Annotated in this window: 56 protein-coding genes and 1 tRNA gene (1 of these 57 cut by a window edge); 30 read left to right on the plus strand and 27 right to left on the minus strand. The window is 74.5% G+C overall.

The window, feature by feature from the left end; all coding sequences use genetic code 11:
- Positions 1–50: 50 nt before the first annotated feature.
- Genes ACI78Q_RS17430 through ACI78Q_RS17445 form a run of 4 tightly spaced genes read right to left on the minus strand, consistent with a single transcriptional unit; the run spans position 51 to position 3,020 of the window.
- Entirely contained in the window at positions 51–806 is a 756-nt protein-coding gene (locus ACI78Q_RS17430; protein WP_456924675.1) for an SCO1664 family protein, read from the minus strand.
- A gap of 19 nt (positions 807–825) precedes the next feature.
- Positions 826–1,377, minus strand: a complete 552-nt coding sequence (locus ACI78Q_RS17435; RefSeq protein WP_456924676.1) for a DUF3090 family protein — start codon at positions 1,375–1,377, stop codon at positions 826–828.
- A gap of 51 nt (positions 1,378–1,428) precedes the next feature.
- On the minus strand, positions 1,429–2,130 hold the full coding sequence (locus tag ACI78Q_RS17440; RefSeq protein WP_456924677.1) for a histidine phosphatase family protein: 702 nt from the start codon (positions 2,128–2,130) through the stop codon (positions 1,429–1,431).
- 56 nt (positions 2,131–2,186) lie between these two features.
- Complete coding sequence (locus ACI78Q_RS17445; RefSeq protein WP_456924678.1) at positions 2,187–3,020, minus strand: undecaprenyl-diphosphate phosphatase; 834 nt, start codon at positions 3,018–3,020, stop codon at positions 2,187–2,189.
- A gap of 202 nt (positions 3,021–3,222) precedes the next feature.
- Here ACI78Q_RS17445 and ACI78Q_RS17450 point away from each other — a divergent pair, with 202 nt between their 5' ends.
- Entirely contained in the window at positions 3,223–4,194 is a 972-nt protein-coding gene (locus ACI78Q_RS17450) for an aldo/keto reductase (RefSeq protein ID WP_456924679.1), read from the plus strand.
- A complete protein-coding gene (locus ACI78Q_RS17455) occupies positions 4,191–6,137 on the plus strand; it encodes an AAA family ATPase (RefSeq protein ID WP_456924680.1) in 1,947 nt (648 codons plus the stop codon). Before ACI78Q_RS17450 ends, ACI78Q_RS17455 begins: the two co-directional genes overlap by 4 nt.
- Before the next feature lie 59 nt (positions 6,138–6,196).
- On the opposite strand, the gene ACI78Q_RS17460 is transcribed toward ACI78Q_RS17455, so the two are convergent.
- Positions 6,197–6,979, minus strand: a complete 783-nt coding sequence (locus tag ACI78Q_RS17460; protein ID WP_456924681.1) for a DUF2470 domain-containing protein — start codon at positions 6,977–6,979, stop codon at positions 6,197–6,199.
- Positions 6,980–7,179: 200 nt separating this feature from the next.
- Between ACI78Q_RS17460 and ACI78Q_RS17465 the strand changes: the two genes are divergently transcribed.
- Both ACI78Q_RS17465 and ACI78Q_RS17470 read left to right on the plus strand, forming a co-directional pair.
- Positions 7,180–8,811, plus strand: a complete 1,632-nt coding sequence (locus tag ACI78Q_RS17465) for an alpha/beta hydrolase (protein ID WP_456924682.1) — start codon at positions 7,180–7,182, stop codon at positions 8,809–8,811.
- A gap of 19 nt (positions 8,812–8,830) precedes the next feature.
- Positions 8,831–10,471 (plus strand): alpha/beta fold hydrolase, encoded by a 1,641-nt coding sequence (locus ACI78Q_RS17470; protein ID WP_456924683.1) that lies wholly within the window; start codon positions 8,831–8,833, stop codon positions 10,469–10,471.
- Positions 10,472–10,495: 24 nt separating this feature from the next.
- Here ACI78Q_RS17470 and ACI78Q_RS17475 read toward each other — a convergent pair whose 3' ends face one another.
- Positions 10,496–10,762, minus strand: a complete 267-nt coding sequence (locus tag ACI78Q_RS17475) for a hypothetical protein (RefSeq protein ID WP_456924684.1) — start codon at positions 10,760–10,762, stop codon at positions 10,496–10,498.
- Positions 10,763–10,885: 123 nt separating this feature from the next.
- Here ACI78Q_RS17475 and ACI78Q_RS17480 point away from each other — a divergent pair, with 123 nt between their 5' ends.
- Positions 10,886–11,092: a DUF5703 family protein gene (locus ACI78Q_RS17480; RefSeq protein ID WP_097206678.1), complete on the plus strand. Its 207-nt coding sequence runs from the start codon at positions 10,886–10,888 to the stop codon at positions 11,090–11,092.
- An 8-nt stretch (positions 11,093–11,100) separates the two neighbouring features.
- Here the strand turns inward: ACI78Q_RS17480 and ACI78Q_RS17485 are convergent, their stop codons facing one another.
- Positions 11,101–12,057, minus strand: a complete 957-nt coding sequence (locus tag ACI78Q_RS17485; RefSeq protein ID WP_456924685.1) for an NADPH:quinone oxidoreductase family protein — start codon at positions 12,055–12,057, stop codon at positions 11,101–11,103.
- 126 nt (positions 12,058–12,183) lie between these two features.
- On the opposite strand from ACI78Q_RS17485, the gene ACI78Q_RS17490 reads away from it, so the two are divergent.
- Complete coding sequence (locus ACI78Q_RS17490; RefSeq protein WP_456924686.1) at positions 12,184–12,762, plus strand: class I SAM-dependent methyltransferase; 579 nt, start codon at positions 12,184–12,186, stop codon at positions 12,760–12,762.
- A gap of 1 nt (position 12,763) precedes the next feature.
- Here the strand turns inward: ACI78Q_RS17490 and ACI78Q_RS17495 are convergent, their stop codons facing one another.
- Positions 12,764–13,567, minus strand: a complete 804-nt coding sequence (locus ACI78Q_RS17495; RefSeq protein WP_456924687.1) for an SDR family oxidoreductase — start codon at positions 13,565–13,567, stop codon at positions 12,764–12,766.
- A 90-nt stretch (positions 13,568–13,657) separates the two neighbouring features.
- Entirely contained in the window at positions 13,658–14,986 is a 1,329-nt protein-coding gene (locus ACI78Q_RS17500; RefSeq protein WP_456924688.1) for a M20/M25/M40 family metallo-hydrolase, read from the minus strand.
- Positions 14,987–15,108: 122 nt separating this feature from the next.
- Between ACI78Q_RS17500 and ACI78Q_RS17505 the strand changes: the two genes are divergently transcribed.
- Both ACI78Q_RS17505 and ACI78Q_RS17510 read left to right on the plus strand, forming a co-directional pair.
- Positions 15,109–15,193: transfer RNA gene (locus tag ACI78Q_RS17505), tRNA-Leu, on the plus strand.
- Positions 15,194–15,931: 738 nt separating this feature from the next.
- Positions 15,932–16,366, plus strand: coding sequence for an STAS domain-containing protein (locus ACI78Q_RS17510; protein ID WP_456924754.1), 435 nt, complete (start codon positions 15,932–15,934; stop codon positions 16,364–16,366).
- Between the two features lie 186 nt (positions 16,367–16,552).
- Here ACI78Q_RS17510 and ACI78Q_RS17515 read toward each other — a convergent pair whose 3' ends face one another.
- The 3 genes from ACI78Q_RS17515 to ACI78Q_RS17525 all read right to left on the minus strand — a co-directional run bounded on the left by ACI78Q_RS17515 (position 16,553) and on the right by ACI78Q_RS17525 (position 19,636).
- Entirely contained in the window at positions 16,553–17,020 is a 468-nt protein-coding gene (locus tag ACI78Q_RS17515) for a hypothetical protein (protein WP_456924689.1), read from the minus strand.
- A 103-nt stretch (positions 17,021–17,123) separates the two neighbouring features.
- Positions 17,124–18,599: a sugar porter family MFS transporter gene (locus ACI78Q_RS17520; protein WP_456924690.1), complete on the minus strand. Its 1,476-nt coding sequence runs from the start codon at positions 18,597–18,599 to the stop codon at positions 17,124–17,126.
- A gap of 92 nt (positions 18,600–18,691) precedes the next feature.
- Entirely contained in the window at positions 18,692–19,636 is a 945-nt protein-coding gene (locus ACI78Q_RS17525; protein WP_456924691.1) for an ROK family glucokinase, read from the minus strand.
- A 337-nt stretch (positions 19,637–19,973) separates the two neighbouring features.
- Between ACI78Q_RS17525 and glgC the strand changes: the two genes are divergently transcribed.
- Complete coding sequence (gene glgC / locus ACI78Q_RS17530; RefSeq protein ID WP_456924692.1) at positions 19,974–21,212, plus strand: glucose-1-phosphate adenylyltransferase; 1,239 nt, start codon at positions 19,974–19,976, stop codon at positions 21,210–21,212.
- A gap of 333 nt (positions 21,213–21,545) precedes the next feature.
- Here the strand turns inward: glgC and ACI78Q_RS17535 are convergent, their stop codons facing one another.
- Positions 21,546–23,879 (minus strand): glycoside hydrolase family 65 protein, encoded by a 2,334-nt coding sequence (locus ACI78Q_RS17535; protein WP_456924693.1) that lies wholly within the window; start codon positions 23,877–23,879, stop codon positions 21,546–21,548.
- Positions 23,880–24,166: 287 nt separating this feature from the next.
- Between ACI78Q_RS17535 and ACI78Q_RS17540 the strand changes: the two genes are divergently transcribed.
- Positions 24,167–25,126 (plus strand): radical SAM protein, encoded by a 960-nt coding sequence (locus ACI78Q_RS17540; RefSeq protein ID WP_456924694.1) that lies wholly within the window; start codon positions 24,167–24,169, stop codon positions 25,124–25,126.
- Positions 25,127–25,284: 158 nt separating this feature from the next.
- Here ACI78Q_RS17540 and ACI78Q_RS17545 read toward each other — a convergent pair whose 3' ends face one another.
- Positions 25,285–25,941, minus strand: coding sequence for a response regulator (locus ACI78Q_RS17545; RefSeq protein WP_456924695.1), 657 nt, complete (start codon positions 25,939–25,941; stop codon positions 25,285–25,287).
- Positions 25,938–27,872 carry a sensor histidine kinase gene (locus ACI78Q_RS17550; protein WP_456924696.1) on the minus strand — a complete coding sequence of 645 codons (1,935 nt, stop codon included), beginning with the start codon at positions 27,870–27,872 and terminating at the stop codon, positions 25,938–25,940. The genes ACI78Q_RS17545 and ACI78Q_RS17550 overlap by 4 nt, the downstream gene beginning before the upstream one ends.
- 268 nt (positions 27,873–28,140) lie before the next feature.
- On the opposite strand from ACI78Q_RS17550, the gene ACI78Q_RS17555 reads away from it, so the two are divergent.
- Entirely contained in the window at positions 28,141–28,899 is a 759-nt protein-coding gene (locus ACI78Q_RS17555) for a hypothetical protein (RefSeq protein ID WP_456924698.1), read from the plus strand.
- A 244-nt stretch (positions 28,900–29,143) separates the two neighbouring features.
- On the opposite strand, the gene ACI78Q_RS17560 is transcribed toward ACI78Q_RS17555, so the two are convergent.
- Complete coding sequence (locus ACI78Q_RS17560; protein ID WP_456924700.1) at positions 29,144–29,497, minus strand: nuclear transport factor 2 family protein; 354 nt, start codon at positions 29,495–29,497, stop codon at positions 29,144–29,146.
- Positions 29,498–29,575: 78 nt separating this feature from the next.
- Here ACI78Q_RS17560 and ACI78Q_RS17565 point away from each other — a divergent pair, with 78 nt between their 5' ends.
- Positions 29,576–30,373 carry a MerR family transcriptional regulator gene (locus ACI78Q_RS17565; RefSeq protein WP_456924701.1) on the plus strand — a complete coding sequence of 266 codons (798 nt, stop codon included), beginning with the start codon at positions 29,576–29,578 and terminating at the stop codon, positions 30,371–30,373.
- 76 nt (positions 30,374–30,449) lie between these two features.
- Here ACI78Q_RS17565 and ppk2 read toward each other — a convergent pair whose 3' ends face one another.
- Positions 30,450–31,286, minus strand: coding sequence for a polyphosphate kinase 2 (gene ppk2 / locus ACI78Q_RS17570; RefSeq protein ID WP_456924703.1), 837 nt, complete (start codon positions 31,284–31,286; stop codon positions 30,450–30,452).
- A 153-nt stretch (positions 31,287–31,439) separates the two neighbouring features.
- On the opposite strand from ppk2, the gene ACI78Q_RS17575 reads away from it, so the two are divergent.
- The 4 genes from ACI78Q_RS17575 to katG all read left to right on the plus strand — a co-directional run bounded on the left by ACI78Q_RS17575 (position 31,440) and on the right by katG (position 36,259).
- On the plus strand, positions 31,440–32,264 hold the full coding sequence (locus ACI78Q_RS17575; protein WP_456924704.1) for an MOSC domain-containing protein: 825 nt from the start codon (positions 31,440–31,442) through the stop codon (positions 32,262–32,264).
- A gap of 643 nt (positions 32,265–32,907) precedes the next feature.
- Positions 32,908–33,447 carry a hypothetical protein gene (locus ACI78Q_RS17580; RefSeq protein ID WP_456924705.1) on the plus strand — a complete coding sequence of 180 codons (540 nt, stop codon included), beginning with the start codon at positions 32,908–32,910 and terminating at the stop codon, positions 33,445–33,447.
- A 128-nt stretch (positions 33,448–33,575) separates the two neighbouring features.
- Positions 33,576–34,043, plus strand: a complete 468-nt coding sequence (locus tag ACI78Q_RS17585) for a Fur family transcriptional regulator (protein ID WP_456924707.1) — start codon at positions 33,576–33,578, stop codon at positions 34,041–34,043.
- Complete coding sequence (gene katG, locus ACI78Q_RS17590; protein ID WP_456924708.1) at positions 34,040–36,259, plus strand: catalase/peroxidase HPI; 2,220 nt, start codon at positions 34,040–34,042, stop codon at positions 36,257–36,259. The genes ACI78Q_RS17585 and katG overlap by 4 nt, the downstream gene beginning before the upstream one ends.
- Before the next feature lie 119 nt (positions 36,260–36,378).
- Here the strand turns inward: katG and ACI78Q_RS17595 are convergent, their stop codons facing one another.
- Positions 36,379–36,795, minus strand: coding sequence for a PIN domain-containing protein (locus tag ACI78Q_RS17595; RefSeq protein ID WP_456924709.1), 417 nt, complete (start codon positions 36,793–36,795; stop codon positions 36,379–36,381).
- Positions 36,792–36,998 (minus strand): DUF2191 domain-containing protein, encoded by a 207-nt coding sequence (locus ACI78Q_RS17600; RefSeq protein ID WP_456924710.1) that lies wholly within the window; start codon positions 36,996–36,998, stop codon positions 36,792–36,794. The genes ACI78Q_RS17595 and ACI78Q_RS17600 overlap by 4 nt, the downstream gene beginning before the upstream one ends.
- A gap of 152 nt (positions 36,999–37,150) precedes the next feature.
- Here ACI78Q_RS17600 and ACI78Q_RS17605 point away from each other — a divergent pair, with 152 nt between their 5' ends.
- The 11 genes from ACI78Q_RS17605 to ACI78Q_RS17655 all read left to right on the plus strand — a co-directional run bounded on the left by ACI78Q_RS17605 (position 37,151) and on the right by ACI78Q_RS17655 (position 47,491).
- Positions 37,151–37,294, plus strand: coding sequence for a hypothetical protein (locus ACI78Q_RS17605; protein ID WP_456924711.1), 144 nt, complete (start codon positions 37,151–37,153; stop codon positions 37,292–37,294).
- Positions 37,295–37,572: 278 nt separating this feature from the next.
- Positions 37,573–38,334, plus strand: a complete 762-nt coding sequence (locus tag ACI78Q_RS17610; protein WP_456924713.1) for a class I SAM-dependent methyltransferase — start codon at positions 37,573–37,575, stop codon at positions 38,332–38,334.
- Complete coding sequence (locus ACI78Q_RS17615; protein ID WP_456924715.1) at positions 38,331–39,212, plus strand: hypothetical protein; 882 nt, start codon at positions 38,331–38,333, stop codon at positions 39,210–39,212. Before ACI78Q_RS17610 ends, ACI78Q_RS17615 begins: the two co-directional genes overlap by 4 nt.
- Before the next feature lie 60 nt (positions 39,213–39,272).
- Positions 39,273–41,609, plus strand: a complete 2,337-nt coding sequence (locus ACI78Q_RS17620; protein WP_456924717.1) for a CDP-alcohol phosphatidyltransferase family protein — start codon at positions 39,273–39,275, stop codon at positions 41,607–41,609.
- On the plus strand, positions 41,606–42,613 hold the full coding sequence (locus tag ACI78Q_RS17625; protein WP_456924718.1) for a zinc-dependent alcohol dehydrogenase: 1,008 nt from the start codon (positions 41,606–41,608) through the stop codon (positions 42,611–42,613). Before ACI78Q_RS17620 ends, ACI78Q_RS17625 begins: the two co-directional genes overlap by 4 nt.
- Positions 42,591–42,989, plus strand: coding sequence for a 6-pyruvoyl trahydropterin synthase family protein (locus tag ACI78Q_RS17630; protein WP_456924719.1), 399 nt, complete (start codon positions 42,591–42,593; stop codon positions 42,987–42,989). Before ACI78Q_RS17625 ends, ACI78Q_RS17630 begins: the two co-directional genes overlap by 23 nt.
- Positions 42,986–44,095, plus strand: coding sequence for a glycosyltransferase family 4 protein (locus ACI78Q_RS17635; protein WP_456924721.1), 1,110 nt, complete (start codon positions 42,986–42,988; stop codon positions 44,093–44,095). Before ACI78Q_RS17630 ends, ACI78Q_RS17635 begins: the two co-directional genes overlap by 4 nt.
- A 20-nt stretch (positions 44,096–44,115) precedes the next feature.
- Positions 44,116–45,117, plus strand: a complete 1,002-nt coding sequence (locus ACI78Q_RS17640) for a lysylphosphatidylglycerol synthase transmembrane domain-containing protein (RefSeq protein WP_456924723.1) — start codon at positions 44,116–44,118, stop codon at positions 45,115–45,117.
- Entirely contained in the window at positions 45,110–45,826 is a 717-nt protein-coding gene (locus ACI78Q_RS17645; protein ID WP_456924725.1) for a RibD family protein, read from the plus strand. The genes ACI78Q_RS17640 and ACI78Q_RS17645 overlap by 8 nt, the downstream gene beginning before the upstream one ends.
- Positions 45,826–46,482 carry a GTP cyclohydrolase II gene (locus ACI78Q_RS17650; RefSeq protein WP_456924727.1) on the plus strand — a complete coding sequence of 219 codons (657 nt, stop codon included), beginning with the start codon at positions 45,826–45,828 and terminating at the stop codon, positions 46,480–46,482. The genes ACI78Q_RS17645 and ACI78Q_RS17650 overlap by 1 nt, the downstream gene beginning before the upstream one ends.
- A gap of 34 nt (positions 46,483–46,516) precedes the next feature.
- On the plus strand, positions 46,517–47,491 hold the full coding sequence (locus tag ACI78Q_RS17655; protein WP_456924728.1) for a zinc-binding dehydrogenase: 975 nt from the start codon (positions 46,517–46,519) through the stop codon (positions 47,489–47,491).
- Positions 47,492–47,531: 40 nt separating this feature from the next.
- Here the strand turns inward: ACI78Q_RS17655 and ACI78Q_RS17660 are convergent, their stop codons facing one another.
- The 3 genes from ACI78Q_RS17660 to ACI78Q_RS17670 form a co-directional block, all read right to left on the minus strand.
- Positions 47,532–48,359 carry a DUF5602 domain-containing protein gene (locus ACI78Q_RS17660; protein ID WP_456924729.1) on the minus strand — a complete coding sequence of 276 codons (828 nt, stop codon included), beginning with the start codon at positions 48,357–48,359 and terminating at the stop codon, positions 47,532–47,534.
- 454 nt (positions 48,360–48,813) lie between these two features.
- A complete protein-coding gene (locus ACI78Q_RS17665; protein ID WP_456924731.1) occupies positions 48,814–49,137 on the minus strand; it encodes an STAS domain-containing protein in 324 nt (107 codons plus the stop codon).
- 200 nt (positions 49,138–49,337) lie between these two features.
- A complete protein-coding gene (locus ACI78Q_RS17670) occupies positions 49,338–49,982 on the minus strand; it encodes a response regulator (RefSeq protein ID WP_456924733.1) in 645 nt (214 codons plus the stop codon).
- Positions 49,983–50,483: 501 nt separating this feature from the next.
- Between ACI78Q_RS17670 and ACI78Q_RS17675 the strand changes: the two genes are divergently transcribed.
- On the plus strand, positions 50,484–51,872 hold the full coding sequence (locus ACI78Q_RS17675; protein WP_456924734.1) for an MFS transporter: 1,389 nt from the start codon (positions 50,484–50,486) through the stop codon (positions 51,870–51,872).
- Between the two features lie 93 nt (positions 51,873–51,965).
- Here ACI78Q_RS17675 and ACI78Q_RS17680 read toward each other — a convergent pair whose 3' ends face one another.
- From ACI78Q_RS17680 to ACI78Q_RS17690, 3 genes are all read right to left on the minus strand, one after another.
- Positions 51,966–52,487 carry an OsmC family protein gene (locus tag ACI78Q_RS17680; RefSeq protein WP_456924735.1) on the minus strand — a complete coding sequence of 174 codons (522 nt, stop codon included), beginning with the start codon at positions 52,485–52,487 and terminating at the stop codon, positions 51,966–51,968.
- A 323-nt stretch (positions 52,488–52,810) separates the two neighbouring features.
- Complete coding sequence (locus tag ACI78Q_RS17685) at positions 52,811–53,047, minus strand: hypothetical protein (protein WP_456924737.1); 237 nt, start codon at positions 53,045–53,047, stop codon at positions 52,811–52,813.
- Between the two features lie 227 nt (positions 53,048–53,274).
- Entirely contained in the window at positions 53,275–54,021 is a 747-nt protein-coding gene (locus ACI78Q_RS17690; RefSeq protein WP_456924739.1) for an SDR family oxidoreductase, read from the minus strand.
- A gap of 52 nt (positions 54,022–54,073) precedes the next feature.
- Here ACI78Q_RS17690 and ACI78Q_RS17695 point away from each other — a divergent pair, with 52 nt between their 5' ends.
- Entirely contained in the window at positions 54,074–54,427 is a 354-nt protein-coding gene (locus ACI78Q_RS17695; RefSeq protein ID WP_456924740.1) for a VOC family protein, read from the plus strand.
- 67 nt (positions 54,428–54,494) lie between these two features.
- A complete protein-coding gene (locus tag ACI78Q_RS17700) occupies positions 54,495–55,007 on the plus strand; it encodes a hypothetical protein (protein ID WP_456924742.1) in 513 nt (170 codons plus the stop codon).
- 11 nt (positions 55,008–55,018) lie between these two features.
- Here ACI78Q_RS17700 and ACI78Q_RS17705 read toward each other — a convergent pair whose 3' ends face one another.
- Complete coding sequence (locus tag ACI78Q_RS17705; protein WP_456924743.1) at positions 55,019–55,291, minus strand: hypothetical protein; 273 nt, start codon at positions 55,289–55,291, stop codon at positions 55,019–55,021.
- A 25-nt stretch (positions 55,292–55,316) separates the two neighbouring features.
- Positions 55,317–55,765, minus strand: the 3' end of a protein-coding gene (locus tag ACI78Q_RS17710) for a PD-(D/E)XK nuclease family protein (RefSeq protein WP_456924745.1). 625 nt of this gene lie beyond the right edge of the window; the window shows 449 of its 1,074 coding nt (coding positions 626–1,074); its start codon lies off the right edge, out of view — the gene reads right to left on this strand; the stop codon is at positions 55,317–55,319.

The raw sequence follows: 55,765 nt of genomic DNA on the forward strand, positions 1-55,765 counted from the left end.
ATCAGGCGCCTGATGGCCACCACGTCGCCGATCTGGCGGAGGCAATCGGCTCAGAAGGGCGGCCAGGGCAGCGCCGGCCAGTCGCCGCTGGGTTGCGGGTGCCGGCCGGTGCGCAGCAGCTCGGCGACGCGCTGCTGGGTGCGGCGCACCTCGCGGCGGGTGAGGTGCTCGTGCAGCTGCTCGCCCAGGTCGCCGAGCAGGTCGGCGGAGAGCCGCTCCAGCACCTCGACCGCCTCGGCCGGCAGCGGCTGGCCGGCCCAGCGCCACAGCAGGGTGCGCAGCTTGGGGTCGACGGAGAAGCAGATGCCGTGGTCGACGCCGTACACGTGGCCGTCGAGCGTGGGGATGATGTGCCCGCCCTTGCGGTCGGCGTTGTTGACGACGGCGTCGAACACCGCCATCCGCCGCAGCCCGGGGTGGTCGGAGCGGACGAACGCGGCGAGGTCGACGTCGGGGTCGCCGTCGATCCACAGCTGGACCATGCCCGGGCCGAACGGGCCGTCGCGGAGCACCGTGGGGGGCACGACGCGCCAGCCGGTGGCCTCGGAGACCAGCGCGGCGGCGATCTCCCGGCCGGCGAGGGTGCCGTCGGGGAAGTCCCACAGCGGGCGCTCGCCGGCGATCGGCTTGTACACGCACTCGGCCTCGAGCTCGCCGGTGCGGATGGCGCCGACCAGGGTCACGTTGCTGGCGTCGAGCATCCGGCCCTCGAGGTCGATCTCGCCGTCGAGGAGCAGCGCGCGGGCCTCGTCGTCCCCGGCCGGGGCGCGCAGGTCCGACGCCGGGTCGGCGGGGCGTTCGGTCATGGGGTGGGGCGGCCGGGGCTCAGCGGCGGTAGCCGTTCTGCCGCGGGCACACGTGCCCGCTGGGGTCCAGCGGCAGGGAGCACAGCGGGCAGGACGGGCGGCCCGCGGCGATCACCCGGCGGGCGCGGACGACGAACGCGCGGGCGGCGGCGGGGGTGATGGTGACCCGCAGCGCGTCGGGCCCCTCCTCGCTGTCGGAGAGGATCGCGTCCTCGTCGACCGGCTCCTCGCCGGCGGCCACGGCCTCGACGACGACGGCCTGCGCCTCGCCGTCCCAGGCCAGGCCCATGGCGGCGACGCGGAACTCCTCGTCGACCGGCGCGGTGAGCGGCTCGAGGTCGTCGACCTCGGCGTCGGGCGGGACGACGGTGCCCGGACGGGTGGCGACCTCGTCGAGCAGCTCGTTCATCCGGTCGGCGAGCACCTGCACCTGGGTCTTCTCCAGCGCGACGCTGACGACGCGGCCGGCGGAGTCCGCGGCCTGCAGGTAGAAGGTGCGGTCGCCGGGCTGCCCGACCGTGCCCGCGACGAACCGGGAGGGGCGGTCGAAGAGATGGACCTGGCGCGGCACGGGCCCCAGGTTACGCGGACGGGCGTCCGGGGCGAGCCCGAGACACCCAGGTCACACGGTCGCGCCGGCTCCGCCGCCGACGACGGCGTCGGAGTCGGCCTTCTTTCGGCGCCGTCCCTTCCTCTTCGGCGGGACGAGCGCGGCGACGTCCCCACCGGTGTCGTTCATGCGGACGACGAACGGTCGGGTCTCGGTGTAGGTGACCACCGAGATCGAGGCGGGGTCGACGACGATCCGCTGGAACTGGTCCAGGTGCAGGCCGAGGGCGTCGGCGAGGACGGCCTTGATGACGTCGCCGTGGCTGCAGGCCAGCCAGACCGCGTCCGGCCCGAGGGTGGCGTTCCAGGTCCGGACGGCGGCGACGGCGCGGGCCTGGGTCTGCGCCAGCCCCTCCCCCTCGGGGCCGGGGAACACCGCGGCGGAGGGGTGCTGCTGCACGACCTTCCACATGGGTTCCTTGACCAGGTCCTTCAGCTGGCGGCCGGTCCAGTCGCCGTAGCGGGCCTCGCCGAGCCGGTCGTCGGTCTGCAGCTCCAGGTCGCGGCCGTCGAGGACGGCGGCGGCGGTCTGCCGGCAGCGCTCCAGGGGGCTGCTGACCACGGCGGCCAGCGGCACGGGGGCCAGCCGCTCCCCCACCGCGCGGGCCTGCGCCTGCCCGGTCTCGTCGAGCTGCACGCCGGGGGTCCAGCCGGCGAGCACGCCACCGGTGTTGGCCGTCGACCGGCCGTGGCGCAGGAGGAGGACCGTGGTCACGACGCCGCAGCCTAGGGGGCCGGTCCGCCGCGCTCCCCCGTCGACCGCTGCGGGCGTCAGGAGGCGGCGAGGATCCCCGTGCCGAGCAGCACCAGCAGCAGCCCGCCCAGCAGCACCCGGTAGACGACGAACGGCGTGAAGCTGCCGCGGTCCAGGTAGCGCAGCAGCCAGGCGATGACGGTCCAGCCCACCCCGAAGGCGAGCACGGTGGCGAGGATCGTCGGGCCCCACGACACCGTCTCGCCCTCGACGTCGCCGGTCAGCGCCTCGTAGGCCTGGAAGAAGCCGGACCCGAGGACGGCGGGCACGGCCAGCAGGAACGAGTAGCGGGCCGCGGCCGAGCGCGAGTAGCCGAGGAACAGCCCCATCGTGATCGTGCCGCCGGAGCGGGAGACGCCGGGGACCAGCGCCATCGCCTGGGCGAACCCGAAGGCGATGCCGTGCCCGACGGTGAGCTTGTCCAGCTCCCGCTTCTTCGAGCCCACCCGGTCGGCCCAGAACAGGATCAGGGAGAAGGCGATCAGCGCGACGGCGACGATCCACAGGCTGCGGAAGGTGGTCTCGATGTCGTCCTGGAACAGCAGCCCGAGGACGACGATCGGCAGGCTGCCCACGATGATCAGCCAGCCCATGCGGGCGTCGGGGTCGCGGCGCATCGACCGGTCGCCCAGCGAGCGCACCCAGGCGGCGATGATCCGGCCGATGTCGCGGCGGAAGTAGAGCAGCACCGCGGCCTCGGTGCCGATCTGGGTGATGGCGGTGAACGCCGCGCCGGGGTCGCCCCAGCCGAACGCCTCGCCCACCACCCGCAGGTGCGCGCTGGAGGAGATCGGCAGGAACTCGGTGAGGCCCTGCACCAGGCCGAGGACGACGGCTTCGATCCAGCTCATCGGGCGCTCATCCCCCGGCGGGCGGCGGAGCTGCGGCGGCGGGCGGGGGCGGTTCTGCGGAGCACGGGAGGCCAGCCTAGGCGCGGCGCGTGCCGGTGCCCGGGCGCCGCTCCGGTGTGGCGCCGTCCACAGCCCGGCGCGCCGTCCACCGACCCGGCCGGTCCCCGGCCTCTGGCCCGGGGCGCCGGTAGGTTGGCCTCCCGTGGAACAACGCGCGCTGGGGCGCAGCGGCCTGGTCGTCTCCCGCCTGGCGCTGGGCACCATGACCTGGGGCCGGGACACCGACGAGGACGAGGCCGCCATGCAGCTGACGGCGTTCGTCGACGCCGGCGGCACCCTGGTCGACACCGCCGACGTCTACTGCGACGGCGAGAGCGAGCGCACCCTGGGCCGGCTGCTGGCCGACGTCGTCCCCCGCTCGGACGTGCTGGTCGCCACCAAGGCCGTGGGGCGCACCGCGCCCGGGCCGATGGGGCGCGGCGCCTCCCGGGGGCACCTGCTCGCTGCCCTCGACGCCTCCCTGGACCGGCTGGGCCTGGACCACGTGGACCTGTGGCAGCTGCACGCCTGGGACGAGACGACGCCGGTCGAGGAGACCCTGGCCGCCTGCGACACCGCCGTCTCCTCCGGGCGGGTGCGCTACGTCGGGATCAGCAACTTCACCGGCTGGCAGACCGCCCAGGCCGCGACCTGGCAGCGGGCCTGGCCGGGCCGGGTGCCGGTGGTGAGCACCCAGGTGGAGTACTCGCTGCTGCAGCGCGGGGTGGAGCGCGAGGTGGTGCCGGCCGCCGAGGCGCTGGGCCTGGGCGTGCTGGCCTGGTCGCCGCTGGGCCGGGGGCTGCTCACCGGCAAGTACCGGCACACCACGCCGTCGGAGTCCCGGGGCGCCTCCCCGCAGTGGCAGGGCTTCATCGACGGGCTGCGCAGCGCGACCGCCGACCGCATCGTCGAGGCCGTGATCACCGCCGCCGACGGGCTGGGCACCAGCCCGCTGGCCGTCGCGCTCGCCTGGGTGCGGGACCGGCCCGGCGTCACCGCGCCGGTGGTCGGGGCGCGCACCGCCCAGCAGCTGCAGGCCTCGCTGGACGCCGAGGCGGTGCGGCTGCCGGCCGCGATCCGCACCGCGCTGGAGGACGTCTCCGCGCCCTACTTCGGCTACCCGGAGCGGCGATGACCCCGCCGGCCGTCGCCACCGACCCCGTCTTCGCCGCGTTCTGCGCGGCCGGGCTGTGGCCGGGCCTGGGCAAACGGGCCGCGGCCGAGCTCCCCGCCGCGGGCATCACCTCCCCCGACGACGTCACCGCCGACCGGCTGCTCAAGCTGCCCCGCGTCGGGCGGCAGCGCGCCGAGCGGCTGTTCTCCGGCTTCCTGTCCGCGCAGCCCACCTACGAGGTGGTGGCGCTGCTGGTCGGCGCGGGCCTGGAGGCGAGGCTGGCCGCCACCGCCGCCGACGCCCTGGGCACCGACGCCGCCCGCCGGCTGCGCGACGATCCGTGGGCGCTGCTGGGCCTGCCCGGGGTCACCCTCACCGACGCCGACCGGCTGGCGATCGCCGTCCTGCCCGGCGCGGACCGTCAGGACACCCGCCGCGGCCGGGCGATCGTGGCGATGACCCTGCGGACGGCGACCCGCGACGGGCACACCGTGCTGCCCGCCGACCTGGTGGTCGCGGCGCTGCGCGCCGAGCAGGTCGCCGACCCGGCGGCGGCGATCGTCGCCGCCGTGGAGTCCGGCGACGTGCTGGAGCACGAACCGCCGGAGCCGGACGTCGACGAGGACGCCGATCCCGACGAGCTGCTCGAGCCCGATCCGGCGCTGCGCACCCTGTCGCTGGCCCGCTACGGCATGGCCGAGGAGGCGGTCGCGGAGAACGTCGCCCGGCTGGCCGCCACCGCCGAGCGGATCGCCGACCCCGCCGCCGTCCGGTCGGTGGCCAAGGGGCTGGACGAGGCGCAGAAGAAGGCCGTCGCCCAGGTGCTCGGCGCCGGCGTCTCGCTGCTCACCGGCGGGCCCGGCACCGGCAAGAGCCGCACCGTCGCGGCGGTGGTGTCCCTGCTGCGGTCCAAGGGCAGCGAGGTCGCGCTGGCCGCCCCCACCGGGCGGGCGGCCAAGCGGCTGGAGGAGCTCACCGACCACCCGGCGGTCACCGTGCACCGGCTGCTCGGCGCCCAGGGCACCTCCGGCGGGTTCGCCCGCAACGAGGAGTGGCCGCTGGACGCCGACGTCGTCGTGGTCGACGAGGCCTCCATGCTGGACGTCGAGCTGACCGCGGCGCTGCTGGAGGCCTGCCAGGACGGCACCCACCTGCTGCTGGTCGGCGACCCCGCGCAGCTGCCCTCGATCGGGCCCGGCCACGTGCTGGGCGACCTGATCGACTCCGGCGTCGTCCCGGTCGTCGAGCTGACCACCCTCTACCGGCAGGCCGAGGGCGGCGCGATCGCCCGGCTGGCCAACGCCGTCCGGGCCGGGGAGCTGCCGCCGGTGGACTCCCCCGACCGCGAGGTCGTCGTCGTCCCGGCGACCGGCAGCGCGGAGGCGGCCAGGCGGGTGGTGCAGCTGGTCACCGACTCGATCCCCCGGGCGCTGGGCATCGACCCGGCGACGGTGCAGGTGGTCACCCCGGTGCACCGCGGGCCGGCCGGCACCATCGAGCTGAACAAGGCACTCAAGGCGAAGCTGAACCCCGGCGACGGCACGGTGTGGGGCTTCGACGTCGGCGACCGGGTGGTGGCCACCGCCAACCACCTGGACCTCGAGCCGATCGGGTTCGCCAACGGCGAGGTCGGCGTGGTCACCGGCACCGGCGACGGCACGCTGGACGTCGACTTCGCCTCCGGGCCGGTCACGGTCAGCGGCTCGGCGATGAGCGACCTGCGGCACGGCTGGGCGATCACCGTGCACCGCGCGCAGGGGTCGGAGTGGGCCGGCGTGGTCGTCGTCCTGCCGCCGGAGGCCGGGGGGATGCTCTCGCGGCCGCTGGTCTACACCGCGCTGACCCGCGCGCAGCGGCACCTGTCGATCGTGCACGCCAGCGGCGCGGCCCTGGCCCGGGCGGTGAGCCAGGTCGACGTCCGGCCGCGGCGCACGCGGCTGGCGGCGCTGCTGGCCGAGAACTAGGAGGACCTCCCTGCCCCCCACCGCGCGCACACTCGCGGCGGGTCCCTGCAGGGAGGCCGTCAGTCGCGGCCGGCGAGCGCGGCGCGCGCCGCGCACAGCAGCTGCCGGGTGGCCGCGTGCAGCTGCCCGGCGCAGGTCAGCGGCCGGGCGAACGGGACCCGCAGGTCGCGGGTGCTGGTGAGCCGCTCGATGCGCAGCCGGTAGCCGAAGCGGTCGACGCCCAGCGGCCGGACCACGTCGCGCGGGCCCAGCTCGCCGGCCGGGATGCGGCTGCGCAGCAGCTGCAGCACCTCGGGGTGGTCGCGGTCCAGGTGGCGCAACATGGCCGCCTCGACGCCGGCCAGCGGGTCGGGGCGGGCGGCGGCGTAGTCGGGCGGCCCGATCTCGGCGCAGCGGGCGCCCTCGCGCAGCACCACCTCGGCGAGGTCCAGGCGCAGCAGGGTGGCGTCGCCGCCGACGTCGAGCAGCGCCCCCACCGGGCGGACGTCGGCGAAGGCCATCGCGGCGTCGCGCTGGTCGGCCGGGCCGATCGGGGTGAGCCAGCCGGAGAGCCACAGCTGGGCGCGCAGCGAGTCGCGCAGCGGGACCGGCGCCCGGTCGCTGACCATCAGCACCGCGGTGACGTCGGGCTCCCCGGCGAGGGCGGCGGCCACCTCACCCGCGCTGGGCACGAGCACGAGCACCCGCCCGTCGCGGGTGGTGGCGTGGGCGAGCGGACGGCCGGGCGCCAGGCCGCGGACGCAGAGCGCGGCGGCCGGGCGGGAGGCGACCGTGCGGGCCCGTTCGGCCGGGTCGGCCAGCGCGGCGGGCGGCGCGGGGCTCCGGCCGGGGCTGGTCGTCATGGACGCTCCCTCGAGATCTGCGACACAGGACTTAGGCGAGCCTAACCACAGTTGCGGCGGGAGGGGAACCTCCGGACCGGCCGGTCTCAGAAAGACGCGCCGCGACGCCCCGGCGGACCGTTGCCCCCGGCCGACCGACGGGTGTCCCATGGGCACAGTCCGGGGCCCGCCCGCGGCGCTCGGACCACCTGGGGGCTGCCGTGCTCGTGAGCGCCTGCCGTCGTACCGCCGTCCTCGGCGTCGTCACCGCCCTCGCCCTCGGCACCGGCGGCACCGTCGCCGCCGCCGAGGAGCTCCCGCCACTGGCCACCGAGCCGGTGGTCCCCACCCTCACCTGGGCCGCCTGCGGCACCGCCGAGGCGGGGACGGCGGCCGGTGTCCAGTGCGCCACCGCGCCGCTGCCGCTGGACCACGACGACCCCGCCGGGGAGCAGGTGCAGATCGCCGTCGCGCGGGTGCCGGCCACCGACCCGGCCAACCGCATCGGCTCGCTGTTCTTCGACTTCGGCGGGCCCGGTGCCGCGTCGGTCGACTACCTGCAGGCCAACGGCGCCGGCGTCTTCGCGGACCTCAACCGGCGCTTCGACGTCGTCGGCTTCGACCCCCGCGGCGTCGGCCAGAGCACCCCGGCGATCGACTGCCACGTCGACCAGGTCAGCGAGGGACTCTGGGCGCACCCGTTCCTGTCGCCCATCGAGCTGGACCCCCAGGCCCTGCTCGACCGGGCCCAGCGGTACGTCGACGCGTGCACCGCGGCCAACGGCGCGATCCTCGAGCACGTGTCGACGGCCAACGTCGCCCGCGACATGGACGTGCTGCGCGCCGCCCTCGGCGAGGAGCAGCTGACCTACCTCGGCTTCTCCTACGGCACCTTCCTCGGCGCCACCTACGCCACGCTGTTCCCCGACCGGTACCGCGCCCTCGTCCTCGACGGCGCGATCGACCCCACCGCCTACATCCACGACCCGGTGGGGTCGGCCACCGCGCAGGAGGCCGCGCTGGAGCGGGCCCTCGACCGCTTCACCTCGGCCTGCGCCGCCGACCAGGTGGCCTGCTCCGGCTTCGGCGGCAGCGACCCGCTGGCCGCGTACGACGCGCTGCTGGCCACGGCCGCGGCCACGCCCATCCCGGCTCCCCGCTACACGGCGAACCCCGAGCCGGTCTCCGCGGACGTCATCCGCGACGTCACCCAGACCCTGCTGTACGCCAAGCGGCTCTGGGGCCTGCTGGGCGCGGCCCTCGCCCAGGCCGCCGCGGGCGACGCGTCGACGATGCGGCTGATCTTCGACGTCGCCGTCTACCCGGAGGCCGAGGACGGCTCGGACGACCCCGGCCCGGACCGCTTCGTCGCCATCTCCGCCAGTGAGCAGCGGTGGCCGCGCGACGTCGACGCCTACCTCCGCCGCGGCGCACAGGAGTGGGTGGCCTTCCCGCACTTCTGGGCGTCGTTCGGCTACGCCCAGGTCGGCTTCGCCCTCTGGCCCCGCTCGGACGCCGACGCCTTCGGCGGGCCGTTCACCGCCTCCCCCACCGCCCCGAGCGCACTCGTCATCGGCACCACCTACGACATGGCCACCCCGTACGCGGCCGCGGCGCAGCTGACCGACCAGCTCGGCAACGCGCGGCTGCTCACGATGGACGGGGACGGGCACACCGCCTACGGCGGCAAGTCCTCCTGCATCGACGCGGCCACCGAGGCCTACCTGGTCGGCCTCACCCTGCCCCCCGAGGGCACGGTCTGCCCCCAGGAGGTGCCGTTCACCGCCCCGGCCCCGGTGGCCGTCCAGACGACGCTGGCGACCGAGCTCGTCCCGCTCCGGACGATCCGCTGACACCGACCAGGGAGCTGCCGTGACCGGACCCGCCTGCCGCCGCACCGCCGTCCTCGGGGTCGTCACCGCCCTCGCCCTCGGCACCGGCGGCACCGTCGCCGACGCGCAGGGGCTCCCCGCGCCGGCCGCCGAGCCGGTCGCCCCCACCCTCACCTGGACCGACTGCGGCACCACCGACGCCGGGCGGGCGGCCGGTGTCCAGTGCGCCACCGCGCCGCTGCCGCTGGACCACGACGACCCCGCCGGCGAGCAGGTGCAGATCGCCGTCGCCCGGGTGCCGGCCACCGACCCGGCCAACCGCATCGGCTCGCTGTTCTTCAACTTCGGCGGGCCGGGCGGCACGAGCGTGGACGTCCTGCAGGCGGTGGGCGCGGCGTTCCTGCCCGGGCTGACCGCGCGGTTCGACGTCGTCGGGTTCGACCCGCGCGGCGTCGGCCAGAGCACCCCGTCCATCGACTGCCACGTCGACCAGGAGACCCAGGGCATCTACTCGATGCCGGTGCCCACCCCGCTCGACATCGACGTCGACGCCTACGTCGCCAAGGCGCAGGGCTACGTGGACGCCTGCCTGGCCAACGGCGCGATCCTCGAGCACGTGTCGACGGCCAACGTCGCCCGCGACATGGACGTGCTGCGCGCCGCCGTCGGCGACGAGCGGCTCACCTACCTCGGCTTCTCCTACGGCACCTTCCTCGGCGCCACCTACGCCGCGCTGTTCCCCGACCGGTACCGCGCGCTCGCGCTGGACGGCGCGGTCGACGCCGAGGAGTACGTCTCCGACCCGCTGAGCAACATCGCCGAGCAGACCGCGGGCTTCGAGCAGTCCCTGGCCCGCTTCACCGAGGCGTGCGCGGTGGACCAGGTGGCGTGCTCCGGCTTCGGCGGCACCGACCCGTACCTGGCCTACGACCGGCTCGTCGAGGCGGCCAACGCCACCCCCATCCCCGCCGACGGGTACGCCGCCGACCCGCGGGCGGTCAGCGGGGACGACATCCTCGTCGCCACGATGGGCCAGCTGTACTCCAAGCGGCGCTGGGGCGCGCTGGGGCAGGCGCTGGCCGCCGCGGCGGCCGGGGACGGCTCGGCGGTCCGGGCGCTGGTGGCCGACTACTACGGGCGGCGGGAGGACGGCACGTACGAGCCCACCCTCGACCGCTACTTCACCATCGGCGCCACCGAGCAGCAGTATCCGCAGGGCGACCTGGCGGTCTACCTGGACCGCGGCGCGGAGTCGTGGGCGTCCTTCCCGCACTTCTGGGTCAACAGCGGGTACGCCGAGATCAGCTACGGGTTGTGGCCGGTCCACGACGAGGACGCGTTCGACGGCCCGTTCGCCGTCCCGGCGTCCTCGCCGCCGGTGCTGGTGATCGGCACCACCTACGACCCGGCCACGCCGTACGCGTGGGCGCAGCGGCTGACCGCGCAGCTGGGCAACGCCCGGCTGCTGACCATGGAGGGCGACAACCACACCGCCTACCTGCGCAACTCCGCGTGCATCACCGGCGCCGCCGACACCTACCTGCTCGAGGTGGTCCTCCCGGCCGAGGGCACCGTGTGCCAGCAGGAGGTGCCGTTCGTGGCGCCGGCGCCGGTCCCGACGGTGGAGCGCACGTCGGCGCGGACCGACGTGCTGACCACGCTGCTCACCGGGGGCCGCTGACCGCGACCCGCGCCCCGGGAGGCGTCAGGTCAGGTCGGGGTCCTCCTCCGCGGGCACGTCGGCCTCCTGCTCCAGGACGTCGGCGTCGTCGGCCTCCCGATCGCCGACGGGCCGCAGCGGCGCCCCGGTCCCCCGCGGCCGGGCCACGATCTGCTGGTCGAGCGCATCGGCCTCGGGCACGTCCCCCGCGGGCGGCGTGGCGTCGGCGGCGAGGGACACCTCGGGCGGATCGACCAGGTCCTGCTGCTCGGCGCGGTCGGCGTCGGTCGCGTCGGTGCCGGGGTCGGTCACGTCGTCCTCGCTCTCGTCGTGCGGTCGCCGGTGCCGCCCATCCTGCCGCCCGCCCGGGCGACCGGCAGTCCGGGAGACGACGAACACGTGCCCTGCAGGCGTTCGGCGGGCACAATCGGGCCGATGGAGGCGGTTGCCGGGGATTACGAGTTCGCGCCGCTGCGGATCCCACCGGGTACGTCCCGTTCCGCAGCGGCGACCATGCTGAGCCTGCAGTCGGACGTCGGAGGCTGGGAGCTCGCCCGGCTCCAGCTGCACGCCGACGGCACGCGGAAGGCCATCCTGCGCCGGCGGGCGCGGTTGTCCTACCTGCCCAAGCCGCACATCTAGCGCCCCGCTCAGGGGACGAGCACGACCTTGCCGACGGTGCCGCGGTCGGCCAGCCGGGCCAGCGCCTGCGGGGCCTGGTCCAGCGGCAGCACGTCGCCGAGCAGCGGGTCGACCTGACCGCTCTGGACCAGCTCGGTCAGCGCCTGGTGGGTGCTGGCGATCAGCGACGGCTCCTGGGTGCGGTAGAGCCCCCAGTGCAGGCCGACGACGCTGTAGTTCTTCACCAGCGCGTGGTTGGCGGGGGCCTCCGGGATCCGGCCACTGGTGAAGCCCACCACCACCAGCCGCCCCTCGAAGGCGATGCACTTCCGGGAGCGGTCGAAGACGTCGCCGCCGACCGGGTCGTAGACGACGTCGGCGCCGTGGCCGCCGGTGACCTCCTTGACCACGGCCACGAAGTCCTCGCCGGTGTAGTCCACGACGTGGTCGGCGCCGAGCTCGCGGCAGACCTCGACCTTGCGCGCTCCGCCGGCGGTGGCGATGACCTTCGCGCCGGCCGCCTTGCCGAGCTGGATGGCGGCCGACCCGACGCCGCCGGCGCCGGCGTGCACCAGCAGCCACTCCCCCGGCTGCAGGTGCGCCCGGCGGTGCAGGCCCACGTGCCCGGTCTGGTAGGTCAGGTAGAGCGCGGCGGCCTTCTCGTCGGACATCCCTTCGGGCACGGGCCACACGCCGTCGGCGTCCATGAGGGCGTACTCGGCGAACGCGCCGGGGCCGCCCGAGGGGCCACCGATCACCCGCTGACCGGTGTCCACGACCTCCCCGCACAGCTCGACGCCGGGGGTGAACGGCAGCGGGGGCCGCTCCTGGTACTTCCCCTGGACCATGAGGATGTCGGGGAAGTTCAGCGCCGCCGCCCGCACCCGCACCAGCACCTGGCCGTCGCCGGGGGTGGGCTGCTCGACGTCCTCGAGCCGCAGCACCGACGAGGGATTCCCGAGTTCGCGGACCCGCCATGCACGCATGCCCGCGACCCTGCCAGACGCGCCGGGGACCCGCGTTCCGGGCGGCCCGGTTCGCCGCCGCGGCGCGGCCGTGACAGGGTGCGGACCGTCGGTCGCCGTTTCCCCGGGCGGCCGGGAAGGACGTCGATGATCTCCCACCTGAATGACCGGCTGCGCTTCCTGCAGGCCTTCGTCACCAACCCCCGCCAGGTCGGGGCGATCCTGCCGACGTCGCGCTGGGCGGTGCGCGACATGCTGGACCTGGCCGACCTGCCCGGGGCGCGGCTGGTCGTGGAGCTCGGCGCCGGCACGGGCTCGCAGACCGGCGAGATCCTCGCGCGGCTGGGGCCCGACGCGCGGCTGATCGCCCTGGAGATCGACCCGCGGCTGGCCGAGCTGCTCGGCGAGCGCCACCGCGACCCCCGGCTGACCGTGGTCCGCGACTCCGCCGAGTTCCTCGACGCCCACCTGGACGGCTCCCTGGCCGACGTCGTGGTCTCGGCGCTGCCCTACACCTCGCTGGAGCCGGGCCTGCGCCGCCGCATCCTCGACGTGCTGCCCAAGGCGATGACCCCGCAGGGCGTGACGCTGGTCATCCAGTACTCGCCGCTGATGGAGCGCGAGCTGCGCCGGCGCTTCGCCTCCGTGCGGCGCCGGGTCTCCCCGTGGAACGTGCCGCCGGCGTTCCTGTTCGCCTGCTCCGGCCCCACCGGCCCGGCGCAGTAGGTCAGCGCATCGACGGCGGGCGCAGCGCCTCCGGGACGACGGCGGTCTCCCCGGTCGCGGTCTTCGCGCTGGGCACGCCCTTGAACCGGTACGGGACGGCGCCGACACCCGGCTGGACGATGTAGGCCGCACCGGGCTCCCCCGACGCCCAGGCCGCGACCATCGCGTCGGCCACCTCCTCGGCGGTGAGCACCGGGAAGCCGGCCTTCTCGAACTCCTCGCGGATCGGGTCGATGATCGCGGTGTCGGCGAAGCCCGGGCAGACGGCGGTCATGGTGATGCCCTCGGCGGTCAGCCGCGGCGCCATCGAGCGGACGAACGCCACCGCCCCGCCCTTGGCCACGCTGTACCCGGGGTCGGTGGCCATCGGCGAGAGCCCCGCCAGCGACGCCGTCACGACGATCGCGCCGCCGCCGGCCCGCTGCAGCGCCGGCAGCGCGGCCGCGGTGCCGTAGACGACGCCGAACAGGTCGACGTCGACCACCCGCAGGAAGCCGTCGACGTCCAGCAGCTCCGTCGAGTCGAACCCGGCGATGCCGGCGTTGAGGAACACCGCGTCCAGCCGGCCGTGCTCGGCCTCCACCTGCTCGACGACGGCCCGGTTGGCCGCGCGGTCGGTGACGTCGAGGACGGCGAACCCGCAGCCGAGCTCGGCGGCCGTGGCCCGCGCCCGCTCCCCGTCGAGGTCGGCGAGGACGACGGTGACGCCGCCCGCGCTCAGCTTGGCGGCCAGGGCCCGGCCGAAGCCGCCGGTGCCCCCGGTGATCAGCGCGACGGAGCCGGGACCGGGTGTGTGCTGGGTCACGTGGCTCTCCTCGCCGGCGCTCGTCGAACCACGCGCCCTGGGTGCTCCGTCGATGCGTGACCTCGCGAGCTCGGTCACGTGCTCATCACATCACGCCGCGCGCAGGAAGCGGTCCAGCACGCGGATGCCGAACCGCAGCGACTCGACCGGCACCCGTTCGTCGATGCCGTGGAACAGCGAGGCGAAGTCGAGGTCCGGCGGGAGCCGCAGCGGGGAGAACCCGAAGCAGCGCATCCCGAGGCGCTCGAAGCTCTTGGCGTCGGTGCCGCCGCTCATCGTGAACGGCACCGGCCGCGCACCGTCGTCCTCGGCCTGGAGGGCGGCGACCATCTGCTCGACCAGCGGGCCGTCGAACGTCGTCTCCACGGCCTGGTCGTGGACGATCCACTCGCGCTGCACGCCCTCGCCGAGCAGGCTCGCCAGCTGCCGCTCGAACTCCTCCTCCTGCCCGTAGAGGAAGCGGCCGTCGACCGTGGCACTGGCCGTGCCCGGGATGACGTTGGCCTTGTAGCCGGCCTGCACCATCGTCGGGTTGACCGTGTTGCGCAGCGCCGCGCCGATCATGCGACTGATGCTGCCGAGGCGGGCGAGGGCCTCCTCCGGCTGGTCGGGGTCGATCTCGATGCCGTAGGCGTCCTCGACGGCGGCCAGGAACTGGCGCATCGGCGGCGTCAGCACGGTGGGCAGGCGGTGCGAGCCGAGCCGCGCCACGGCCTGGCACAGCCGGGTGACGGCGTTGTCGTCGTGCACGAAGGAGCCGTGACCGGGCTTGCCGCCGGCGGTCAGCCGCATCCAGGCCAGGCCCTTCTCGGCGGTCTGCACGAGGTAGAGGCGCAGGTCGTCGCGGACGGTGATGGAGAAGCCGCCGACCTCGCTGATCGCCTCGGTGCAGCCCTCGAACAGGTCGGGGTGCTCGTCGACGAGGAAGCGGGCGCCCAGCCGGCCGCCGGCCTCCTCGTCGGCGACGTAGGCCAGCACGACGTCGCGCGGCGGCTGCACCCCGGTGCGGGCCCAGTCGCGGACCAGCGCGAGCACCATCGCGTCCATGTCCTTCATGTCGACCGCGCCCCGGCCCCAGACGTAGCCGTCGCGCTCCTCCCCGGAGAAGGGGTGCACGCTCCACTCGGCCGGGTCGGCGGGGACGACGTCGAGGTGGCCGTGCACCAGCAGGGCGGGGCGGCTGCGGTCGGCGCCCGGGATGCGGGCGACCAGGCTGGCCCGGCCCCGCTCCGACTCGTGGATCACGCTGCCGATGCCGACCTCGTCGAGCTTGCCGGCGACCCACTCGGCCGCGGCGCGCTCGCCCTTGCCGGTGGCGGTGTCGCCGGTGTTGGTCGTGTCGATGCGGATGAGGTCACTGAGCAGTTCCGCGACCTCGGCCTGGGCGGAGGCGAGCGGGGCGGGCGAGGTCTCGGACATGCGCCGATCGTGCCACCGGTCCGGCGGGTCCCCCGGAGGGGCGGGGCGGCCCGACACCCGCGGACGGCGGGAGGGGGTGCGTGATCGTCGTCCGGACGTCCGGTAGTCTCTGTCTCGCACTCGTCCGGGTGGCGGAATGGCAGACGCGCTAGCTTGAGGTGCTAGTGCCCTTTATCGGGCGTGGGGGTTCAAGTCCCCCCTCGGACACAGCCTCACCCCGGCGTTGCGTTCCTGCAGGTCAGGAGCCCGGGGTGTTCTGTTGTCGGGGCCTGTGAGGCCCTCGTGACACCCCCGTGACACTCCGCGGCTGGGGTCAGCCCTCGAGCAGCGCCGCGAAGCGGTCCGCGGCCTCGCGCCCCATGCCGGGGTGCACTTGGTCGGGCCCTCGACGATCTGCTCGCCGGCGCCCTTGTCCTTCACCACGCCGACGCTGCGGCGGACCGCCAGCCGGCGGGCGTCCAGGTCGACGTCCCGCCACCGGAGGGCGAGGGCCTCGCCGCGGCGCATGCCGGTGGCCGCCAGCAGGCCGCCAGCCCATGGCGAGGTCGGGATCCTGCTGGTCTGCCCAGCGGAGGAACCGGGCCAGCTCCGGCGCGGTCCACGCCTGCATCTCCGGCGGGCGGGCTTCCGACGGGCTCGGCGGTGTCGACCGGCCGGTCGGGTCCACCGACAGCCGCCCGTGCTTGACGGCGTCGCCGAGCGCGGACCGCAGGATCGTGAAGACGTAGCGCACGGTGCGCGCGGACAGGCCTCCCCGCCCATTGGCACGGCCCGACGTCTCCAGCGTGCGCATCCAGGCATCCATGGCCGCACCTCGTCAGAACCACGGGTGGAGGATGCGGGGCCCCTGGCGACGAGGCGCCCCGCGCGGACAGCGCCGGTCGGCGGGTTCACCCTCGGGGTGAACAGCTGCATCCGCACGGCGTGGCACCACCGAAGAACCAGATGCAGCGGCGGACACCCCCGGCAACCCCCGCCTTCCGGGTCCCGCCGGAGAGGAGCGTTGTCGGTGACCACATCTGGCTGGCCCACGGAGACGGGCGCGGGTGGGGCCTTGGACGAGATGCGCTGTCCCTCGACATCCGGACTCGCCCCGACGGTGCGGTGACCGTGTCCGCTGCCGGGGAGGTGGACACGTTCACCGCCCCGCTGTTGCGGGCGGCCCTGGAGATCCAGCTGGAGCGGCAACCGCCGGAGCTGGTACTCGATCTGCGCGGTGTGCAGTTCCTGGGCTCGGCCGGACTGGCCTTGCTCGTGGAGACGCAGAAGGCAGCCGCCGCGCGCGACATACGCCTCCTGCTGATAGCCACCACGCGTCCGGTGACCCGGCCACTGCAGGTCACCGGGCTGCTCGACCTCTTCACCGTCGTCAGCGCATGAGCCGCCCTCGGGATCGATCGAGCAGGGGTCACCGATGGCAGGAAGGCAGCGTGCGCGGCAAAGACGCCGGCGACGGCGGGAACGCCCCCGGATCCGGTCGCGGCCGCCCGCATGTGACCAGCGCCCGGCATCGGACAGGACGTCGTCCGCCAGTGGTGATGTGCTGCCCGCACCAGCGTCTGCCGGTCAGGCTCGACTGACCACCGTGGTGACCGGCAGACCGAAGCGGCGCTCGACCTGGTGCGGGACGTCCGAACCGAGCCAGCGCGAGACCCGCTTGGGCAGGGTCGCCACGATGACCTCGTCGAACTCGTGGTCGCTGAGCGCCTCCCCGATGGCCGCCAGCGGCTGAGGGCTGCCCAGATGCCCCTCGGCCTCGACTCCTGACTCGGCGAGGTCGGCCAGCATCTGAGACAGTCGCTCCCGGGCCTCCTCGGTCGCCTCCTCGTCGGTCTCGGGCCCGCCGTAGCTCGTGGCCATGCTCGGCATGGGGACGACGCCGCCGGCCGCAGGCACCACGTGGTAGTGGGCGGCGCGGGTGTTGGGCACGAGCACGTAGAACGAGGACTCACCCGCCACCGCCCGCCTGCGGATCTCCTCCCGGAGCTCCCGCCCACCGAGCGTCTGGTTCGCGACGACGAGATACCTGCGCATGTGATCGACCTCCGCCTGTCGACCTCCGGGAGGAGTCTAGGAACCGGCCCGCCGCCGGGCCAGGGACCTGCCCGCCGTGCGGGGACGAGCGTGAGAACCGTCGTCAGCCGGAGTGACCAGCACCGCCACGGACCGCCCCGGCGTCGTCGCGCATCTCCTCCAGCTCGACGCCCTTGGTCTCCCGAACCCAGCGCAGCACGAAGAAGAAGGACAGCACCGCGCACACGGTGTAGAAGCCGTAGGCCAGGCCGAGGGACGCGTCGCTCAGCACCGGGAAGCTGACCGTGATCAGCCAGTTGGCCACCCACTGACCGCCGGCGGCGAAGGCCAGCGCCGCGGCGCGGATCCGGTTGGGGAACTTCTCGCCGAGCAGGACCCACACCACCGGCCCCCAGGACATGCCGAACGCAACGACGAACAGGTTCGCCGCGATCAGCGCGATCGGGCCGGTCGCACCCGAGAGCACCGGGTTGCCCTCGGCGTTCAGCGGTGCGGTCCCGAAGATGAACGTCAGGGTGCCGAGCGTGACGGCCATGCCGACCGAGCCGATGAGCAGCAGGGGCTTGCGGCCGAAGCGGTCGACCGTGGCGATCGCGATCAGGGTGGTCGCGATGTTCACCACGGAGGTGATCACGGTGATGACGAAGGCGTCGGCCTCGCTGAAGCCGACGGCCTCCCACAGGACGTTCGAGTAGTAGAAGATCACGTTGATCCCGACGAACTGCTGGAAGACCGACAGGCCCAGGCCCACCCACACGATCGGCAGCAGCCCGCTCCGTGGCGCGCGCAGGTCGGCCCAGGAGGGCGGCTTCTCGCGCTCCATCGTCTGCCGGATCCGATTGATCTTGATGTCGAGACCGCGCTCGCCCAGCAGGGCGCTGAGGATCCGCCGCGCCTCGGGGATCCGGTGCGTGGCGATGAGGTAGCGCGGCGACTCGGGGATGGTCAGGGTGAGCAGACCGTAGGCCACAGCCGGGACGGCCATGGCGAGGAACATCCACCGCCACGCCTCGAGACCGAACCAGAACGGCTCCCGCGAGCCCCCGGCCGCGGCCGCGAAGGCGAAATCGACCAGCAGGGAGAGGAAGATGCCGCTGACGATGGCCAGCTGCTGCAGCGAGCCGAGTCGGCCCCGGATCCGCGCCGGCGCGACCTCCGCGATGTAGGCCGGGGCGATGACCGAGGCCACGCCGACGCCGACGCCGCCGACGATGCGACCGATGATCAGGACGATCAGGTTGGGCGCGAACCCGGTGACCAGCGCGCTGACGAAGAACAGCACCGCGGCCACCTTCATGGTGAACAGCCGGCCGAAGCGGTCGGCGAACCTCCCGGCGGTCAGGGCGCCGGCCGCGGCGCCGAGCAGGGCCGAGGCCACGGCGAAGCCGAGGGGGCCGGGGGCCGCGTTGAACCGGTCCTCGACGGCGGCGACGGCACCGTTGATGACCGCGCTGTCGTAGCCGAAGAGGAATCCGCCGAGCGCGGCCACGGAGGCGATCCGCACCGCGCTGCGACCGCTGCCGGTGTCCGTCTCGTCGTAGATGGACGCGTGCTGATCAAACGAACCGTGCTCGCTCACCGGATCCCCCTCCGCTGTCCCGCGCGCCACACCCCTGTGCCGCCTGGCCGTGCCGTCTCACACCCCCGCGAGTCCCCTCCCTCCGTCCTGCCTCACCGGAGTCGTGCCAGGTCGGCCGCGCCGACGATCCCGGCCTCGGGGCCGAACTCGGCGAGCCGTACGTCCGGTACCTGCCGGTACGCGCGCACCGTGATCCGCTCGTGCAGCGACCGCTCTGCGGGCTCGCGCAGCAGCTCCCCGGCAGCGGAGACCCCACCGCCGAGGACGAACACCTCCGGGTCCAGGACCGCGGTGAGGGCGGCCATGCCCTGACCGAGCCAGGTGCCGATCACCCGGAACGCGTCGAGCGCGGCCTCGTCCCCATCCTGGGCGGCGCGCGTGACGTGCAGCCCGGTGATCGCCTCCGGCCGGCCACCGGCCAGCTCCAGCAATCGACCGGCGATGGCCGGCGAGACCGTGGCGAGCTCCTGAGCTTCGAGGATGAGCGCCCGGCCGCTGGCGTAGCGCTCCCAGCAACCACGGCCACCGCAGCCGCACCGCCGTCCGCCGGGTTCCACCGTCACGTGCCCGAACTCCGCGGCGATCCCCTGCCGCCCCCGGTACAGCTCCCCGCCGATGACCAGCCCGCCGCCGAGGCCGGTCCCGACGGTGAGGACGACGAGGTACTGCTGCCCCCGCCCTGCACCGAAGCGGGCCTCGGCCCAGGCCGCCGCGTTGGCGTCGTTCTCGACGACGACCGGCAGCCCGCACCGCTTCTCGACGTTCAGGCGAAGCGGCTCGTCGCGCCAGGCCAGGTTGGGCGCGAAGACCACCGTGGACCGGGCGGCGTCGACGAACCCGGCCGCCCCGATGCCGACGGCCTCGACCTCGTGGGATGCCTGCAGCTCCCCGACGACGCCGGCGATGATCTCCTCGATCATGGCCGGGTCGTGCGACGGTGTGTCACGCCGGGCGCTGGCGACGATGCCGCCCTGCTCGTCGACCAGGCCGGCGGCGACCTTGGTGCCGCCGATGTCCACGCCGATCGCGAGTGCCATGGTCGCCCCCCGGTCCGTGGGTGCGGTGTGATCCAGAGCACTGTGGACTCTGCCCCCTCCCCGCACCCGGTGCCACCGGAAGCCGGTCGGGGAGACCGGCGGCGCAGCGTGTCCCTCCGGCTGCCGGTCGCCGTCCGGTGGTCCAACCGGAGCCCTGGAACGGCGGCCTCGTCACCCCGACCGGTGTCCCCGGCTCCGGTTTCGATCGCGGGCCCCTACGAGCATGATGTGACCCGGCTCACCAGGAGGCCACGCTCGAGGCCCGGGGGTCACACGGTCATCCACCACGGGACGACAGGTCGTCGAGGCCCCTCGCGGGCGGCTCAGGAGGTGTGGGATGGCGCAGCCGAGGATCCTCGGGATCGTGCTGGCCGGTGGTGCGGGCACACGGCTCGCGCCGTTGACCGAGGACCGGGCAAAGCCCGCCGTACCGTTCGGCGGCCTCTACCGGCTGATCGACTTCGCCCTGTCCAACCTCGTCAACGCCGGCATCCTCAAGATCGCTGTGCTCACGCAGTACAAGAGCCACAGCCTCGACCGGCACATCACGACGACGTGGCGACTGTCGAACCTGCTCGGCAACTACGTCACCACGGTGCCGGCGCAACAGCGCCTCGGCCCGCGCTGGTACACCGGCTCGGCCGACGCGATCCTCCAGTCGCTGAACCTCATCAACGACGAGCGCCCCGACCTCGTCGTCGTCTTCGGTGCCGACCACGTGTACCGCATGGACCCGGGGCAGATGTGGCGCCAGCACCTCGACGGGGGCGCCGGCGTGACGGTTGCCGGCATCCCCGTGCCCCGCCAGGAGGCCACTGCCTTCGGCGTCATCCAGACCGCGGACGACGGGCAGCGGATCGAGGCGTTCCTGGAGAAGCCCGCCGATCCGCCCGCGCTGCCCGGCCGCCCCGAGGAGACCTTCGCGTCCATGGGCAACTACGTCTTCAGCACCGAGGCGCTGCTCGACGTCCTGCGTACGGACGCCGGCGACGAGGACAGCAAGCACGACATGGGCGGCAACATCGTCCCGCTGCTGGTCGGGCAGGGTGCGGCGCAGGTGTACGACTTCAACACCAACGACGTCCCCGGGGAGAAGGCCGGCACCGAGCGCTACTGGCGGGACGTCGGCACGCTGGACTCCTACTTCGACGCCCACATGGACCTCTGCGCGACGATGCCGGCGTTCGACCTCTACAACGAGCGCTGGCCCATCCTGACCCACATCCCGTCCCGGCCGCCGGCGAAGTTCGTGCACGACGACGGCGACCGGGTCGGCCGGGCGATCAGCAGCATCGTGTCCAACGGCGTCATCGTCTCCGGCGGCTGTGTCCATGAGTCGGTGCTCTCCCCCGGCGTGGTCGTGCACAGCTGGGCGTCCGTCGAGCGGTCCGTGATCCTGGACGGCACGCACGTCGGCCGCCGGGCCGTGGTGCGCGACGCGATCGTCGACAAGAACGTCCGCATCGGCGAGGGCGTCGAGATCGGCGTCGACAAGGACGACGACCGCGCCCGTGGTCTCGTCGTCTCCGAGGCGGGCATCACCGTGGTCGGCAAGGGACGGGAGATCATGAAGTGACCGCGGACGCCGGTGACCGGCCGGGACAGCGCCCATGCGATCGTTGCCAAGGAGTAGGACCGTCGCTGAGCGTCACCGCTCTCGGAGGGTCGAGCCACACTTCTCACGGTCCCGCCGCGCAAGCCGCACGTGAGCTCCGAGCTCGAGATGCCTGTCGCAGCGGGCAGATGTCCCACCGCGCCGCACGCCTGCTCCAGCCTCTACGGGATCTCGCGTTCGACGTCGGGCCTCGATCCGCGCCGGGTCGCGGCCCGGCCGACGGTGCGGGGTGGACCGGCAGCCGTCTGCGTGGCGGGTCGTCGCGCAGCCGGCACCGGCGGTCGACGCACACCCTCACGTGCGCGGTTCCCGCCCGACCGGCTGCCTCGGCTCGTCGAGCAACGGGGAGGGCGCACGCAGCGGCACGCAGACGGGTGCGGCCGCCGTCACCGACAGCCGGACGCCGTCCACGACGACGGTCACCGGCTCCTCGCCGCGGACCAGCGTGACCGTGGTGCCCTCCTGGGTCGTCTCGACGCGCAGCAGCCGCCCGCGCCAGGTGACGCGGTAGGCGGTGCGCGAGAGCGAGGCCGGCAGCAGCGGCGCCAGCTCGAGGTCCTCGTGGTCCTCGCGCAGTCCGCCCAGGCCGGCGACGAACGCCAGCCAGCTGCCGGCCACGGAGGCCATGTGGAGCCCGTCGGCGGTCCCGCCGGTGATGTTGCGCAGGTCCACGAGGGCGGCCTCGCGCAGGTAGCGCAGGGCGAGGTCGGGGTGCTGCGCCTGGGCGCACACGACCGCCTGGACCGCGGCCGAGAGCGAGGAGTCCCGGACGGTGCGGGCCTCGTAGTAGTCGAGGTCGCGCGCCACCTCCTCGGCGGTGAACTCGTCCCGGCACCACCACAGCGCCTGCACGAGGTCGGCCTGCTTGAGCACCTGCCGCCGGTAGAACGTGGCGTAGTGCTGGTGCTCCTGGACCGGGTAGGCGTCGCGCTGGTCCTCGAACGGCCACTCCCGGTAGGTGGTGAAGTTCGCGTTCGACGGGTGCACTCGCAGGCCCTCGTCCCACGGGACGTGCACGGCGTCCGCCGCGGCCCGCCAGGCGGAGGTCTCGGTGGAGTCCACCCCGAGCTCCGCGGCGCGCTCCTGGTGTCGCCGGCACGCGTCGGCGGCGCGCCGGAGGTTGGCCCGGGCCATGAGGTTGGTGAAGACGTTGTCGTCGACCACCCCGGTGTACTCGTCCGGCCCCGTCATGCCGAACAGGTGCCAGCCGCCGGCCGCGTCCTCGTGGCCGATCGACATCCACAACCGGGCCGTCTCGACGAGCACCGCCAGCCCTCCCACGGAGGCGAGGTCCCGGCCCGTGACGTTCTGGTAGAGCCAGAAGGCGCGGGAGATGTCGGCGTTGACGTGCATCGCCGCCGTGCTCGCGGGCCAGTACGCGGAGACCTCGGGGCCGCTGATGGTGCGCCACGCGAAGGCAGCCCCCGTCAGTCCCAGCGTCGCGGCGCGCTCCCGGGCGGAGTCGAGCGTGCCGGAGCGCCACCGCAGGAGGCGGGCCGCCGCGTCCGGGCGGAGCAGCGTCAGAGCGGGCAGGACGAACCCCTCGACGTCCCAGAAGGTGTGGCCGCTGTAGCCCATACCGGTCAGGCCCTTGGCGCCGATGGGGGCCTGCGAGATGCAGGCGGCGGAGCAGAACAGCTGGAAGACGGCGTAGCGCAGCGCCTGCTGGAGCTCGGGATCGCCGTCGACCTCCACGTCCGCCGTCGTCCACAGCTCGTCGAGCGCGGCGCGCTGGGCGGCGAGCAGGCCGTCCCACCCCAGGTCGAGGGCGGAGCTCACGGCTGCCGAGGCCTCCGCGAGGACGGAGTCGGACCCGGCGTCGTAGGACCAGCTGTACCCGAGGGCCTTGACGATCGTGAGGCTCTGCCCGGGGAGCAGGTCGGCCGCGGCCGTGACGACGACGTGCTGTTCGTCGACGGAGGAGGTGACCCGCCCGCCGTCGACCTCGTGGCCGACCGCGGTGGCGATCGTGATGCCCGATCGACGCGTCCGCTCCACCAGGGCGCCACCGTGCTCGGAGCGGATCAGGGCGCGCGGCTCGAAGGCCTCGTCCAGGCACTCCGCGACGCGCGGGTCGTCGTTCTCCACGCCCGTGGGGGTCACCTCCCCCGCGGCGAGCTCGGACCGCACGACGACGTGCGCGGGCCCGTCCACCGCGCGGACCTCGTACCGCACCGCGCACACCGACCGCTCGACGAGGGAGACGAGCCGCTGCGAGGACACCTCCATCGTCGTGCCCGACAGCGCGGTCCAGCGCACGCGGCGGTCGAGCGTGCCGGCGCGCAGGTCGAGGGTGCGCTGGTGGACCTGCGGCCGGACCTCGCGCACGTCGAGCGGGAGACCGTCGACCAGCAGGCGCAGCGGCGTGCCGTCGGCGACGGTCAGCAGCGCCTGCCCCTCCTGGGGGTGCCCGTAGCCGCCCTCTGGATAGGACAGCGGATGGGTCTCGTGGACCCCGGACAGGTAGGTGCCGCGCATGCCGCTGGGCTCGACCTCGTCGAGCGTTCCCCGGATCCCGACGTAGCCGTTGCAGAGGCTGAAGAGGGACTCGGTGACGGCGAGCGTCCCGGGATCCACGTGCGGCTCGCGGATCAGCCACGGAGCGGTGTCCAGTCTCGGGGCGGTCACGTGGGCCCTCGCTTCGTCGGAGATGGGTCAGGCCGCCCGCGGCGTCCCGCTCCCCGTCCTACCGGTCCGGACGCCGCGGCGCGATCCGTGAGGGTGCCCCCAGCCGTGTGCGCACGTGTCGTGTGCCAGTGGTGGGACGTGAGCTCCGTTCACACGGCGCCCGGGGAGAGGCAGCGGTAGCTTCGACCGCCGAGTCGACGGTCTCGTGGCGAGAAAGGCGCTCAGACATGCCCAGCGCCCCCCGGTCCCTCAGTTCGCCTCCTCTGCCGCGTCACCTGCAGTTGGAGGTGACCTCGGCGTGCAACCTGTCGTGCGCCATGTGCCTGGTCAGCTACCGACCGGCGGTCAACCGGGCCGACGGCGCGATGCCCATCGAACTGTTCCGGCGACTGGTGGACGGCACCCCCGGGCTGGCGCGACTGACCCTGCAGGGGCTCGGTGAGCCGCTGCTGCAGCCCCACCTGCTGGCGATGGTCGCCCATGCCAAGGAGCGGGGCATCGAGGTCGGGTTCAACAGCAACGCGATGCTGCTGACGCGCGATCGAGCGGAACGCCTCGTCGCGCTCGGGCTGGACTGGCTGCACGTGTCCCTCGACGGCGCCACCGCCGAGACCCACGAGGACATCCGGGCCGGGGCGGAGTTCGACAGGGTCGCCCGGAACCTGCGCGGTCTGCAGGCGGCGAAGCGGGCGGCTGGGTCGGACGAGCCGTGGGTGCGGGTGGTGTTCGTGGCCATGCGACGCAACCTGCACGAACTGCCCGACCTCGTGCGGCTGCTCGCCGAGTGGGAGATCGACGAACTGCACGTGCAAGGTCTGTCGCACGACTTCGGGGACACCGATCCGGCAGGCGGCTACGCCGAGATCCGGGCGTTCGCCCGCGCCGAGTCCCTGGAGCACGTCGCTCCGGCCGACGTCGCAACCGTCTTCGCGGCGGCCCGGGAGCAGGCCGACCGCTGCGGTGTGCGCCTGCGGCTACCCGCTCCGGACGGGCAGTCGCCGGTCCGGCGACCCGGCGAGCCCGGCTGCACCTGGCCGTGGGACGCGGCCTACATCACGAGCTCCGGCACGGTCCAGCCGTGCTGCATGGTCATGGGTGATGACCGGATCTCGATGGGGAGCCTGGCCGATGCCGACCTCGCCGAGATCTGGACCGGCGAAGCGTATGCGGAGTTCCGCACTGCTCTGCTCACCGACGACCCACCCCCGGTGTGCGCCGGCTGCTCGTTGTACCGCGGCCGTTTCTGACCTCTGATCGGCACGAGCGGGCGGCGCGGCTGCACCTCCAGCTGCGGCTGCCGTGGAGGCAGTCGTCATCTGGTGTCTGCGCTGTCGCTCCACCGCCCGTCCAGGCCGGCCGCGGGACCGGTCACGCGACCTGGCGAGGCTCCCGCCGGGTCACGCCCTCAGGGCAGCTCCGCCCCGCCCAGCCCCGCGTCGCGCGCCATCGCGATCGCCTGCGGGCGGGACTCCGCGGGCAACTTGGTGAGCACCGTCGACACGACGTTGCGAACGGTCTTCTCCGACAGGTACAGGCGGCGGGCGATCTCTCCGTTGCTCAGGCCGCGGGCGACCAGGTCGAGCACCTCGTTCTCGCGCTCGGTCAGCTGCGGGAACGGCGTCAACCGCGCGGTGCGGGTCATGAGCCGGGTGAGCACGGCCGGACCGACCGCCGCGCCGAGGATGACCTCGCCGTGCCCGACGGCCTCGAGGGCGCGCGTGATCTCCTGCCGGCTCGCCCCCTTGAGCAGGTATCCGCGCGCGCCCGCGCGGAGCGCCGCCGCGACCGTGTCGTGGTTCTCCACCATCGTGAGCACCAGGCAGGCCGCCGAGGGGAGCTCGGCTGCCAGGGTCCGGATCGCGTCGAGCCCGTTGGTGCCCGGCATGTGCAGATCCATGAGGACGACGTCGGGCCGCTCGGCGACGGCCAGCGCGACCGCCTCGTCACCGTCCGCCGCCTGGGCGACGACGCGTGCCCACGGCAGCGCGTCGACGAGCGCGGCGATGCCTTCCCGGAACATCGGATGGTCGTCCGCGACGAGGACCGACAGTTGCCTCGTCACGTCGCCACGTCCGCGAGCCGCTCCGGGGACGGCTGCGCCGGCAGGTCCGCCGGCAGGGTCGCCACGACCGTCGTCCCGTCGCTGCTGCCGGTGACCGTGCACGTCCCGCCCAGCTCGGTGGCGCGTTGGTGCATCGAGGTGAGACCCACCCCCGCCGTCGCCTGCACGGGCAGCCCGACGCCGTCGTCGGCCACCCGCACGGTGACCGTGCCATCGTCGGAACCGACTCGGACGTCGACGCGCCGCGCCCCGGAGTGCTTCGCCACGTTGGCCAGCGCCTCCGCGGTGATCCGGTAAGCCGCCACCTCGGCCGCCGCCGACAACCCGGTCAGCCGGCCTTGTTCGGTGACGGTCACGGCGATGCCGCCGGTGCGCAGCCGCTCCGCCAGCTCCTCCACCGCCGAGAGCAGGCCGAGGTCGTCGAGGGCCGCCGGCCGCAGGTCGTCCACGATGCGCCGGACGTCGGCGACGCTGTCCCGCAGGTACTCCGCAGCGGCCTCCAGGACCGCCGCGGCTCGATCGGGATCGGTGTGCACGAGGTCGGCGGCCACGTCCAGCTGCATCGCCGTGGCGGCCAGGCCGGGCCCCAGGTCGTCGTGCAGGTCGTGCCGTAGCCGCCGGCGTTCCTCCTCCCGCGACGTCACGATGTGCTCCCGGGAGCGGTGCAGCTCCGCCTGCAGCCGTGTGGCGTGCGCCGCCACCGCGGTGTGGCGGGCCAGCTCCTCCAGCAGCCGGAGCCCGCGCTCGCCGAGCCCGCCCGCCGGCACGGCGACGACGAGCTCGCCGACCGAACGCCCCGAGTAGACGAGCGGCACGGTCAGGGTCTCCGCCTGCGGGTCGCGCCGTCCGTGCACCACCGCACCGTGCTGGGCGACGCGCAGCTCGGCATACGGGAGGAGCAGCGTGCGCGCGACCACCTCCACGACGGTCGGCAGGACCGTGCTGGGCGAGGTCGCCGTCGCCAGTCGCTCGCCCAGCCGCGTCAGCCCCGCGTACGGCTCGTCGGCCTGGCCGTACAGCAGCCGGTTCACCGCCCGCTGCACGCGGTCCTTCAGCGGCTGCACCGCCATCGCCGCGAGGACGAACAGCAGCAGGTCCCAGTCATCGGTCACCCGCTGCGCCGCTCCGGTCAGCACCGCCAGCAGCCCGCCGTACGCCGCCAGGGTCAGCACGGTCAACGCCCCGTACACGAGCGCACGGTTCACCACGACGTCGACGTCCCACAGCCGGCGGCGCACCATCGCGTAGGTGACGGCGGCGGGCAGCGGCACCATCGCCGCGGCGACGAACGCAGCCGACGCGACCGGCAGGACCCACCCCGCGACGAGCAGCGCCAGGGTCGCGAGCGCGCCGGCGGCCACGAGGAGGACGTGGTCCCGCTCCCGCTCCGAGCTGCGCCGCAGGCGGACCGCGAGCGACGCGACGCCGAGCAGCGCACCGAGCACCACGACCGGCAGGGTCGCGCTCACCACGGTCCACGCGCCGTCGACGCCCACCGGGTTCTCGATCGGCCCGTAGGACGCCGGCGGCGCGATGTCCCGCTGCCCGTACGGCGTCACGGCCCAGGCCGTCGTGGCCGTCACCGTGGCCACCACGGCGACCCGGGCCACCCAGCGCCATCGCGGGGACGGCAGGAACAGCAGGAGCACCGAAGGGACGAGCGTGTACCCGGGCACCCACGTGAACGTGGCGATCCAGTACAGCGCCGCCCCCACCTCGTGACCGGGAGCCCCGGTGAGCAGCAGGTGCGCCAGCGACCCGCTGAACGACGAGACCGCGTTGCTCAGACCGACGCCGATCATCAGCCAGCCGACGGGCGTGCGCGGCACCCGCGCCGCGACCACAGCACCGAGCGTGCCGTACGCGATGCCGGCGATCACGCCGCGCAACGCGCCACCCGCGGAGTACTCCGGCCCGTCCGACGGAACCACCTGGAGCAGCAGGGTGGCGAGGGCCAGCCCGACGCACGCTGCGCCACCGGCCGTCGCCGGCCAGCGCGACCGACGTCCACGGTGACCGCCGTTCGGGGAGCCCGGGTGCATGACCGGATGTTCTCAGCAGACGGCGTCCCGGGCGGCAGGGACGACGGTCCTGCCACCCGATCGGGACCGGCGTCCGATGACGGCAGGACGTCGCCGCCGTGAGTCTTCGGTCGGCTCCCGCGGCACCCCCGCCGCCGAGACGACGCGGAGGACTCCCATGACGCAGCACACCAGCACGCCTGCCCCCACGACCGAGATCCGGATGAGCTCCGACTTCACCGCACCCGACCACGCGGTCCTCACCGGTGACGGGGCGGCCGCCGACGCCACGACCGCCGGACGCGCACACCGGGCCCCGAGGTGGCGGCGAGGCGCCCTCGCCGGCGCCGCTCTCGTGTCCCCCGTCGCGCTGGCCCTGCAGTACGCGCTCAACAGCGCCGGCCTGCCGCGCCAGGACGCCGCGGTGTACCTGACGGCCGTCGCATCCGACAGCGGCGCGATGATGGCGTCGACGGTGTCCTACAGCGTCGCGATGACGTCGATGGTGGCGATCGGGGCGCTCGCTGCGGTCACGCTCCGGCGGACCGCGCCGATCGTCTCGGCGGTGTCCGCGGCACTGCTCACGCTGGGTGCGATCGGCGGAGGCGTGTTCGTGGGCCTGCGGCTGGCCGCGCTCGCTCTGGTCGAGGACGGCACGGTCCTGCCCGGCGGTGTCGCCGCCTTCATCCGCCTGCAGGAGGCGATCATCAACCCGGTCGGGCTGCTGCTCGTGTGCGCCATCCTCGGCACCGTCGCGCTCGCCGTGGCCATGCACCGCTCGCGCCGAGAGATCGGCTGGTGGCCTCCGGTCGTGACCGTCGTCGGCTTCGTGCTCGCCAGCGGCGAGTTCCCGAACGCCGTGAGCGTCGTCGGGGCGCTCGTGCAGGGTGTGGCCCTGATCCCGCTCGCCCGGCTGGCGCTGACCGCCCGCAGCTGACCTGGACCGCAGATACGAGGGACGGGACCCGCGGCGCTCGCCGCGGGTCCCACCTCGTCGGTCCCCCATCGGCTGCCGGTCAGCTGGGGGCATGTGGGCAGCACCGTCGCCGTTGCCTCGAGCGCGGGCATCCTGGCTCCGGGACCGGGTGCGGGGCCCGTCCCGCCCGATGGCGTCTCGCGACGGGGCGGGCCCCGGTCCGACGCCGCAGCCGGGAGACTGCGGCGCGCGGGAGGCCTCCCGCTCAGGGGGCGATGACCAGCTCGGCGATGAGGCCGCCGTCCAGCGCGAAGCGGTACTGCAGCTCCGCGACGCCGCCGGGGAAGTCCCCTTCCAGGCGGTTGACGGCCACCCACCGTGTCCCGTCGACGCGCTGTGCGCCGACGAGTTCGGTCGTGTACGTGAACTCGGCTCCGGCGTTGCGCAGGAAGTCGAGGACCTCGCCGCTCCCCCGGAAGGTCTGACCCTGGTCGACGACCACGGCCGCAGGGGTGAAGGCGCGGATGGCGGCGTCGACGTCGCGGGCCGCGTGGGCGTCGAGGAAGTCGCGGAGCGTGGCAGGGAGCTCGCTGGGCTGGATGCTGGTCGGTGTGGTCATGTCCCGACGGTGCGGCCTCCCGCACCGGGAGGGTCAAGCACTGGACCCTCCCCCGGGGAGAGGGTGCACAGTGCTCGCGTGCTGGCGATCGGCGAGTTCTCCAGGCTGACCCATCTGAGCGTGCGCACGCTCCGCCGCTACCACGACGCCGGGCTGCTCGAGCCCGCGACCGTGGACCCCGCGAGCGGTTACCGCTACTACAGCGCGGACCAGATCCCGACCGCCCAGGTCATCCACCGCCTGCGCACGCTCGACGTCCCGCTGCCCGACGTCCAGCGTTTCCTCCGCCTCCCCGACCCGAGCGCCCGCGGCGCGCTCGTGGCCGAGCACCTGGCGCGCCTCGAGTCGGAGCTGGACCGGACCCGCGCCGCCGTGGCGTCCCTGCGCCGCCTGCTGCAGCCGGAACCCCCTCCCCTGGACGTCGAGCTCCGCGCGGTGCCGGCGAGCACGGTGGCCGCCGTCGAGGACGACGTCGACCACGAGGACGTGCTCGCCTGGTACTCCGGCGCCATGGCCGAGCTCGATGCGGCGGTCGTCGGACCGACCGGCGTCCCGGGCGGCCTGTACGACAACGCGCTGTTCGAGGCCGGCCGGGGACACCTGCTCCTGTACCTGCCGACGCCGGAGCCGCCGCGCAGCGGGCGGGTCCACCCCGTGACCCTGCCGGCCGTCGAGTTGGCCGTCACCACCCACGTCGGGCAGCACGACGACATCGACGTCACCTACGGGGAACTCGGCGCCTGGGTGGTGGCCAACGCACTCGCCGTCGCGGGGCCGGTGCGCGAGACCTACCTGGTCGGTCCCCGCGACACGAGCGACCCGGCCGCCTGGCGCACCGAGATCGGCTGGCCCGTCTTCCGGGTGGCCCCGCGGTGAGCCACCGGCAGCACGGGCGGGAGCGCTCGGTCGACGGTCAGCCGCCGAGCCAGTGCTGCCGGCGGCGGGCGGTCGATCAGCCGGGGACGACGTCGGGCACGAAGTGCTGGCTCTCCTTGGGCGGCCGGACGTAGTCGGAGCGCACCGGTGGCCGGGGCGGCAGTCGGGGCGGCTCGGGGGTGAGGTCCTCGTACGGCACCTGCGCGAGCAGGTGGTTGATCACGTTGAGCCGGGCACGCTTCTTGACCTCGGCCTCCACCACCCACCACGGCGCCTCGGGGATGTCCGTGGCCGCCAGCATCGCGTCCTTCGCGCGGGAGAAGTCCACCCAGCGGTTGCGCGCCTCGAGGTCCATCGGACTGAGCTTCCAGCGCTTCGTCGGGTCGGTCAGGCGCTGCTGGAAACGCCGCTCCTGCTCGGAGTCGCTGACCGAGAACCAGTACTTGACCAGCTGGATGCCGCTGCGGACCAGCATCCGCTCGAACTCCGGGCAGGAACGCAGGAACTCCCAGTACTCCTCGTCGGTGCAGAAGCCCATGACCCGCTCCACGCCGGCGCAGTTGTACCAGGAGCGGTCGAACAGGACCATCTCACCGCGGGCCGGCAGGTGGGGCACGTAGCGCTGGAAGTACCACTGCCCCCGCTCGCGGTCGGTCGGCGCGGGGAGGGCGACCACCCGGGCGTAGCGGGGGTTGAGCGGCTCGGTGATGCGCTGGATCGCCCCTCCCTTGCCGGCGGCGTCGCGGCCTTCGAAGACCAGGACCACCCGCAGGCCCTCGGCCCGGATGAACTCCTGCTGCTTGACCAGCTCCACCTGCAGCCGGACCAGCTCGCGCTCGTAGTACTTGGTGCTCACTCGGGCGGTCGACCGCGGAGCCTCCTCGACCGACGCCTTCTCCTTGGCAGTCGTCATGGCTGGAGCGTCCTCCCCGCGGGTCGGCGCATCAACGCCTCCGGCCCGGGTGCGGTCCTCCGCGTGCCCGGCACCGCTGGGGACCGGGGCGTCGCGCGGCTCCACTCCCCGCTCCTTACGCTCGGTGCCGCCACCCCGACCGGATGGAGACCCATGCCCGTCGTCTCGCGCTTCTCGACGACCCCCGTCAAGGGCACCGCCCTGCACCACCCGACCAGCCTGGTGTTCACCGGGAACGGCGTCGAGGACAACCGGCGCTTCCACCTCGTCGACGCCCGGGGCCGGCTGTTCAACGGCAAGCACCACGGACCGTTGGTCCGGCTCACCGCTCAGTACGACGACCAGCGCCGGGAGCTGTCCCTGCAGATCCCCGGGCGTGAGCCGGTGCGGGGGACGACCGAGCTGGGCGAGGCGATCGTCACCGACTTCTACGGGCGCGACGTCGCCGGTCGCCTGGTGACCGGCCCGTGGTCGTCGGCGCTGACCGAGTTCGTCGGCGCGCCGGTCCACCTGGTGGCCGCCGACACCCCCGGTGCCGCGGTCGACGTGCACCCGGTGACCCTGGTCTCCGCGGCCACCATCGAGCACCTGCGCAGCGTGGCCCCCGGCGGCGAGCGCCTGGACCACCGGCGGTTCCGCATGCTGGTCGAGGTCGACGGGTGCGGGGTGCACGAGGAGGACACCTGGGCCGGCCGACGTGTCCGGCTGGGAGGCGCCACGGTGCGGGTGGTCGGCCCCGTCCCCCGCTGCGTGGTCACCAACGAGAACCCCGACAGCGGAGTGGTGGACTTCAGCACCCTCAAGGCCATCGCGCGCTACCGCGGCGAGCTGGCCGCAGACCTCACCACGCCGGTCGCCCACCTCCCGGACGGCGGCAAGGTCGTCTTCGGCGTGTACGCCACGATCGAGCAGCCGGGGCCGGTTCACGTCGGTGACCCCGTCGAGCTGCTCGCGGCGGAGGCGTCCGTCGGCACCTGATCGATCGCCCGGACGCCTCCCGCCTCGCGATCGCGAAGCCCTCTCCCGCGGGTGACCGACCTCCTGCCCACGCAGGGGACCGGCCACGATCGCGGCCGTCCGCCCCACGGGGAGTGCCGACGTCGGGCGCCCGCGTCGGCGGCACCGACCTCAGGCGACGATCAGGTCCCGGTCCGGCCGGAGAGGACGGCGACCCCCATCACGCACTCCTCCCGGACGCCCGGGGCTCCCGCGCCGCGCCGGACGGGCCCTGCACCCCAGGGCCTGCAGGGTGGCGATCGCCGGACGGGGCACAGCACCCGGTGAGGACGAGCGGCTCTCTCGAGCCCACGACGGCGGATCCGTGGAACGACCGGCTCACCCGGGACCCCGGCCGTGCGGCAGCTCCCGGCGGCCGTCCGAGCGGCCACGGTCGGGACTCATCCGGCGCGGGGGACGTGCGACCGGACGCACCGGGGAAGGCTGTGCACGCCGGCATCCCGACACATCGGGGCCGCGCCGCGGCTCCGGACGTGCGGTCGTCCTCACGACCTGAACTGGTGGTGGTCCGATGACGAGAAGGACGGATCGCCCCGTCGTACCCGACGGGCTCCCTCAGCTCCAGGCGGGGTGTCACCTGTCACCGGAGGACGGCGCCTGTCTCATGGAGTACGTCTCCGTCCTCGCCGGGACGGCCTTCGGCGACCACCCGCGCTGCACCGACCCCACGCTGGCCGCACTGGCCCGGCTGGTGAACGACGCCACCAGCGACGACGGCCGGCCGCTGCTCGCGGCCTTCGCCCCAGCCCTGGCTGCGACGGGCCCCTCCGCCGACGCCCGCCGGACCGCCGCCGTCGTCCGCGCCACCGTGCGGGCTGCCCGGGCGGCAGCGGCGGACCCGGGAGCCCTGGACCGGCACCTCGACCGCGCCGAGCGGCGGTGCGCCCGCGTCACCGGCAGCGGAGCGCGCGCCGGGCTGGCCCGGCTGCTGGATCCCCTGTACCGGCTGGGGACCGGCCGCCGTCGCCTGGAGGTGTCGGTCGGCGCGTTGGCAGGGCTCGCCGGGCCACGGCGTGACGCCGCGCTCAGGGGCACCCTGGCCGCAGCGATCGGTGCCGTCGTCCCGCCGGATCCTCCGGAGTGCCGGACCGTCCCGCCCACCGGGCGTGGTGACACAGCCGCGGCACGCACCCGCGGGTCCTGACCGGCGGTCCTCGCCCGCGGGCGGCGCCGGAGACACCGGAGCACCGCGGAGCGATGGCGGGGCCACACGGCCGACCACGGCGGCGCCGTTTCTTGACTCGGTCAAGGAAGAGGCGCCAAGATGGCCTCGTGCCGGACACCGCAGACCTCGAGCGCACCCTGCGCGCGGCCGGTCTGCGGGTGACCCGACCGCGCCTCGCCGTGCTGGACGCCGTCCACGCGCAGCCGCACCTCGACACCAAGTCGCTGATCACCGCGGCGCGTGCCCGCCTCGGTGCGGTGTCGCACCAGGCGGTGTACGACGTGCTGCAGGCGCTCGTGGGCACCGGCCTCGTGCGGCGCATCCAGCCGGAGGGCTCCGATGCCCGCTACGAGGCCCGTGTCGGCGACAACCACCACCACCTCGTCTGCCGCGAGTGCGGCGCGATCGTCGACGTCGACTGCGCGATCGGCGCCGCACCCTGCCTGACCCCCTCCGCCGACGCCGGCTTCGTCATCGACGAGGCTGAGGTCGTGTTCTGGGGACGCTGCGCGTCCTGTGCAGCCGGCCCTGCTCCCGCCCCCTCACCCCGCACCACACAGAGAGGTACGTCGTGACCAACGAGATCGACAAGAACCAGAGCGAGAGCACCAGCGAGAGCGAGAACCCGGCGATCCCCTCGCCGACCCAGGTCACCAACCGGCGGCCGCAGAGCAACCGGGACTGGTGGCCAAACCAGGTCGACCTGTCGGTGCTGAACAAGCCCTCCAAGGACTCCGACCCGCTCGGCGCGGACTTCGACTACCGGACCGAGGTCGCCACGCTCGACGTCGAGGCGGTCAAGCGCGACATCGTCGAGGTCATGCGCACCTCGCAGGACTGGTGGCCGGCCGACTGGGGCCACTACGGCCCGCTGTTCATCCGCATGTCCTGGCACGCCGCCGGCACCTACCGCATCGCCGACGGCCGCGGCGGGGGCGGCGAGGGCGGGCAGCGCTTCGCCCCGCTCAACAGCTGGCCGGACAACGCGAACCTGGACAAGGCCCGCCGCCTGCTGCTGCCGGTCAAGCAGAAGTACGGCCGCAAGCTGTCCTGGGCCGACCTGCTCCTCCTCGCCGGCAACGTCGCGCACGACGACATGGGCCTGCCGACCTTCGGCTTCGCCTTCGGCCGCCAGGACAACTGGCAGCCCGGCGAGATCTTCTGGGGTCCGGAGGACACCTGGCTCGGTGACGAGCGCTACGCCGGCGACGAGCCGCTCGACCTGGACGAGGGCCCGCTGGCGAACGTGACCATGGGGCTGATCTACGTCAACCCCGAGGGCCCGAAGGGTCAGCCCGACCCGCTCGCCTCGGCCCACGACATCAAGGTGACCTTCCGCCGGATGGGCATGACCGACGAGGAGACCGTCGCCCTGATCGGCGGTGGCCACACCTTCGGCAAGACCCACGGCGCCGGCAACCCCGAGCTCGTCGGCCCCGAGCCGGAGGGCTGCCCGGTCCACGGCAACGGGCTCGGCTGGATCAGCCAGCACGGCACCGGCAAGGGCGCCGACACCATCACCAGCGGCCTCGAGGGCGCCTGGACCCCGACGCCCACCACGTGGGACAACTCCTACTGGGAGACCCTGTTCGGCTACGACTGGGAGCTCGTCGAGAGCCCGGCCGGCGCCAAGCAGTGGCAGCCGTCCAACCCCGAGGCGCAGGAGCTCGTCCCCGACGCGCACATCGAGGGCAAGAAGAACCCGCCGATGATGTCCACGGCGGACATGGCGCTCAAGGTCGACCCGGAGCTGCGCGCGTACGCCGAGCGCTTCCGCAACGACCCGGAGTACTTCGCCGACCAGTACGCCCGCGCCTGGTTCAAGCTGCTGCACCGCGACATGGGCCCGAAGGTCCGCTACCTCGGCCCGGACGTGCCGGCCGAGGACCTCATCTGGCAGGACCCGGTCCCGGCCGTCGACCACGAGCTCGTGGGCGAGGCGGAGATCGCCGACCTCAAGCAGCGGCTGCTCGCCTCCGGGCTGACCGTCTCGCAGCTGGTGCACACGGCCTGGTCCGCCGCCGCCTCCTACCGCGGCACGGACAAGCGCGGCGGCGCCAACGGCGCCCGGCTGCGCCTGGAGCCGCAGATCGGCTGGGCGGCCAACGAGGGCGTCCGGGACGTGCTGCCGGTCCTCGAGCGGGTCAAGGGCGAGTTCGAGCAGCAGACCGGCATGAAGGTCTCGCTGGCCGACCTCATCGTGCTCGGGGGCAGCGCGGCGGTGGAGAAGGCCGCCGCGGACGCCGGCGTGACGGTGACCGTGCCCTTCACCCCGGGTCGCACCGACGCCTCGCAGGAGCAGACCGACGTCGACAACTTCCGCTGGCTCGAGCCGCGGGCCGACGGCTTCCGCAACTGGATCGCGCCCGGGAGCAAGCTCCAGCCGGAGACGCTCCTGATCGACCGGGCGTACATGCTGGAGCTCACCGCCAAGGAGATGACGCTCCTCGTCGGTGGCCTGCGCGTCCTCGGCGCCAACACCGGCGGCGTGCAGCACGGCGTCTTCACCGACCGCCCGGGCGTGCTGTCGCAGGACTTCTTCCGCAACCTGCTGGACCTGGGCATCTCCTGGCGGACCGCGGTCGAGGCCGAGGGGGTCTACGAGGGGCTGGACGCCGACGGCAACGTCGTGCGCACGGCCACCGCGGCCGACCTGGTCTTCAACTCCAACTCGATCCTGCGCGGCATCGTCGAGGTCTACTCGGCCGACGACGCGAAGGAGAAGTTCGTGCAGGACTTCGTCTCGGCGTGGGTCAAGGTCATGGAGCTCGACCGCTTCGACGTGAAGTAGTCCCCCCGCTCGGACGCCCCGGCCCGCACCGCGGGCCGGGGCGTTCGCGCGTCCGTGGGACCCGGGTACCCGCGGACGGGGCCGGCACGAACGCGACACACGCCGCGGGTGCCGCGCGGCTACAGGCTCCCCCGCGGCAGGACCCACCGGTGGGCGAAGTCCAGCACGTCGGCGGCGATCTCGAAGTCCGCGTCGTAGTGCAGGACGGTCATCCCGTGCTCGGCCGCGAGGACGGCGGTCAGCAGGTCGGCGATGCCCACCGCCCGGTGTCGTCCGGTGCGGGCCAGCCCTCGTTGCGCGTCGAACGCGCGCTGCCAGTGCTCGTCGTCGGTGGGCAGGTACTCGTAGGCGGCGCGGCGGTCGGCGCGGATCTCCTCGTACTCCCCCGGGCTGCGGGCACTGAAGAGCGCCTCGGCGTCCAGGGGCGCGCAGGTGGCCACCAGGCCGCCGGTGATGAGTGGCTCCAACCGCTCCGCGACGACGGGCAGCCGCATCCGGGCCGCCGCGCTGGTGTCGATCAGGAAGCGGGCGATCACCGCCACACGTCTGCCCGCTGAGCGGGAGCGGCCATCTCCTCCAGGCCGCCCTCCCGCAGCCAGCGCACCTGCCGGGCCCGTGCGGCCGCGCTCGCGGCCTGCTGCAACGCTGCCCGGACCGTGTCCGAGATGCCGCTGGTGTGCAGTTCGCGCTGCGCCCGGGCCAGCAACTCGTCGTCGAGGTCGATCAACCGCTTCGTCACCGCGCTGCCCCCGATCGGGTATATACCTGTTCGTCTCGGAGTATAGGCACCGGTCTCGCATCGGAGTCGAACGGGACGCTGCGGACCCTGGCGCGTCGCGACGAGGAGCGGTAGGGAGGAGCGGTCCCGGCCGTCGACGAGGGAGCACTCCCATGGCCGACAAGTCGCCCCACGACAACCACGCCGCGAAGAAGTCGGGCAAGGCCGTCAAGGCCAAGCGCAGGGAACGCAGGAACGAGCAGCGGGCCGCCACGGAGATGGAGCGGCTGATGCACCCCCGGCGCGGCACGGCCTGACGGCCCCCGCGGGCGAGGACGCACCGCACCCACGCCGCCCGGGGCCCGCTCGCCGTCGCTGCGGCCGGCCCTCGAGGTCCGCGGGTGCCGCGGTGGGGTGCGCGCGGAGCCGCACGGCGACGTCCCCGCGCTGAACCACCCGGCCGGCCCGTCCGTGACATGGGCGAGGGAGTTCCGGAGGCGCACATGGCAGACCCGTCCCGCCCGGCCCGCCGGCCGGCGTCCGCACGAGGCCCGTGCACGCACACCCGCCGCGGGACGACCGTGAGCCCCGGGCGGTGAGGCAGGACCAGCGTGCCCCCTTCGTCGCGGGGTTGCAGCAGGCACGGGAGGCCGCCTACCCCGCGGGCGAGTACGTCGGCCAGGAGAGCTTCATGCGGGCCGCCGAGATCCGCCGGCTGGCCCGCCGGGCCGGCATCGGCCCCGGCGTCTCCGTCCTCGACCTGTGCTGCGGGGTGGCCGGCCCGGGCCGGCTGATCGTGGCCGAGCTCGGCTGTCACTACCTGGGGCTGGACTCCTCCGCGAGCGCCGTGGAGATCGCCCGCGGCCTGGCCGGGGACCTGCCGTGCGCCTTCGCGTGCGCGCAGGTCCCGCCGCTGCCGGACGGCCCCTTCGACGTCGTCCTCCTCCTGGAGACGATGCTGGCCTTCCCCGACAAGCGCGCCCTGCTGGCCGAGGTGGCCTCCGCCCTCGGGCCCGGCGGCCGGTTCGCCTTCACCCTCGAGGAGGGCGCGCCGCTCACGGCGGACGAACGCGTCCGCATGCCCGACGCCGACACCGTCTGGCTCCTCGAGATCGCGGAGATGACCGCCCTGCTGGACGAGGCCGGGCTGGCGGTGACCTGGCAGGAGGAGTGCAGCGCCGCGCACTCCGCGACGGCGGCGTCCCTGCTGCGGGAGTTCCGCGCCGGGTGGAGCGTCATCGCCCCGCAGGTCGGGCGGCAGGCCCTGACCGAGCTGATCGCGGCCCACGAGCTGTGGCGCGACTGGCTGGGCCGCGGGCGGGTGCGCAAGTTCGCGGTGGTGGCCGAGAAGCGATGACCTACGCCTACAGCCGCTACCTGGCGGCGAAGAAGAGCCTCGACGATCGGGCCCTCAACCGCTCCGTGCTGGACGAGCTGCGCCGCCTGGTCCCGCCGGGCCCGCTCCGGGTGCTGGAGATCGGCGCCGGCCTGGGGACGATGGTGGCCCGGCTGCTGGAGTGGCGGGTCGTCACCGCCGGCGAGTACACCCTGCTGGACGTCGACCGCCGGCTGCTGCAGGACTCCCGCGCGTGGCTCTGCGGCTGGGCGGGCACCCGCGGCCTCGACGCCGAACCGCTGCCGGACGGCGTGCGCCTGGGCGACCTCCGGGTGCGCCTCGTCGAGGCCGAGCTCGGCCGCCACCTGGAGAGCGGGAACGGGGCACCGGCAGACCTGCTGATCGCCAACGCCTTCCTGGACCTGGTGGACGTGCCGGCCGTCCTGCCCGGACTGCTGCGGCTGCTGCTCCCGGGCGGCACCTACTGGTTCACGGTGAACTTCGACGGCGAGAGCGTCTTCCAGCCCGAGCACCCCGCCGACGACGAGGTCATCGGCGCCTACCACCGCACCATGGACCACCGCGTCCGCTACGGCCGGTCGGCCGGGGAGAGCCGCACGGGCCGCCACCTGTTCGGCCATCTCCGGGCCGCCGGCGCGCCCCCGCTGTCGGCGGGCTCCTCCGACTGGGTCGTGCTGGCCGGCCCGGACGGCACCTACCCCGGTGACGAGGCCTACTTCGTCGAGGCGATCCTCCAGACGGTGCAGGACGCCCTGGAGGGGCCGGCGGCGCCGTCGGGCCTCGCGGACTGGCTCGCCGTCCGCCGCCGCCAGCTCGCCGACGGGGAGCTGGTCTACCTGGCCCACCAGCTGGACGTCGCAGGCCGGTCCCCCGGCTGAACCGTTCCGCCGGCACGTCCGTGCTCCAGGGTGACGGCAGCGGATCGTCACGGAGGTGCCGTGCGCTCGGTTCGGGTGGAGACGGCGTCCGGCACGCTCGCCACGCCCGCGCTGCTCGGCGTCCTCTCCCTGACCACGGGCCTCGGTCCGGCCGGATGGGGCGTCGGCCTGGCGTCCGGCTGGACGGCGACCGCGCTGCTGGCGGCCGGCCGCACCCGCAGGGAGCAGCCGATCCTCCCGCCGGACCGGGTCACCCTGACCCGGGCACTGCTCAGCGCGGGGGTCGCGGGGCTGGTCGCCGACTCCGTCGGCCGTCCGCTGCCGGTCCCCGCGCTGGTCGTCCTCTCCTGCGTCGCGCTCGTGCTCGACAGCGTGGACGGGCGGGTGGCGCGCCGCACCGGGACCGTGACGCCGTTCGGGGCCCGCTTCGACGGTGAGGTCGACGCCTTCCTCATCCTGGCGCTGAGCGTCGCGGCGTCCCGGGAGCTCGGCGGCTGGGTGCTGGCCATCGGCGCCGCCCGGTACGTGCTGCTGGTCGCGGGGTGGCTGGTCCCGTGGCTGGCCGCACCGCTGCCCCCCCGGTTCTGGGGCAAGGTGGTCGCCGCCGTCCAGGGCATCGTGCTCACCGCCGCGGTCTCCGGGGTGCTGCCGCGGCCGGTCGCCGCGCTCGCCGTGGGCGTCGCGCTGGTGCTGCTGGCCGAGTCCTTCGGCCGCAGCGTCGTCTGGCTGTACCGGACCGGCGCGGGCCCGCGCTCCCGCCGGGCGCTGCGGTCGGCCACCACGCTGGTCGCGGGCGCGGTCGTCTGGGCCGTCCTCGTCGCACCGCCCCGCCTCGACCAGCTCACCCCCGCCGCCTTCGCCCGCATCCCCCTGGAGGGCCTGGCGCTGGTCGCGGTCGCACTGGTGCTCCCGGCCCGGGCCCGACGGGTCGTGGCGGCCGCGGCGGGGGTCGCGCTCGGCCTGCTCACGCTCGTCAAGCTCCTCGACGCCGGCTTCACCGCGCAGCTCAACCGGCCGTTCAACCCCGTCCTCGACGGGGGCACCTTCGCGCCGGCGATCGGGGTGCTGCGCGACTCGATCGGAACGGCGGCCACCGTCGCCGCCGTCGTCCTCGCCGGTCTCGCCGTCGTGCTGCTGGTCGCCGTCGTCGTCGCCTCGACCGTCCGGCTCAGCAGCGGCACCGCCCGCCACCGGCGCCGCTCCGCCTCCGGGGTCGCCGTCCTGGGCCTGGTGTGGGTGGTGTCCGCCGCGCTGTCGCTGCAACTGGCGCCGGCCGGTCCCGTCGCCTCGGCCGGCACCGCCGCGCTGGCCGTGGCGCACGGCCGCGACGTCGGCGCCGCCGTCCGGGACCAGCAGCGCTTCGAGGCGGCCACCCGGGCCGCCGACCCGTCCGCCGGCCTCCCCGGGGCGGACCTGCTGGCCGGCCTGCGCGGCAAGGACGTCGTCGTGGCCTTCGTCGAGAGCTACGGACGGGTCGCCGTCCAGGGCTCCCCGATGGCGCCGGGCGTCACCGCCGTCCTGCGCGACGGCACCAGCCGGCTGGCCCGGGCCGGGATCGAGGCGCGCAGCGCCTTCCTGGACTCCCCGACCTTCGGCGGGCAGAGCTGGCTGGCCCACGCGACCCTGCACTCGGGGCTGTGGATCGACAGCCAGGCGCGCTACGACCAACTGCTGGCCAGCGACCGGCGGACGCTGGCCAGCGCCTTCGGCCGGGCGGGCTGGCGCACCGTCAGCGTCAACCCCGCCAACGACCAGCCGTGGCCGGAGGGCACCGCCTTCTACCACTACGACCAGGTCTACGGCCGGTACGACCTCGGCTACCAGGGCCCGGGGTTCAGCTGGGTCACGATGCCCGACCAGTACACCCTGGCCGCCTTCCAGCGGCTCGAGCTCGCCCCGGGGGGTCCCCCGGTGATGGCCGAGATCGACCTCATCTCCTCGCACCAACCGTGGACCCCGCTGCCGACCATGGTGCCCTGGGACCAGGTCGGCGACGGCTCCGTCTTCGACCCCATGCCCGCCCGGGGCCCGTCGCCGGACGAGGCCTGGCGCGACCCGGACACCGTCCGCCGGCTGTACGGGCAGTCCATCGAGTACTCCCTGCAGGCGCTCGTCGAGTGGGTCGCCACCCAGCCGGACGACGACCTCGTCCTCGTCCTGCTCGGTGACCACCAGCCGCTCACCGTGGTCACCGGACCCGACGCCACGCACGAGGTCCCCGTCTCCGTCGTGGCCTCGGACCCCGCGGTGCTCGACCGCCTCGCCGGCTGGGAGTGGCAGGAGGGGCTGCTGCCGGGCCCCGCCGCGCCGGTGTGGCGCATGGACGCCTTCCGCGACCGCTTCCTCGACGCGTTCACCGACGGCGTCGACCCGCAGGCGCTCGGGTCCCCGCGGTGACCGACGGAGCCCGCGCCTTCTGGCTGCGGGAGCCCGGAGCCGGGGAGATCCGGCCGGTGCGGCTCCCCGAGCCGGGCCCGCTCGACGTCGTCGTGCGGGCGCTGCACTCGGGCATCAGCCGGGGGACCGAGACCCTCGTCTTCCGCGGCGAGGTGCCCGAGAGCCAGCGGGAGGTCATGCGCGCCCCGTTCCAGGCCGGCGACTTCCCGGGCCCGGTCGAGTACGGCTACCTCAGCGTCGGGGTCGTGGAGCGCGGCCCCGCCGAGCTCCTGGGCCGGACCGTCTTCTGCCTGTACCCGCACCAGACGGCCTACGTCGTGCCCGCGACCGCCGTCGTCCCCGTCCCGGACGGCGTCCCGGCCCGGCGCGCCGTGCTCGCCGGCACGGTCGAGACCGCGGTCAACGCGCTGTGGGACGCCCCGCCCCTCCTCGGTGACCGCGTCACCGTGGTCGGCGCCGGCATGGTCGGGTGCTGCGTCGCGCGGCTGCTGGCGCGGTTCCCGTGCGTCGACGTCGAACTGGTCGACGTCGACGCGGGCCGGGCCGAGGTGGCCGCCCGGCTCGGTGTGCCCCTCGTCGCGCCGGGGGACGCCGCGGGCGACCGCGACCTCGTGGTGCACGCCAGCGCGACCGCCGCGGGCCTGCAGCTGGCGCTCGGCCTGCTCCGGGCCGAGGGCACCGCGCTCGAGCTGAGCTGGTACGGCGACCGCGAGGTGACGGTGGCGCTCGGCGGCGCCTTCCACTCCCGCCGGCTGGACCTGCGGGCCAGCCAGGTCGGCACCCTGGCGCCGGCGCGCCGGAGCTCGCGGAGCCACCGGGACCGGCTGGCGCTCGCCCTCGACCTGCTGCGCGACCCGGCCTTCGACGCGCTGCTCACCGGGTCCTCGCCGTTCGACGACCTGCCCGACGTGATGGCGCGGCTGGCCGACGGCCGCCTGCCGGCCCTGTGCCACACGATCGCCTACGACCAGGAGGACGCCCGTGTTCAGCGTGACGGTCCGTGACCACATGATGATCGCGCACAGCTTCACGGGCGAGGTGTTCGGCCCGGCCCAGCAACTGCACGGCGCGACCTACGTCGTGGACGCCACGTTCCGCGGCGCCGAGCTGGACGCCGACGGGGTGGTCGTCGACATCGGCGCGGCCGCCGCCCTGCTGCACGAGGTGCTCGGCGCGCTGACCTACCGCAACCTCGACGACGACCCGGACCTCGCCGGCACGAACACCACGACCGAGGTCCTGGCGCGCGTGGTCGCCGACCGGATGGCGCTGCGGATCCGCGACGGCGCGCTGGGGCCCGGCGGGGTCAGGCTGGAGGGTCTCGCCGTCACCCTCCACGAGTCGCACGTCGCCTGGGCGAGCTACGACCGGCCCCTGTGAGCGCGGTCCACGTCGTCGTCCCGGCCGGCATCCACGACCCCGCGCGGATCAGTGGCGGCAACCGGTACGACCGCGAGGTCTGCGCCGAGCTGCGGAACGCCGGGTGGAGCGTCACCGAGATCGCCGCCGAGGGCTCGTGGCCACGACCCGACGCGCCGGCGCAGGCCGCCCTCGCGCGGTCGCTCGACGTCCTGCCGGACGACGCCCTCGTCCTCGTCGACGGGCTGGTCGCCTCCGCCGCCCGTGCGGTGCTCGTGCCCCGGGCGCGGCGGCTGCGGCTCGTGATCCTGGTGCACATGCTCTTCGGCGGCGTGCACCTCGACGGTGGGGACCTCGACGGCGTGGCCGTCGCGGAGGACGACGAGTCGGCGGTGCTCGGCAGCGCGCGGGCCGTCGTCACGACCAGCGACTGGACCCGCCGACGGGTGCTCGAGCGGTACCGGCTGCCGGCGGGCCGGGTGCACGTCGCCCACCCGGGTACCGAGCCGGCGCCCGTGAGCCCCCGGACGACCGGCGGCGGGCGGCTGCTGTGCGTCGGCACCCTGTCGCGGCTCAAGGGCCAGGACCTGCTGCTGGAGGCACTGGGGACCCTGACCGGCCTCCCCTGGCGCTGCAGCCTGGTGGGCCCGCTCGACCGGCACCCCGACTTCGTCTCGGCGCTGGCGCGCGCAGCGACGGCCACCGGCATCGCCGACCGCGTCCGGATGCCGGGGACCCGCACCGGGGCGGCGCTGCGCCGCGAGTACGGGGACGCCGACCTGCTCGTCCTCCCCTCGCGGGCGGAGACGTTCGGCATGGTGGTCCCCGAGGCCCTGGCCGCCGGCGTGCCCGTGCTCGCGACCGCCGTGGGCGGCGTCCGGGAGGCCGTGGGCACCACCGCGGCGGGCCGGCCCGGCCTCCTCGTCCCCCCGGAGGACCCCGGTGCGCTCGCGGCCGCCCTCGCCCGCTGGCTCACCGACGCCGCGCTGCGCGACCGCCTCCGGGACGCCGCACTGCGCCGCAGGGAGTGCCTGCCGGTCTGGCGGTGCACCGGCGAGCGCGTCCGCGGCGTCCTGTCCGCGGTCGGGGGTGAACCGGATGCGCCACGGATCCGTGCAGTCCAGTGACAGGGACGGAGACCGATGGCGTGAGACGACGCGCGTGGGCCGGGGCACGCCTCCTGGGGGGTGTCCTGATCCTCGCCGTCCTGGTCCGGTGGCTGGGCGCGGAACCCTTCGTCGACGGCCTGCGCGGCCTCGGCCCCGGCACGCTGCTCACCGCGCTCGCCATCGGCGCCGCGACCACGGTCTGCTCCGCCTGGCGCTGGCGGGTCGTGGCCGCGGCGCTCGGCGTCGGCCTGCCGCTGCCGGCCGCGACCGCCGCCTACTACCGGTCGCAGTTCCTCAACAGCGCGCTGCCCGGCGGTGTGCTCGGCGACGTCCACCGGGGGCTGCGGCACGGCGTCGACGCCGGCGACCTGGGCCGCGGGCTGCGCGCCGTCGTCTGGGAGCGCGTCGCGGGCCAGGCGGTCCAGGCGGCGGTGGCGGTCGCGGTGCTGCTGACCCTCCCCTCTCCGGTGCCCGCGGCGGTGCCCGCGGTCGCCACCGCGGTCGCGGTGGCCGGAGGCGTCCTCCTGGTCACGGGCCGCGGCGTGGCGCGGCACGGTGCGTCCCGGCCTGCCGGGGCCCTCCGCACGGCCGGGGCCGAGGCCCGCGGCGTCCTGCTGCAGCCGGCCACCGCGCGACCGGTCCTGCTCGCGTCCCTCCTCGTGGTCGGCGGGCACCTGGGCACGTTCCTGCTCGCCGCCCGCGCCGCCGGGGTGGACGGCCCCGCGCTGGAGTTGCTGCCGCTGGCGCTGGTCGTGCTGCTGGCCGCCGCGATCCCGCTCAACGTCGGCGGGTGGGGGCCCCGTGAGGGGGTGGCCGCGTGGGTCTTCGCGGCCACCCCGTGGGGGGCGGCCGCGGGTGCCTCGGTCGCCACCGCCTTCGGCGTGCTGACCCTGGTGGCGGTGCTCCCCGGCGCCGTCGTGCTGCTCGCGGCCCGGCGGCAGCCGGGGCCGCGGGGTCCCCGGCTCCCGGCCCCCCGACGGGCCGCGGAGGCCGGCTGCCTGCAGAGCGCGACCCGAGAGGACGGTGCGGCACATGGCTGATCGGCCCTACACCCTGCTCAGCTGCGGCATGTCGATCGACGGCTACCTGGACAGCACGGACGCCGCCCGGCTGCAGCTGTCCAACGCCGCCGACTTCGACCGGGTCGACGCCGAGCGGGCCCGCTGCGACGCCATCCTCGTCGGTGCCGCCACCGTGCGGAACGACAACCCGCGCCTGCTGGTCCGTTCCCCGGCCCGGCGCGCCGAGCGGCTGTCGCGCGGGTTCCCCGCCTCACCGGTCAAGGTCACGCTCACCCGGCGGGGCGACCTGGCCGCGACGGCCGCCTTCTTCACCACCGGCGACTCCGACAAGATCGTCTTCTGCCCCAACCGGGTCGTCGACGACGTCCGGGCCCGGCTGGGTGCGGTCGCGACCGTCGTCGACACCGGCCCGGCGCGGGACGTCGACGTGGGCGAGGTCCTGGAGCACCTCTCGGCCCGGGGGGTCGACCGGGTGATGGTGGAGGGCGGCGGGAACGTCCTCACCCAGTTCCTCAGTGCCGACCTCGTGGACGAACTGCACCTCGTGGTGGCGCCGCTGTTCGTGGGCGACTCCCGTGCGCCCCGGCTCGTCGGCGACGGCCGGTTCCCCTGGAACGCCCACCGCCGGGCGACCCTGGCCGGCGTCCGGCAGATCGGTGACGTCGTGCTGCTCCGGTACGCGCTGTCCGAGAGGTTCTGCGCCGACGACGCCGCCGGAGAGGGTTGATGGCACCCCGCCCGGCCGACGCGGCGATCCGCACCCAGGTGCGGATCCCCTTGCGCTTCCCCGACGGCTACACCACCACGGCCCTCGTCACCAGCTTCCGCGGCCTCGTCGACGGCCGGGAGCACCTGGCGTTCGCGCTCGGCACCCCGGCGGCCCTCCCGCTGGTCCGCCCGCACAGCGAGTGCCTGACCGGGGACGTCTTCGGCAGCCAGCGCTGCGACTGCGGCCCGCAGCTGCGGGAGGCGGCCGAGCGGATCACCGTCGCCGGCGGCTACCTGCTCTACCTCCGGCAGGAGGGGCGCGGCATCGGTCTCTACGACAAGCTCGACGCCTACGCGCTGCAGGACACCGGCCTGGACACCTACGAGGCCAACGTCGCCCTCGGCCACGCCCCCGACGAGCGCGACTACACGGTCGCGGCCCAGATGCTGCGGGCACTCGGCGTGTCCTCGCTCGCCCTCCTCAGCAACAACCCGGACAAGGCCGCCCAGCTCGAGCGCCTCGGCGTGACCGTGGCGGCCCGGGTCCCCACCGGCGTGCACGCGTCGGAGGCGAACGCCGGGTACCTCTCCGCGAAGGCCCGCAACGGTCACCACGGCCTGGGCGCGATCCACCCGTCCGGCGTGGCCGCGCCGTCCCGGGCCGAGACCCGCTGACGCGGCGGGCGACGACGGCAGGACGGAGAACCCCATGTGGGCACAGACGCTCAGCGGTCCCTTCCGTTTCGAGCAGGTCGAGGTCGCCGCCCCGGATCCCGCCGCTCTGGCGCCCGGGCACGTGCTGCTGGCCACCCGCGCCGGCGGCATCTGCGGCAGCGACCTGCCCAACTTCCGCGGCGCCGTGTGGCCGCACCCGGCGGCCGAGGACGGCTGGGGCGCCACGCGGGCGCCGGGTTTCCCGCTGCACGAGATCGTCGGTGAGGTCGTCGCCAGCCGGCACCCCGACCACTCCCCCGGCGACCTCGTCGTCGGCTGGGCGTCGATGTTCGACGGCATCGCCGAGCTCGTGGTCACCGACGGCGACGGGCTGGCCCGCTACGACACCGGCCTGCCGCCCACCACGGCGGTCATGCTGCAGCCCCTGGCGTGCGTGCTCTACGCCGTGGAGCGGCTCGGCGACGTGTCCGGGCAGGCGGTGGCGGTGATCGGTCAGGGCCCGATCGGCCTGCTGTTCAGCCACGTCCTCAAGGCCCGCGGCGCGGCCCGGGTGACCGGCGTGGACCCGGTCGACCGCACCGACGTCGCGGCCGCCTTCGGCGTCGACGAGGTCGTCACCGCCCGGGCCGAGCGCTGGTCGGGCTCGCTGGCCGACGCCGACCGGCCGTCGGTGGTCGTGGAGGCGGTCGGCCACCAGATCTCGACGCTGCAGCCGGCGCTGGACGCCGTGGCACCCGGCGGTCAGGTCTTCTACTTCGGCGTCCCGGACGACCCCGTCTACCCGGTCGACATGATGACCCTGCTGCGCAAGAACCTGACCCTGCGCTCGGGCGTCACCTGGGAGCGGCAGCGGGTGCTGGCCGAGGCCGGCGCCCACCTGGCGGCCCACCCCGGCCTGCGGAGCTGCTACGTCAGCGACGTCCACCCCGTCGCCGACGTGCAGGCGGCCTTCAGCGCCGCGGCTGTGCCGCGGCCCGGCCAGCTGAAGGTCGCCGTCGACATGACCTGACCGCCGTCGTCTGGACGGCGGCGCCGGCCGCTCCCGGTGTCTACGACGAGGTGCGCATCGTCAGGTCGGTGAGCGCGACGACGTACTCCTCCGTCTGCTGGTCGACGTGGACGGCGTACGTGGTCGGGTAGTAGCCGCTCTCCTGATACGCGGCCGGCTGCTTGAGGGGCTTCTCGAGGCTGGGTCCGGTCAGGAGCCAGTCCCGGGTGATCATGGGCTCGATGAAGGTGTAACGGCCGTCCCAGACCCCGTTGATGATGATCTCGGTGAAGTCGTACTCGCCTGGGACGAGGGTGGTGTCGCTCGAGTCGATGAGGTGCACGCCCATGTTGGGCACCGCCTGCGCAGCAGCGGGCGCACCCGGGGGAACGGTGTAGTCCTGTGGCACGTACCGCGTCTCCGGCAGCCGTTCGGCCTTGGCCGCGTACTCTGGGTCGTTCGGCGTGATCGCTTCCATCGCGGCCATGTCGAGCATGGCGAAGTGGAAGTCGAAGTGCGGTCGGCCGAACAGTTCGGCGGGCTCGTGTCCCTGGGGATTCCAGTTCAGCATGAGGTGGTCGAACGCGGTCGCCTCCGCCTCGTCAGGCATGTCGATCATCAGGGTGGTGCCCGAGGTCGGCAGGCCGTCGAGAGCCGTCGGGCTCAACCGGGCGCCCACTTCCGTCGGTTGCCCCTCGTCGTCCAGCGTGACGTAGGTCGTGACGGTGCCGTTCCCCAGATCCTGGGAAGAGCTGGAGAACGTGCCGCTCTCGGCCGGCGCCGCGTCGCTCGACTCGGTGACGTCGTCCCCGCAGCCGGGGAGGAGGGCCACACCCGAACAGGCAGCCGCGAGGAGTACGGCGCCGCGGCGGGCGCTACCAGTGGTCATCGTCCTCACCTTCCGGGATGCCGCCTCGACACGTGGATCACCGCCAGGCTCTCGGCGGGAGGTCGAGACGGACGCGTTGGCTCGGCAGAGGCCGGAAGTCTGCGAGCACCGCCGCGACGACCGCGCAGTCCCGGACGGCCGATGGCGTCCTGGCTGCCGGGCGGCCGTGTTCGGTCGGCTGACATCGGAGTTCCGGCCATGCCGCCCCCTCCGGGAACGGCCTGGCGTCGGTGTGGGCCGAGGCGATGCGAGGTCTGGCACCGCGCCGCTCGAGTGGGCGGGCCACCGTCGGCTCGACCGGGACGTTCCGCGTGAGGCCGACACCGTCCTGCGCCCGGGCCGACAGGTCAAGAACCGCTCGGACCGCAGCGGACCGGGCCCGCCGGCCCCCTGTGCGTCGTCCGTCCGCGCTCACCGCCGATGACGCTGGGTACCCCCTGGATGGCCGCCCGCGTCACCCGCCGGGTCGCGGCGCCCGGTCCGGCGGCGAGGCACGTGGCGTCAGCTCGAACAACGGGGTGAGGCCGGAGAGCTCGAGCACCCGCCCGAACCGGTGCGTCGCACGTCGGATCCGCGCCGGGCGGCCGTCGGCCCGGGCGGTCTCCGCCCAGCGCACCAGGAAGGACAGCCCCGTGGAGTCGATGTAGCCCAGCTCGCCGACGTCGACGGCGAGGATCCGCAGCCGGTCCAGGGCGTTCTCGTGGGTGAACTGCTGCAGCACCGCGGCGTCCATGTCGCCGGTCACGTGCAGCACCTGGCCGCCGGCCTCGTCCTGCACCGTGATCCGTCCGGTCAGCTCGTCAGGCCGACCCCGATCCTGACCGCCCGCCCCGTGACCGGGCGAGCGGCCGAGGGGCGGCGCGGACCGGCGCCCTGCGCCCGGCGCCGATCCAGGGTCTGCGGCCGAGGAGCGCCGGATCGGGAGGCGGCGCAGCGGGGTGCGGCCGCCCGGGGCGTCGGCCGCCTGCTGGTGCTCGCTCACGCGGCTGCGGACAGCAGCCCGAGCTCCTGGGCCTTGACGACCGCCTCGAGCTGGGAGCGGACACCGAGCTTGCTGTGCAGGGCCTTCACGTAGCCCCGGCAGGTCTCCACGGTGATGCCGAGGACCCGGGCGATCGACTTGACCTGCATGCCCCGGCCCAGGCAGTCGAGCACCTCCTGCTCCCGGCGGGTCAACTGCGGGGGAGGCTCCTCCAGTCGCGCCGGGCCGCTGCCGGCGGTCGGCGCGGCGGAGAACGTGGACGGGGCCACCAGCATCTGCCCGGCCCGCACCCGGCCGAGGACGTCGAGCATCTCCGCCAGCGAGCCGTCCTTCGGGATGAACGCCGACGCCCCCGCCTGGGTCGCGCGCACCACCCACTCCGGGTCCCGGTGCGCGGTGACCACCGCGATGACCGCGCCGGGGGCGACCTGGCGCAGCCGCCGGGCCGCGGACAGCCCGTCCTCGCGCGGCATCTGGATGTCCATGACGACCACGTCGGGCTGCGTCTGCTCGGCCGACGAGACGGCCTGCGCGGCGGACGACGCCGTCCCCACCACGTCCATCCCGCCCGCCTGCAGTGCGAGGGCCAGCATCTCGGCGAAGGCGCGGTGGTCGTCGACCACCAACACCCGGAGAGGCACGGGAGCGAGCGGCGGGTGGTGTCGGTCGAGGGACCGGTACTGGGCGGGCGGGTCGAGCTGGGCGAGTGACAACGGATCCCCCGTGCGGTCAGGCGCCCACTGTTTGAGCGCGCAACCATCAGACGTGGGCGCTGACGTGACGGAAAAGGCTCTCCGCCCAACTGCTGACCAAAGTCCCTGCCGCCTCCCAGCGGGTCGCGACGCTGCGTGTCGGACGGGAACACTCCGTATCGGATCCGCAGCGTCCGGATCCGTCACCGGTCGCTCGACGTGCAGACAGCCTCCAGCGCCCCGGCGGGAACACGTGGAGATCGCCCGCGACACGACATGACGCGGTCGTCGGGACGGGCGGCGCGGGCCGCACACCCCGGCGAGCCGCGCCATGGACACGGTCCCATTGTCGCTGGCTGTGACCCACTCCACAGTCCTCCCGGACCGCCGTGCAGGGCGGTCTCCTCACGGACGCGCGTCGGGCGCGGTCCCCTGCGGGCAGGAGCCGGAGTGAGTGTGACGACCGGGGCGGCACGACCGTCCATCAAGATCGACGGAAAGCGGCGGTGGGTGTTCTACGCCGTCCTCTACACGAACTTCGTCGTGTGGCTGGACACCGCCAAGTTCAGCGTCCTGACGCCCTTCTGGGCGGCCGACCTCGGGGCCGACGCCACCCAGATCGCGAGCATCTCGGCGTCGTACCTGCTCGGGTACTTCCCGATGCTGTTCCTCGCCGGGGTGCTCGCCGACCGGATCGGGCCGCGGCTGATGCTGCTGATCTGCCTCACCGGCGTCACCGTGCTCGGCGGCAGCATGGCCTTCGTCACGACCGTCGACGAGATGTACTGGCGCAACATGCTGTTCGGCGTCTTCTTCGGCTTCCTGTGGGCGCCGTGCCAGCGGATGCTCGCCGTCTGGTTCGCGCCGATCGAGACGGCGAAGGTGACGGCGGCGTGGGTCGCCTCGCTGATGATCGTCTCGGTCGTCGCCCCCTTGATCGCCCTGCCCATCGCCTCGACCTGGGGGTGGGAGGAGGCGTTCCTCATCATCTCGGCGCTGGGCATCCCGGCGATCATCGCCATCGCGGTGTTCACCCGGAACCGGCCCGACCAGCTGCCCGGCATCAGCGCCGAGGAGCTCGCGCACATCAACGTCGGCCGCGACGAGGCCGCCCGCGCCAACGTCCCCCTGCGCGAGATCGCCAAGGTGTTCAAGTCGCGCAGCGTGCTGTTCATGGTCGTCGCTGGCGCCCTGGCCACCACGCCCACCTGGCTCATCGGGACGTGGAGCACCTACGGCCTGATCACCCTGCAGGGCATCGACCCCGACGTGGTGACCTACGTGGCCCCGCTGGCCGCCGTGCCGGTCATCCTCTACGCCTTCGGGCACGGCCGGGCCGTCGCCGGCCCGTTCCGGGGCCGGCTCCGCCCGCCGATGGTCCTCGGTGCCGCGCTGGGCGCGGTGGGGTTCCTGTCCGCCGGTCTGCTCGACCTGCCGTGGCTGGCCTGGCTGTTCGCCATCGGGATGCTCGGTTTCATGGTCGACCCGCTGTTCTGGGGCAGCCTGAACACCTACTGGCTGGGCGTGGCCAAGCCGGAGCTGACCGGCACCCTCAACGGTGTGGCGGCCGGCCTGCAGGTCGCGTTCGGGTACGTCCTGGTGAACGCGTCGGGGGGTTGGCTCGACACCTCCGAGGCCGGTCTCGGCCAGCTCGACACCCTCTGGATCGTCGGGGGCGTCGTCTTCCTCCTGTCGATCATCCCGGTGTTGCTGTCGAAGGACGTCCGCATCCACGCCGAGCCCGAGCCCGCACCGCCGCCACCGCTGCCGGGTGAGGCGACGTCCGCCCTCGATCTGCCCGTGGCACGCGAGCGACCCCTCCCCGATCCCACCCCCTGATCCGCCGTCGTGCCGGCCGGCCCCTGGGCCGGCCGGCCCCTGGGCCGGCCGGCATGACCCGTCTTCGCCCCCGGTGGTGCCCCGCCGGATCCGCTAGGCGCACTCGAGCTGGGTCACGACCCTGACCGGCCGCGAGATGATCGACCCCACGGGGGACGTCGCGACGACCGCGGAGTGCAACCGCCTGAGCTCCTCCTCGGCAGCACCGGGTGCCGTGAGCGTGATCAGGGCACGGACCTCCGTGTAGCCCGGGGAGACCTGCTCCGGCGGGAGCAGGCCGAAGAAGGCACGAAGGTCGAGGTCGCCCGAGAGCTGGATGTCGACGCGTTCGAGATCGATGCCGAGCAAGCCGGCCTGTGCGACGAACCCGGTGGTCAGGCAGCAGCCGTACGCCCCGAGGACGACCTCGACCATGTTCGGCGCCGTGTCCGTGCCGCCCAGGTGCGTCGGCTCGTCCATGGCGATCGTGTGCGAGCGGATGACCGCCTCGCTCCGGAAGCCGTGCCGCCAGTGCGTCGTCGCGGTCCAGACGGTCTGGCCGACGGCGGCATCGTCACCGACGCGCTCGATGAAGTCACTGAGCGCTTCCCTGTCGAACCCGAGATCCACGTTCATCGGTGTCCTCCTCATCTGTCCGCACCGGTCGGCTGCACGGAAAGCGCTCGGCCCACGGCTCCGGACGCGCGACCACGGCCCATCGTCCGGGCGGGTGCGGTCACCGGCCGCCAGGACGAGGGGATCGGGCACGCTGCTCCGCGACGCACGGACGGTCCTCAGTGGCGGTCGCCGTCGGCCCGTGGCTGGTGGCCCGTCTCCCAGTCTGGGGGTCGTCGGTCCGCTCGCACGGTCGTCCGTCGCCCGCCACGCCGAGGGAGCGCGCTCCTGACGCGGCGTCGCGGGCCGACTGCCGAGCGTCCTGGCCGCGAGCGCCCGAGCGGTCACCAGGGTTGCTCGGCGAGCACCGCGTCGCCGCGTCCGACCACGACGAAGGCGTGCTGCCCGCGGTGGGCGAGCCACGCGTCCTGCCAGTCCTGACCCTCGGTGTCCCCGTGGTAGCCGCCGGGCGGTCCGTCGTGTGCGGACTCCACCGGCGCGGCCGCGGGCAGGAAGGCGAGGTCGAGGAACGTGCCGTCGCCCTCGGCGCTCCACAGCCGCACGCCGACCACGTCGGTCACCGCGCGGCCGTACTCCCGGATCTCCTCGACGCCGACGCCGGTGCCCCAGTCGCTGCCCGCGAGGAACCAGTCGGCGCTCCCCCATCCCGCGGCGGCCAGCGCCTCCTCGAAGGCGAGCAGCCCGTCGGCCCCGCCCGGCCCCGCACCCGGTCACGAGCAGCACCACCGCCGTCCGCAGCGCCGGCCGCGCCCACCGTCGGGTCCGGGTGCCCCGTCTCCGTGCCGGCTCAGCCCCGGCCGAGGTACGGCATGCCGGTCGCCATGACCGTCGTGAACGGCACGGTGACGTCCAGCGGCAGCCGGGCGATGTGCACCACCGTGGCGGCGACGTGCGCGGGGTCGAAGGTCGGCTCCGGCCGGACCGAGCCGTCGGCCTGCCGGGCGCCGGTGGCGACGCCCGCGGTCATGTCCGTGGCCGCGTTGCCCACGTCGACCTGCCCCACCGCGATGCCGTGCGCACGGCCGTCGAGCGCCATGGCCCGGGTCAGCCCGGTGACCGCGTGCTTCGTGGCGGTGTAGGCGACGCTGCCCGGCCGCGGCACGTGCGCCGAGATCGAGCCGTTGTTGACGATCCGCCCGCCGGACGGGTCCTGGGCCTTCATCAGCCGGACGGCGGCGCGGCTGCAGAGGAACATCCCGGTGAGGTTCACCTCCACGGTGGCCCGCCAGTCGGCGACCGCGATCTCGTCGACCTCCCCGGACGGGCCGAACGAGCCGGCGTTGTTGACCAGCAGGTCCACCCGGCCCCAGGCATCGCGCACCGCGGCGAAGGCCCCGTCGACCTGCGCCTCGTCGGTGACGTCGGTGGGCAGCACGAGCGTGCGCCCACCGTCGGCCGCCGTCGCCTCCAGCGCGGCTCGGGTGCGGCCCAGCAGCGCGACGGCCCACCCGTCGTCGGCCAGGGCCCGCGCGATGGCGCGGCCCAGCCCCGAGCCGGCACCGGTGACGACGGCGGCGCGGGTCTCCTCGGCCATGGCCGGAGCCTGCCACGGGGCGTGCTCCCTGCGGGCGTGCCAGCCTGGGCCGATGCCGGTCCCGTGGGTGCACGCCTTCGTCGACGTCCCCGCCGGCTCCGTCGACGCCGCCCGGGCGTTCGGGTCGGCGGTGACCGGGTGGCCGCCCGGCGAGCCGTGGTCCGGGCACCCGGAGTTCGTCTCGCTCGACCCGCCGTCCGGGGCGCGTCACTTGCACGTCCAGCGGATCGGCGGGCCCCCGCGGGTGCACCTGGACCTGTCCGGCTCGCTCGCCGAGGACGTCCCCCGGCTGGCGGCGCTGGGCGCCGAGCCCGGCCCGCTGGGTGACGGGTGGCGGGCGATGACCTCCCCGGCCGGCCCGCCCTTCTGCGTGACCGCCAACCACCCCGACGGCGGCGCGGGCTGACCGCCGTCGCCTCGCCCACGGCGGGGCGGCCCGGGCTCGTCGTACCGGGGCTCTAGCGTTCCGTGGTGTGACCGATGGGTTCGACGCCGAGAACCCGCCCGGGATCGACGCCGAGCCGACCGGCGCCGACCTGTGGGAGCGCACCCAGCGGACCGGAGAGCAGGTCGCCGCGGCGTACGAGCAGCTGGTCGGCGCGAGGTCGCGGCAGGCGCGGGCCGCCGTCGCGCCGGAGTTCCTGCGGGCGGTGCGCCGGCTGCTGACGCTGCGGCTCGTCGCGGTCGCCGGGGACCGGCGGCGCGCCTTTCCGCAGCAGGTGCCCCCGACCGGACGGGGCGGCGCCGCGGCGCTGTGGGCGGAGGTGTTCTGGGCGGCGCGGGCCCGGACGCCGGACGACGACTGCGGCGTGCTGGAGGCGACCGACGTGTCGATCCGAGGGCTGCTGACCCTCCAGCCGTCGGACCTGACCGACCCGGACACGGTGCGGGCGGTGTGGGAGTGGCTGGAACTGGTCGAGGAGACCTTCGGCGGGCTGGAGATGGAGGCCCAGGCGACGGTGGAGCGGCTCCGCGAGACGTACTGACCGGGCCCCCCTCATGCCGGGACGCGCCCGGCGTCGGGCGCGCCCGTCCCGGGCCCGGCCACGATCCAGCCGGTGCGCCCGTGCAGGGGCGGGGTCTTGGTGCCGTCGGTGAACCACACGACGACCCCGCCGGAGGTCCGGCAGCGGGCGCGCACGACCCGGACCCGGCCGCCGCGCCCGGTCCGGACCGGCCGCACCAGCGGCAGGCCGAAGTCCGTACCGACGACGTCGCTGGTCAGCACCGACTCCCCGGCAGCCAGGGAGCTGGTCGAGACGGTGGTCATGGGGATGCCTCTCGCGAACGCGTGCTCAGTCGGTGCGCGTGCCGTTGCGCGTGACCCGGATGGTCTGCGGGCTGCGGACCCGCCGGGTGGGCACGACCTCACCGAGCTCGGCCAGCCGCTCCACCGCGGCGTCCTTGTCGACCTGCGTGCGCAGCCCGCCCCCGGACCACTCGCAGTGCAGGTCGTCCGCCGGCCCGGACCGGCCCCGCAGCCGTTCCCGCGCGTACTCCTTGTGCCGGCGGGCCTCGTTCTCGGCCGCCCGCCAGGCGTCGTAGTCGTGCACCGCCTCGACGTAGTCCCGGTCGGTGACCGTCAGCCGGGACTGCCGGGAGACGTCGCCCTCGGTCTCCGGCTCCACCGGCGGCCCCCAGCACAGGTCCAGGAACGGGCACCAGTCGCACATGGTGTCCACGCCGGGCCCGAACCCGTCGCGGGGGACGGCGTCGACGCCGTCGTCCTCCACGGTGGCGTAGA

It is taken from the genome of Geodermatophilus sp. SYSU D00705, from assembly GCF_054050135.1.

Coding starts and splice junctions, on each gene's coding strand:
- ACI78Q_RS17580 (WP_456924705.1), top strand. CDS start 32,908: ATGGAGTACGTCTCCGTCCTCGCCGGGACGGCCTTCGGCGACCACCCG.
- ACI78Q_RS17680 (WP_456924735.1), bottom strand. CDS start 52,487: ATGAACGTGGATCTCGGGTTCGACAGGGAAGCGCTCAGTGACTTCATC.
- ACI78Q_RS17460 (WP_456924681.1), bottom strand. CDS start 6,979: ATGACGACCAGCCCCGGCCGGAGCCCCGCGCCGCCCGCCGCGCTGGCC.
- ACI78Q_RS17605 (WP_456924711.1), top strand. CDS start 37,151: ATGGCCGACAAGTCGCCCCACGACAACCACGCCGCGAAGAAGTCGGGC.
- ACI78Q_RS17690 (WP_456924739.1), bottom strand. CDS start 54,021: ATGGCCGAGGAGACCCGCGCCGCCGTCGTCACCGGTGCCGGCTCGGGG.
- ACI78Q_RS17510 (WP_456924754.1), top strand. CDS start 15,932: ATGCAGCGGCGGACACCCCCGGCAACCCCCGCCTTCCGGGTCCCGCCG.
- ACI78Q_RS17525 (WP_456924691.1), bottom strand. CDS start 19,636: ATGGCACTCGCGATCGGCGTGGACATCGGCGGCACCAAGGTCGCCGCC.
- ACI78Q_RS17655 (WP_456924728.1), top strand. CDS start 46,517: ATGTGGGCACAGACGCTCAGCGGTCCCTTCCGTTTCGAGCAGGTCGAG.
- ppk2 (WP_456924703.1), bottom strand. CDS start 31,286: ATGACGACTGCCAAGGAGAAGGCGTCGGTCGAGGAGGCTCCGCGGTCG.
- ACI78Q_RS17650 (WP_456924727.1), top strand. CDS start 45,826: ATGGCACCCCGCCCGGCCGACGCGGCGATCCGCACCCAGGTGCGGATC.
- glgC (WP_456924692.1), top strand. CDS start 19,974: ATGGCGCAGCCGAGGATCCTCGGGATCGTGCTGGCCGGTGGTGCGGGC.
- ACI78Q_RS17560 (WP_456924700.1), bottom strand. CDS start 29,497: ATGACCACACCGACCAGCATCCAGCCCAGCGAGCTCCCTGCCACGCTC.
- ACI78Q_RS17645 (WP_456924725.1), top strand. CDS start 45,110: ATGGCTGATCGGCCCTACACCCTGCTCAGCTGCGGCATGTCGATCGAC.
- ACI78Q_RS17500 (WP_456924688.1), bottom strand. CDS start 14,986: ATGTCCGAGACCTCGCCCGCCCCGCTCGCCTCCGCCCAGGCCGAGGTC.
- ACI78Q_RS17705 (WP_456924743.1), bottom strand. CDS start 55,291: ATGACCACCGTCTCGACCAGCTCCCTGGCTGCCGGGGAGTCGGTGCTG.
- ACI78Q_RS17575 (WP_456924704.1), top strand. CDS start 31,440: ATGCCCGTCGTCTCGCGCTTCTCGACGACCCCCGTCAAGGGCACCGCC.
- ACI78Q_RS17445 (WP_456924678.1), bottom strand. CDS start 3,020: ATGAGCTGGATCGAAGCCGTCGTCCTCGGCCTGGTGCAGGGCCTCACC.
- ACI78Q_RS17485 (WP_456924685.1), bottom strand. CDS start 12,057: ATGCGTGCATGGCGGGTCCGCGAACTCGGGAATCCCTCGTCGGTGCTG.
- ACI78Q_RS17490 (WP_456924686.1), top strand. CDS start 12,184: ATGATCTCCCACCTGAATGACCGGCTGCGCTTCCTGCAGGCCTTCGTC.
- ACI78Q_RS17695 (WP_456924740.1), top strand. CDS start 54,074: ATGCCGGTCCCGTGGGTGCACGCCTTCGTCGACGTCCCCGCCGGCTCC.
- ACI78Q_RS17515 (WP_456924689.1), bottom strand. CDS start 17,020: ATGCGCAGGTATCTCGTCGTCGCGAACCAGACGCTCGGTGGGCGGGAG.
- ACI78Q_RS17480 (WP_097206678.1), top strand. CDS start 10,886: ATGGAGGCGGTTGCCGGGGATTACGAGTTCGCGCCGCTGCGGATCCCA.
- ACI78Q_RS17660 (WP_456924729.1), bottom strand. CDS start 48,359: ATGACCACTGGTAGCGCCCGCCGCGGCGCCGTACTCCTCGCGGCTGCC.
- ACI78Q_RS17555 (WP_456924698.1), top strand. CDS start 28,141: ATGACGCAGCACACCAGCACGCCTGCCCCCACGACCGAGATCCGGATG.
- ACI78Q_RS17455 (WP_456924680.1), top strand. CDS start 4,191: ATGACCCCGCCGGCCGTCGCCACCGACCCCGTCTTCGCCGCGTTCTGC.
- ACI78Q_RS17615 (WP_456924715.1), top strand. CDS start 38,331: ATGACCTACGCCTACAGCCGCTACCTGGCGGCGAAGAAGAGCCTCGAC.
- ACI78Q_RS17430 (WP_456924675.1), bottom strand. CDS start 806: ATGACCGAACGCCCCGCCGACCCGGCGTCGGACCTGCGCGCCCCGGCC.